This is a genomic window from Jiella soli, from assembly GCF_020615385.1.
Classification (GTDB): Bacteria; Pseudomonadota; Alphaproteobacteria; order Rhizobiales; family Rhizobiaceae; genus VKMB-3413.
On sequence record NZ_JAJAVB010000025.1, the window covers coordinates 85,296 to 141,541 of the forward strand.

The following is a 56,246-nucleotide window of genomic DNA, read 5'->3' on the forward strand; positions in this document are numbered from 1 at the left end:
CGCCGAGCGGACCGGAGCCTCGACTGCCGGGCTTATTCGGCCGCGTCGGCGTGCGCCCTCTTGCGCCGCAGGCGCACGACGACGTCGACATTGACGATTTCCATGCCTTCGGGCGGCACGGGCAATTCGCCGAGGGTCAGCGCGCCGTCGGGAATGTCGATCATCGCGCTCTCCTCTTCGACGAAGAAGTGATGATGATCGGAGGTGTTGGTGTCGAAATAGGTCCGCTGGCCTTCCGCCGAGAGCGGACGCACGAGCCCGACATCGGTGAACTGGTGCAGCGTGTTGTAGACCGTCGCGAGCGAAACGGATTCGCCGGCGCGCTGCGCTTCCTCGTGCAGTTCTTCCGCCGAAAGATGCCGATCCCCGGCACCGAACATCAGATTGCACAACGCAACACGTTGCCGCGTAGGCCTCAGCCCCACGGACCGAAGCCGTTCGAACACGCAAAAGCTCTGGGTGCGCGGCCGCTTTTCCATTCTCGACATGCCACCAATTCACCGTTCGCCCCGCGCTTCGCGGGGACATCCATGCCCCTACTATAATGGATCGGAGCGCAGGCGACAAACCCTTGCGGTGCAATGCGGCGGAGATTTCGGTCGCGCCTTCCTCGCTGCGGTCGCGCCGGCTCGCCGGGTTCCCGAGTGGAACGGCGTCCTGCGGGGGCGACCGGTTCCAGACTCAACATTTTTCACCATCGCCTGCCCGGTCTCTTCCGGAACGATCGCTGCGGGGCCGCCTTGCCCAGGGACAATTGAGGCCCCCAGCCAATGAGGCCGACCATGATCAGAAAAGTATGCACCGCAGCACTCCTTGCCGGAGCGGCTGCCCTTCCCGCCACCGCGGCCGGACCCGCTGGTGCCGGGCTCGGCAGCGACACCGGCCTGGAAGGGCCGCTGCACGAGGTCGTGGAAGGCACGGCGATGCCCATGGGAGCGAGTGTGCCCTCCGCCACGGATTTCCGGACGCGGTCCCAGCCCGGCGTCGGGCAGGCCGAGGTCATTTCGCCGCAGGCGGAAGATGGAGCAGGGCCTGGTGCGGCGCGCGGTCTCGCGATGACCGTCAAGGAGCTCGAGGGCTTCCGGATCGTCGGCGAGAACGGCGACAGCTTCGGCCATGCCGAGGAGGTCGTCAGCGTGAAGGGCGATCTCTATGCGGTGGTCGAGTTCGGCACCTTCTCCTTCCTTCCGACCAAGCCCATCGCCATTCCGCTCTCGGCCCTGGCGGTCTCGGACGGCGTCTTGATCGCGCGCGGAATCTCTGAGGAGCAGATCGAAGGCCTCAAGGAGTTCGACGACAGCAAATACGCCAAGCTCGACGACGCGCAGGCGGTCACCATCGCCCTTCCGTGAGGCTGCCGCCTGTCCTCCGCGCGTCCGCAGGTCAGGCAGGACCGGAGGGGCCCTGTGCGCAGGACGGCGAGGCGGGCGTCCGAGCGAACCGGTCCTTTTGGGCGATCCGCGCGACCGACCAATTAAGGCAGACCGCGTCGTGCCTAAAGGAATCTGTGGCAAATTCGGGGCGAACTTCGGAACAATCGGCGTCCGAGCGCCCTTGCCTAATCAACGCGTCCTCAAACGGGGCGAAAATCCAACAAGAGGTACACGAATGAACACCAAGATATTTATCGCTGCTCTTTTCGCCGGCACCGCTATTGTTCCGACGGCTTACGCTCAGAACAACAGCCAGGCCAATCAGCCTGCGACGACTGATCGGACACAGAAGAGCGACCAGGCGACTGACGGCACGACCGCGAGCGATGCAGACGTCGTCGTCAACCCGTCGGCACCGTCGATCCGTGTCGACGTTCCCGAGCCGGACGTCACCGTCGACCAGGCCCAGCCGCAGGTCAACGTGAAGCAGCCGCAGCCGACCGTGATCGTGCATCAGCCGGCGCCGCGGGTCACCGTGGACATTCCGAAGCCGCAGATCACCGTGCGCATGCCGGCGCCCAACGTCGACGTCAATCAGGCGCAGCCCGACGTGAACGTCAGCCAGGGCCAGCCGCAGGTTTCGGTCGCACGTGAGAACCAGGCGGATATCAACACCGACGCCGACGCCACCGATCGCGCCAATGTCGACATCGAGAATGCCCAGGCGCAGGTCAACATCCAGCGCGCGAACCAGCCGCAGATCCGCTACGAGCAGGAAGATGCGCAGGTCCAGGTGAATCAGCCCGAGGGCCAGCCGGAGGTCAAGTACGTTCGCGAGGGCCAGGCCGACACGATGGACGACTCGCAGGACGATCAGGCGACCACCTCCTCGACGCAGAACGATGGCCAGTCCTCCATGCAGACCGGTGATCAGCAGTCGTCGAACGACGTCTCGCAGGCCCGCGATGCTGAGTTCGTCGCCGTTGTGGCGGGCGCCACCCGCGAGCTGCAGCTGACCGTCGACCAGATCGAGGAATACAACATCATCGGCGAGAACGGTAACACGCTCGGGGACATCCAGAGCGTTTCGAGGGTCAACGGCAAGCTCTACGCCGTCGTCGGATCCGGTGGATTCCTCGGCCTCGGTGAAAAGAAGGTTGCGATCCCGCTGTCGTCGCTCCAGGTCGAGAACGGCGCCTTCGTCTCGCCGAACATCTCCGAGACGCAGATCGAATCTCTGCAGGAGTTCAACGCCGACCAGTATCCGTCGCTCGACGAGGATCAGACCATCACCGTCGGCGGTGTGTAATCGCTCAGCCGATTGAACACGGCATGACTCTGGGCTGGCACAGCGATGTGCCGGCCCCACTTCGTTCGAGTGCGTCCGTCAGGGTGCGGGGCAGGCGGGCAGGATCGAGCCGAGCGCCTTGCCGGAGCCTGAGAGCGGGATCCGGTAGTGGCCGGCGGGTGTCGCGACCTCGGCGCGCCTGCCCCGGCGCAACGCTTCCACGAACGGGGTTGCGACTTGCTTCGATATGGCGCCGACCAGGATCGACCCAGGGCCTCGGGGATCATCCCGCGCGCGTGTCTCGAAGAGATAGGCGGTGTCGTCGACGGTGACGCCCGCGGTGTAGCGCTCGCCGCCCTGCAGCTTCGTATCGAATCCCGAAAGGGTGATCTCGGCCCGTCCGCCGGAGCAGGCGACTGCAAGCCCCGTCAGCCGACCATCCACCGACAGGCCGGCCATATCGCCGACGACGCGCCAACTCTGCGCGGCGGCTGGCGCGGCCATAAGGCTCGAAAGCATGCCGAGCACCAGAAGACAGGGAGACATCGTCGGACGGATGGAGTCGCTCGCATGGTCGCTTCAACAAGAATCGCTCATCAGCCTATCGAAAGATCGGGGGTGGAGCCACATTTCCTCTCCATCGCTCGCGGGGCGGGGTTCTCGGCCCGGCCTGACGAGAAGCGGAACTCGACACGCGGACGGTTTTCACGCCCGCGACAGCCATGCTAAGGGCGCACGGGAAAGCCGGCCCGCGAGACGGCCGTAGATACAAAGGGCGGATCACGAATTCACATGCCGAATGAGAAGACTTCCTTCGACTACGACGATCTCATCTCCTGTGGTCATGGCCAATTGTTCGGCGAGGGCAATGCGCAGCTGCCATTGCCGCCGATGCTGATGTTCGACAGGATCACCGAGGTCGACGAGACCGGCGGCGAAAACGGCAAGGGGATCATCCGCGCCGAATTCGACATCCGCCCGGATCTGTGGTTCTTCGGCTGTCACTTCGAAGGCGACCCCGTCATGCCCGGCTGCCTGGGGCTCGACGCGCTCTGGCAATTGACCGGCTTCTTTCTCGGCTGGCTCGGTGAAAAGGGCCGCGGTCGGGCGCTCGGGGTGGGCGAGGTGAAGTTCACCGGCCAGGTGACCCCGAAGGTGAAGCTGGTCGAATACGGCGTCGAATTCCGCCGTGTCATGCGCACGAAGCTCAAGCTCGGTATCGCCAATGGCTGGATGAAGGCCGACGGCGAAGTGATCTATCGGGCGAGCGACCTTCGGGTCGGTCTGTTCAGCGACGAGGAAGCTGCGCGCGCCGCCGTCTGAGGCAGCGCCCGTGCAGCAGGAAAAAGGGGAGCGGGCGATGAGACGTGTCGTCGTGACGGGCATGGGCATCGTGTCGTCGATCGGAAACGACGTCGACGAGGTCACGGCGTCCCTGAGGGAGGCCCGCTCGGGCATCTCCTTCGCAGAGGAATACAAGGAACTCGGGTTCCGGAGCCATGTGCACGGCCGGCCGACGCTGGATCCGGCCGACGTGCTCGATCGGCGCGCCCTGCGCTTCCACGGCGGCGGGACGGCGTGGAATCACGTCGCCATGGAGCAGGCGATCAAGGACGCCGGGTTAGAAGCCTCCGACATCTCCAACGAGATGACCGGCATCATCATGGGGTCGGGCGGCGCCTCCACCCAGACGATCGTCAACGCGGCCGACATCACGCGCGAAAAGGGTCCCAAGCGCGTCGGTCCGACCGCAGTGCCCAAGGCGATGTCCTCCACCGCCTCGGCGACGCTCGCCACCTGGTTTAAGATCAAGGGCGTGAACTACTCGATCTCCTCGGCCTGCTCGACGTCGAGCCATTGCATCGGCAATGCCGCCGAGACGATCCAGATGGGCAAGCAGGACATCGTCTTCGCCGGCGGCTGCGAGGACCTGCACTGGACGCTGTCGGTGCTGTTCGACGCCATGGGGGCCTTGTCCTCGGACTTCAACGAGCGGCCCACGGTCGCCTCGCGCGCCTATGACAAGGATCGCGACGGCTTCGTCATCGCCGGCGGCGCGGGCGTCCTCGTGCTGGAGGAATACGAGCACGCCAAGGCCCGCGGCGCCAATATCGTTGCCGAGATCGTCGGCTATGGCGCGACTTCCGACGGCGCCGACATGGTGGCCCCGTCGGGCGAGGGCGCGGTGCGCTGCATGCGCCAGGCCCTGAAGGGCCTCGACGGACCGATCGACTACATCAATCCGCACGCCACCTCGACGACGGTCGGCGACCGCTCGGAAGGGCAGGCGATCCGCGAGGTCTTCGGCGACAAGATCCCGCCGATCTCGGGCACCAAGTCGCTGACCGGCCACAGCCAGGGCGCGACCGGCGTCCACGAGGCGATCTATTCGCTGTTGATGATGAAGCACGGCTTCATCGCCGAGAGCGCCCATATCGAGACGCTCGATCCGGAATTCGAGGGGATCCCGATCGTACGCGAGCGCCGGGACGGGGTGACGCTGAACCGCGTCCTGTCGAACTCCTTCGGCTTCGGCGGAACCAATGCCTGCCTGGTGTTCCAGCGCGTGACGGACTGAGGAACGGGTGGGAATGACCGATCTCATGCAAGGCAAACGCGGGCTCGTCATGGGCGTTGCGAACCACAATTCGATCGCCTGGGGCGCCGCGAAGGCGCTGCATGCTCAAGGCGCCGAAATCGCCCTGACCTATCAGGGGGAAGCGTTCGGCCGGCGCGTGCGGCCGCTGGCGGACGAGATCGGCTCGAAGCTGGTCCTGCCCTGCGACGTCGAGGACACGGCGAGCCTTGACCAAGTGTTCGAAACGCTGAAGGCCGAATGGGGGAGCATCGACTTCGTGCTCCACGCCATTGCTTTTTCCGACAAGAGCGAGCTGAAGGGCCTCTACGCCGACACGACGCGCGAGAACTTCACGCGCACCATGGTGATCTCCTGCTTCTCCTTCACCGAGGTGGCGCGCCGCGCCGCGGCGATCATGGAGAATGGCGGGGCGATGGTGACCATGACCTATGGCGGCGCCGTCAAGGTCATGCCGAACTACAACGTCATGGGCGTCGCCAAGGCCGCGCTCGAGGCCTCGGTGCGCTATCTCGCGGCGGATTTCGGGCCGCGCAACATCCGCGTCAACGCGATCTCCGCCGGGCCGGTGCGGACGTTGGCCGGGGCCGGCGTCTCGGACGCGCGGCTGATGTTCAACTATCAGCGCCGCAACGCGCCGATGCGCCGCAACACGACGATCGAGGAGGTCGGCGGCGCCGTGCTCTACCTGATGTCGGAGCTCGCCAACGGCGTCACCGGCGAGATCCACTACGTCGATTCCGGTTACAACATCATGTCGATGCCGGCGCTGGACGAATTGAAGGCGCAGGAGCACCGCAAGGCGATCGTCGAGGGCGACGACGAGCCCGATACGGGCAATTAGCCGGGCAGCGCCGCCGCAAGGCGGGAGCCGCCCGGCCGCCGGTCAGAGCAGCCGGCGCCCTTCGTCTCAGCCGCCGAAGAGGGCGTCCAGGATGTTGTGCTGCACCGGACCGAGATCGGCATAGACGTTCTCGGCACCGGTGCCGTCCGGTGCGATGACCACGACCTTGGTGCCGGTCGGAACCCGGTCGTAGAGGTGCTCGACATCCTCGTTCATCATGCGGATGCAGCCCGACGACATCCTGTGTCCGATGGTCCAGGGCTGGTTGGTGCCGTGGATGCGGAACAGGGAATCCCGGCCGCCGCGATAAAGATACATCGCCCTCGCGCCGAGCGGGTTGCCGGGGCCGCCCTTCATATAGGCCGGGATGTTGTGGCCTTTGGCACGCTCGCGCGCGAGCATCTGCGCAGGCGGCGTCCAGCCCGGCCATTCCGCCTTGCGGCCGACCTTCATCTGCCCCGACCAGCCGAAGCCCTCGCGGCCGACGCCGACGCCGTAGCGGGTCGCCATGCCCTTGCCCTCGACGAAGTAGAGATAGCGATTTTGCGAATCGACGATGATCGTGCCGGCGGGCTGATCGGTGCGGATGCGCACCTCGGTCCGGCGGAAGCGTGCATCCGGCCGCCGCTGCAAGGTGCGGCGCTGCGCTCGGGCGGTATCGACCGTCTCGAAGCTGTTGGTGGCGTAATTGTACCGGCGCACCGTTTCCGCGGCCGCCTGGCCGACCGTCGCCACGCTCACCGCACCCAGCACCGCCAGGCGCGCAAGCCGGAACCACTTGTTCATTCGCAGAACTCCCTCTCGCTTCTTCTGCCGCGATCGCCGCGCGTCCCGCCGCACCGATCCAGATTCACCATAACCGCCCAGGGCCGGATGCCGAACGCAAAGAGCGGCGATCCGCTCCCGCTCCGGCCCCGCCCGGCGGCGCTTTCTCACTTGCTGTTGCCCTCGCGTCACGTCTGCGGGCGGGACGGCACGGGAAGCTCTCGATACAGCCGCCCGGCCCGTGCCGGAACGTCATGCCCGTGCGGAGCCGATGTTTCGCCCGCCGGGCGATCAGAGGACGACGACCTTGGTCCCGACGGCGACGCGGTCGTAGAGGTCCATGACGTCCTGATTGCGCATGCGGATGCAGCCGGAGGAGACGAACTGGCCGATTGTCCAGGGGGCGTTGGTGCCGTGGATGCGATAGAGGGTCGAGCCGAGATAGAGGGCGCGGGCGCCGAGCGGGTTCGCCATGCCGCCGTCCATGTGGCCCGGCAGTTCGCGGCCCTTGCGCCGCTCGCGCGCGATCATCTCGGCCGGCGGGGTCCAGCCCGGCCATTCCGCCTTGCGGCTGATGCGATGCGTGCCCGACCAGCCGAAGCCCGGCTTGCCGACGCCGACGCCGTAGCGGCGCGCCTTGCCGCCCCGTCCGACAAGATAGAGGAAGCGCGCGCCCGAATCGATGACGATCGTGCCGGGAGCCTCCTTGCCGTCATAGGCGACGACCTGCGGCAGATAGACCGGGTCCAGCGCCGGGGCAGCCCGTGCGGCCGGCCGGGCGGCGGGAGCGGCATAGGCGTAGGCGGCCCGGCCTGTGCTCGGGGGCGCCGAGCGGGCGGCCGGGGCGGGACCGGCGCGATAGGGCGTCTGCGGTCGCGCCGCATCGAGGACGACCCCGCTTGGCGCCGCGAGCTGCAGGAGCCAAGCGCGCTGCAGGCCGGGCGCGACCTGAACCGGCGGCAGGTCGCGGTAGCGCTCACCGGCGCTTGCCTGCGAGGCCGCCATCGTCGTCGCAGCCGCCAGAAGCGCGGCGAGAACAGTCGATATGCGCTGCATGGAAAGATCCCTTCGAATGGCAGGATTGGCCGGCCGGACAGCGTCCGTTGCCCTGAAGGGTGGGAGCAAAGGGCGAGCGATTGGTTAATCCGGCGGCCTGACGGTCTCGGAAAATCCAGAACGTTTTCGTAGGGTTAACCTCCGCTTTCCGGAAATGGTGAAGATCGGGTTGATTGGCCGGTCGCAGGCGGGTAGGCCCGCGGCCGCCGCTGGGATTGCGATGCGGGTCAGAGCCGCACAAGCTCGGTAGATTAATCGTTACGCAGGCACATATTCTGTGCATTGCTGCATTGCAGCAATGCCGTTACGTTACCGGGAAACCGGGGCCGAACCCGGTGACGAACTGCGGCCGGACGAGCCGCGCAACACGGCGGAAACGCGAAGGGTTTTCACGGCCTGGCCGAAGGGTCGGTCGGGCACTCTCAACCCGCCGCAATTGGGAGATGCGGCTCATGGAGCGAATGCATGATCGCCCTTACTCTCCTTGTCTGCCTCAATAGCTCGCCGCGAGACTGCCATCAGGAGAACGTCGCCTTCGACGGCTCCATCATGCAGTGCGCCATGTTCGGTCAGGCCGCGGCCGCCGAACACATGCAGGCCCGGCCGAAATGGCACCTCGCCCGCTACCGCTGCTCTCCGCGCCGTCTCACCAACGCCTGACCAATCGCGGCACGGCGCCCGCCATGCGCCGCGCCCGCCGCCCCAGCCCGCAAGGATGGAACTTGCCATGATCCGTCCGCCCTGCGATGACGCCTTCCATGAGCGAGACGGCGACGATCGACGGCCTGACCCGTGGCGAAGACGGACGGATGCGCTGTGCCTGGCACGGCACGGACACCGAGTATCGCCGCTATCACGACGAGGAATGGGGCCGCCCCAGCGCGGACGATGACCGTCTGTTCGAGAAGCTGTGCCTCGAAGGCTTCCAGGCGGGGCTCTCCTGGCTGACGATCCTGCGCAAGCGGCCGGCCTTTCGCGAGGTCTTCCAGGGCTTCGGGATCGATGCGGTGGCGGCGATGGGCGAGGCCGATATCGAGCGGATCGTCCAGGATCCGCGCATCGTGCGTCATCGCGGCAAGATCGTCTCGGCGGTGAACAACGCCCGCCGCGCGGCGGTCGTGCGTGCCGACCACGGCTCGCTCGCCGCCTTCCTCTGGGCGCACGAACCGCCCGCCAAGGAACGGCCGGAGACGGTGTCGGCGGAGTTCGTGCGCGCCAATCCCGTCAGCCCGGCCTCGACCCGGCTGTCGAAGGCGCTGAAGACCGCGGGCTTCACCTTCGTCGGCCCGACGACGGTCTATGCCTTCATGCAGTCGATGGGATTCGTGAACGACCACCTCGAAGGCTGCTGCGTCCGCGAGGCCTGCGAAGCCGAGCGGCGGGCGTTCGTGCGGCCGCGGTGAGGTGCACTGCGAGGCTGAACTCGCGCGTCCGTGCTATCCCACGATCACCAGCCGCAGCCCGTAGGCGACGATGCCGATCGCGAGGACGCTGAGGGCCCAGAGTGCGACGAACCAGCCGGCGCGCTTCCACCAGGGTCCCTGGCTCGCCGCGCGGACCTCTTCCGGGGTCAATGGTGGTATCCCTCGTTCTCGCTGACCTTGCCGCGGAAGATCCAGTAGGCGAAGGCCGTATAGATCAGGATCGTCGGGATCAGCACCGCCGCGCCGACGAGCAGGAACCAGAGGCTCGATTCCGGCGCCGCGGCCTCCCAGATCGTGATGTCCGGCGGGATGATGTGCGGGTAGAAATTGATCCCGAGCCCGACGAAGGAGAGCACGAACAGCGCGAGCGCCGACAGGAACGGGCGGTAGTGGGCGCCTGAGGCGAGCGACTGGAACAGGCTGACGGCCGCGACGGCGACGAGGACGGGCACCCAGGCGACGGTGAAGAAGGCTGCGGCCGACGCGAACCAGCGGGCGTAGAACTGCGGCTGGATGAACGGCATCCAGGCGCTGACGCCGGCAATCGCCGCGAGGGTTCCCGCGGCGAGGAAGAAGGCGTAGCGCCGGGCGATGTCGTGGATCTCGCCCTCGGTCTTCATGACGAGCCAGCAGGCCCCCAGGAGCGCATAGCCGACGACGACCGCGCAGCCGGTCGCCAGCGAGAAGGGCGTCAGCCAGTCGTACCAGCCGCCGGCATAGGCGCGGTCGACCGCCTTGATGCCCTGGACGAGCGTTGCCAGGATGAGCCCCTGGCAGAAGGCCGCGACCACCGACCCGCCGAAGAAGGAGACGTCCCACATCCAGCGGCCGCGCACCGTCTTGAAGCGGTATTCGAAGGCGACGCCGCGGAAGATCAGCGCGAGCAGCATGGCGATCACCGGCGCATAGACCGCCGGCATGATGATCGCATAGGCGAGCGGGAAGACGGCGAAGAGCCCGCCGCCGCCCAGCACCAGCCAGGTCTCGTTGCCGTCCCAGATCGGCGCGACGGAGTTCATCGCCGTGTCGCGGTTCTCGTGCCGGCCGAGGAACGGAAAGAGGATGCCCGTTCCCAGGTCGAAGCCGTCCAGAACCACATAGGCGACGACGGCGAAGGCGATCAGAAACGCCCAGAGCAGTGCGAGATCCATCCCATGTCTCCTATCGCGCCGGATCCGGCCTTGTGCGGCCTTCCAGCGACGGCGCGGGGGTGATGCCGGCCGAACGGGTCGGCTGGCGGGCGGGTTCGTCCTCCAGCGGGCGTGGCTCGTGGCTCATCAGCCGCAGGATGTAGAAGGTGCCGGCGCCGAACAGCAGGAAATAGACGATGACGAAGGCGATCAGCGAGCCGCCGACGCCGGCGGCCGCGATCGGCGAGTGGCTCTCGGCCGTCTTGAGGACCCCGTAGACCGTATAGGGCTGGCGGCCCATTTCGGTGGTGATCCAGCCGCAGATCACCGCGACGAAGCCGGCCGGCGACATGAGGATCATCGCCCGCTGCAGCCAGCTGGATTCATAGAGCGAGCCACGCATGCGCTTCCACACCGACCAGAGGCCGATGCCGAGCATGGCGAAGCCGATCGCCACCATGACCCGGAAGGTCCAGAAGATCACCGTCGCGTTCGGCCATTCCTCGCGCGGGAAGTCCTTCAGGCCCTTGATCTCGCCGTCCCAGGAATGGGTGAGGATGAGCGAGCCGAGATAGGGAATGTCGAGCGCATATTTGGTCCGCGCCTCCTCCATGTCGGGAATGCCGAACAGGGTCAGCGGCATCGGGCCCTTGGCGTCGGCCTCGAAATGCCCCTCCATCGCGGCGATCTTGGCCGGCTGGTATTCAAGCGTGTTGAGGCCGTGCTGGTCGCCCGCGAAGATCTGGATCGGCGCGACGATCAGCGCCATCCACAGCGCCATCGAGAACATCACCCGGGCGCTGGCATTGTAGCGGTTGCGCAGGAGGTGGAAGGCGCCGACGCCGCCGACGACGAATGCGGTCGTGAGATAGGCGGCGAGCACCATGTGGACGAGACGATAGGGGAAGGACGGGTTGAAGACGATCGCCCACCAGTCCTCTGGGACGAACTGGCCGGCGGCGTTGACGCCGTAGCCCTGCGGCGTCTGCATCCAGGAATTGACCGACAGGATCCAGAAGGCCGAGAACAGCGTGCCGAGCGCGACGACGAGGGTGGCGAAGAAGTGCAGACCGTTGCCGACCCGCTTCTGTCCGAACAGCATGATGCCGAGGAAGCCGGCTTCCAGGAAGAACGCCGACAGCACCTCGTAGCCCATCAACGGGCCGAGCACCGGGCCGGTCTTGTCGGAAAACACCGACCAGTTCGTGCCGAACTGGTAGCTCATCACGATGCCGGAGACGACGCCCATGCCGAAGGAGACGGCGAAGATCTTCACCCAGTACTTGAAGGTGTCCATGTAGACCGGCTTGCCGGTCGCCAGCCACAGGCCTTCGAGCACCGCCAGATAGGAGGCGAGCCCGATCGAGAAGGCGGGGAAGATGATGTGGAACGCCACCGTGAAGGCGAACTGGAACCGCGCGAGATTGACGGGATCGAAGCCTTCGAACATCGGCTGCCTCCGGAGTTGTTCCGTATGGTCGTCATATGTCCTGCCCAGGGCGATGGTGCAACGCGGCAGTCCGTCCTTGGACAATATGGCATAGGCCGCCCCCGCCTGTACCCGGTCGATTTGCGTTGACGGCTGGCAAGGTGCGGCCCGGCCTTGCTATGGATCCACGGCAGATCGGGAGGAGATGCGGGAAGGCCTCGGGGGCGGTTGCCTCCGAACGGTCGTTCGCGCCCGGCTCCCGCCAGTTTCGTCAACGACTGCCGCGTCATCCGTCCGGGTGAGATCGCGGCCAGAAAGGGTTTTCCATGAAGCGCTCGGACATCAACGAGATCATCCGGCAGGCCGACGATTTCATCCGCTCCTTCGGCTATGTGCTGCCGCCCTTCGCCTACTGGTCGCCGGAGGAGATGAAGGCGCGCCGAGCCGAGATCGGCGCGATCGTCGACCGCAGCCTCGGCTGGGACGTCACCGACTACGGCAAGGGCGATTTCGACAGGCTCGGCCTCTTCCTCTTCACCGTCAGGAACGGCGATGCGAAGGACCTTACGGCCGGGCGCGGCATGCTCTATGCCGAGAAGATCATGATCTCGCGCAAGGACCAGATGTCGCCGATGCACCGGCACATCGTGAAGGCCGAGGACATCATCAACCGCGGCGGCGGGACGCTGGCGCTGGAGCTGTTCGAGAGCGCTCCGGACGGCTCGGTCGACGAGACGGCCGAGGTCACCGTCGTCACCGATGGCATCACCCGCAAGCTGCCGGCCGGCGGCATCCTGAAGCTTACGCCGGGCGAGAGCGTGACGCTGCTTCCCGGCAATTGGCACGCCTTCTGGGGCGAGGGGGCGGACGTCCTCATCGGTGAGGTCTCGACCGTCAACGACGACCGCACCGACAACATCTTTCGCGAGAAGATCGGGCGCTTCTCGACGGTCGAGGAGGACGAGGCGCCGCTGCGCCTTCTGGTGTCGGACTATGAGACATGGCTGTAGGCTGGCGGCATGGGGCGGTCGATTTGGAGGCCGTCTCTCGACGCTGACGGTAGCCTGACATTCCCCGTTTCTGTGGACAGAGATCGGCGCTTCAGACTCCCGGCAGCGCCCGCGTGCTAATCTGGTACGGTGCCGGCGCGTGCGGCCTCCCGGGCTGCGATCCGCGCCGGGCATCCGACCGCCAACTCCAGACGAAGGGCCTGCAATGACCGTTGCCGTCGACCTCGGCACGACCCAGACCGGCGAGCCGGCGGAGCTCGACCTGGAAGAACTCCTGTCGACGCGCCTGCTCGTTCAGGGCAATTCCGGCTCGGGCAAGTCGCATCTCCTGCGCCGGCTTCTGGAGAAGAGCGCCGGCTGGGTGCAGCAGGCGATCATCGATCCCGAGGGCGATTTCGTCACGCTCGCCGAGCGCTACGGCCATGTCGTCGTCGACGCCAACCGCACGCCGAACGAACTCGCGCGGATCGCGAACCGCATCCGCCAGCATCGCGCCTCGGTCGTCCTCAATCTCGAAGGGCTCGACGCCGAGGTGCAGATGATGTGCGCCGCGGCCTTCCTGAACGGGCTGTTCGAGGCCGACCGCGCCCATTGGTTCCCGATGTTGATCGCCGTCGACGAGGCGCATCTGTTCGCGCCGGCGATGTCCGGCGAGCATTCGGAAGAGGCGCGCAAGGCCTCGCTCGGCGCGATGACCAACCTCATGTGCCGCGGCCGAAAGCGCGGCCTTGCCGGCGTCATCGCCACGCAGCGCCTCGCCAAGCTCGCCAAGAACGTCGCGGCCGAGGCCTCGAACTTCCTGATGGGCCGCACCTTCCTCGACATCGACATGCAGCGCGCGGCCGATCTCCTCGGCATCGACCGGCGCGGCGCCGAACGCTTCCGCGATCTCGACACCGGCAATTTCGTCGCCCTCGGCCCGGCGCTGTCCCGGCGCCCGGTGCCGATCCGGATCGGGCCGACCGAGACGCATTCGCGCGCCGGCCGCCCGCAGCTGATGCCGCTGCCGGAGATGCCGCCAGAGGACCTCGCCGACCTCGTCTTCACCGCCTCGGAGGCGGAGAGGGAAGCGGATCGCCGTGCCGGCCCGTCGCGGCAGGCCTTTCCCCAGGCGCCGCGCCCGCAGGCCGCGGCGGCACCTTCGACCTCGACCCATGAGATCCTGGAGCGCGTCGCCTCCGGGCCGAGCGTTCGCGAAAGCCATGAACCCGCCGAGGACGACGATCCGCGCAGCCCGGAAGAGCGGGCCGCCGCGGTCGACCAGATCTTCGCCGAGATGCTGGAGGATCCCGACGCGGCCTTCCGGCCGGTGCCGGTGCTCTACCAGGAGTTCCTGACCCATTGCCGGCTGAAGCGCCTGCGCGGCGCCGAGACCGACATGGCCGCCTTCCGCCGCCGGCTGTCGCTCGCCCGGGCGGGGATTTCCGCCGAGACCGAGGACGAGGATTGGCGGATGATCGTGGAGCGCTCGGCGGATCTTCCCGAGGAGATGCAGGGCGTCTTCATGATGCTGGCGCGGGCGGCGCGCGAGGAGGCGGAATGCCCCTCGGACGAGGCGCTGGCGCGGGCCTATGGCAGCCATTCGCCCTCGCGCGGGCGGTTTCTTCTGTCGTTCATGGCGGAACGGGGGCTGATCACCGCAGACCGCGACTTTCGCGGCAACCGCGTCGTCACCATCGCCGGCACCGACTGGCGGACCAAGCTGCCCGAGGTCCGGCTTGACAGTCTCGACGAGGCGCGGGCGAGACGGGCGGCGAGGCTGGCCCAGAACGGCAGCTGACCGGCTTCGCCGGGCCCTACACCAGCGGGCGAGGATGCTGGCGCATCCGCCCGCTCCTAGACCGGGGCTCCGAGAAGCCGCAGCGTTCCCAGCACGAAGCCGTCATGCACTGCGAACTCGACGAGCCCGTCGGCCGCGAGCGCGATGACGAGCGTCGCCCAGACCGGCAGCCGGGCGGCAAGAAAGAAGCCGGCCATGACGAAGACGGTGTCGCCGGTGGCGTTGAGGATGGAATCGCCGGCATAGGCCGGCGCCCCCTCGGGATGGGCAAACATCGCGATCAGGACCGGCGTGTTCTCCATCCCCTCCCAGAGCGCGCTCGAGACGACCGCCGTCACCGCCCGCTTGCCGAGCGGCCAGCGCGGCTTCATCCAGGCGACGAAGCCGGCGAGCGCCATGCCGAAGACGATGTGGAGAAGCGAGTACCAGTCGGAGAACTGCTGGCTGTTCTCGGCTGCCGCGAGGTCGCCCTGCCAGATCTTGACGACACCGCAGGGGCAGACGAAGGGCCGGCCGACGAGGCGCAGCCAGACGATCATGGCGAGGACCACCGCAAGGCTCGCGAGGATGCCAGCGGTCGGAGAGGCGAGGGCGGAACGAGACGGGCCCGGCCCGAGGGCCTCGCTCCCGCTGCTCATGGAAGCGGCCACGCGGGCGTCGTCGGATGTCGCGGCGCGGAGGGGGCTGGCGGGAGGCGGCGTCGAGGGCAGGAGATCGGCATGGACCGCAATGGACGTTGATGACGTTTGCGTCGGCATCCGCTCCAATGAGTGGCAAATACCTGCCGCCGCCTGCTAAGGATGATGCCTTGGCCGCGGCTTTCAAGCCGGCCACAGATGGTTGTCACGCCGATGAGCCACTTCGCCCTGATCTGCCCGCCCTTCTACAGCCATATCCGCCTGTTCGAGGCGGTCGGCGAGGAACTCGCGCGCCGCGGCCATCGCGCCACCTTCGTCCTGAATGGCGGGGCGGCGGGAATGGTCGAGGCCGAGGGGCGCGGCCTGGCGGCCGTCGATGTCCGAGAACGGCCCCGCGAAGAGCTCGACCGGATCGTCGCCCGCGCCGCCAAGGGGGGCGGCCCGATCGCGGTTCTCCGCACCGTCAAGGATTCGGCGGCTCTGACGGACGAGCTTTGCCGGCAGGCCCCGGCGCTTCTGGACCGGCTCGGCGTCGATGCCGTGATCGGGGACCAGATGGAGCCGGCGGCGGGATTGATCGCCGCCCATCTCGGCCTGCCTCTCGTATCGCTCGCCTCGGCCCTGCCGATCCATGACGATCCGAGCGTCCCGCTTCCGTTCCTTAGCTGGCCCTACGATCCGAGCGAGAAGGGGCTGAAGCGCAATCGCGGCGGAGAAAAGGTCGCCCGCCTTCTGCTCACGCGCCAGCGCCGGACGATCGCCGCCTGGTCGAAGCGCTTCGGCCTTGCCCGGCGGGACAGCCTCGCCGACTGCCTGTCCGAGGTCTGCCAGATCTCGCAGATGGTGCCGAGCTTCGACTTTCCGCGCGCGCCCTCGCCGATCCGCCATGCCGTCGGCCCGATCCGGCGCCGGGACAGGGGCGCGGCGCCGATCGCGCTTCGCCGCCCCGGCCGGCGCCCGCTCGTCTTCGCCTCATTCGGCACGCTGCAGGGCCACCGCGCCGATCTTTTCGGCAAGGTCGCCTCGGCCTGCCGCACGCTAGGTGTCGACTGCCTCGTCGCCCATTGCGGCGCGCTGGGCGCCAAGGAGGCCGGCCGGATCGGCGCGACCTTCGTGACCGACTTCGCCCCGCAGCGCACGATCCTCGCCCAGGCGAGCGTCTGCGTGACCCATGCCGGGCTCAACACCGTGCTCGACTCGCTGGAGGCGGGCGTGCCCATGCTGGCAATTCCCATGGCCTTCGACCAGCCGGGGATCGCCGCCCGCATCGTTTATCACGGCGTCGGCGAGCGCGTTCCCCGCGTCGCTTTGTCCGAGGCGAAGATCCGGGCCTGCCTTGAGCGGCTGCTGACGGAAGCTAGGTTCCGGGACGGGGCGCGGACGATCGGCCGCGACATCGAAAACTCCGGCGGAGCGGCATTGGCGGCGGACATCGTGGAAAGAGTGGTACTGACGGACGGGCGCTTGAGCGGCGGCGAGCAGCCGGCATGAGCGGCGGTCGTAGCCGGGCGATCGACATCGCCTTCGTCGGCGCGGGGCTCGCCAGCGGTCTTTGCGCCTATCGGCTGAGCCAAACCCGGCCGGAGCTTTCGGTCGCGCTCTTCGAGTCGGGCGCGGCGGTCGGCGGCAATCACACCTGGTCCTTCCATGACGGCGACCTGACCGCGGCCGAGCATGAATGGCTGAAGCCCTTCGTAACCTCGCGCTGGGAGGGCAACGAGGTGCGCTTTCCGGACCGGCGCCGGCGCATGGCCACCGGCTATGCCAGCGTCTCCTCGGACCGGTTCCGCAAGGTGCTCGAGGGGCAGCTCGGCGATGCGATCACCACCGGGGCCGAGGTGGAACGGATCGAGCCGCGGCGGCTGCGGCTTTGCGGCGGGCAGGAGATCGCTGCCGGCTGCGTGGTCGACGGGCGGGGCCATCGGCCGAGCGACCATCTGCGGCTCGGCTTCCAGAAATTCCTCGGCCAGGAAATCGATCTGGAGGAACCGCACCGCCTCTTGAACCCGATCATCATGGACGCGACGGTGACGCAGGCCGACGGCTACCGCTTCGTCTACGTCCTGCCGCTCAGCCCGACGCGGCTTCTCGTCGAGGACACCTATTACGCCGATGGGCCAGATCTTCAGGAGGACCGGCTGCGCAAGGCGATCGCCGACTATCTCGACGCCCATGGCTGGCGCGCGTCCAAGATCCTGCGCGAGGAGCGGGGCGTCCTGCCGATCGCGATCGATGGCGACATCGAGGCGTTCTGGAACGAGAAGGACGGGGTCCCGGCGATCGGGCTGGCGGCCGGCCTGTTCCATCCGACGACCGGCTATTCGCTCCCCGATGCCGTGCGGCTCGCCGACCGTCTTGCCGCCATGCCCGATCTGTCTGCCGAGGCGGTCTTCGCAGAGACGCGGCGGCATGCGGTGGCGACATGGAAGGCGAGGGGCTTCTTCCGCATGCTCAACCGGCTCCTGTTCTTCGCCGGCGTCTCTTCCAAGCGCTACCGGATCCTGCAGCATTTCTACCGCCTGCCGGACCCGGTGATCGCACGATTCTACGCGGCCAGGCTCACCCTGCCGGACAAGGCGCGGATCCTGACCGGCAAGCCGCCCGTGCCGTTCGGCAATGCGATCCGCGTGCTCGCGCGCCATCGCCTGACGGGAGAGCTGGCATGAAGGATGCGGCAGGGCAGGAGCGGGGCGATGGCCGGCGCGCCGTCGTCATCGGTGCGGGATTCGGCGGCATCGCGCTCGCCATCCGTCTCCAGGCGGCGGGCTTTCAGACGGTGCTGGTCGAAAAGCGCGACAAGCCCGGCGGGCGCGCCTATGTCTACGAGGATCAGGGCTTCGTCTTCGACGCCGGGCCGACGGTCATCACCGACCCGACGGCGCTTGAGGAACTCTTCGCCGTCTGCGGCCGCAAGCTCGCTGACTATGTCGAGCTCCTGCCGGTCTCTCCCTTCTACCGGCTGTGCTGGGAGGACGGCTACGCCTTCGACTACGCCAACGACCAGGCCGAACTCGACCGCCAGATTCAGGCCAAGAGCCCGGCCGACGTCGCCGGCTATCAGCGCTTCCTCGCCTATTCGAAAGAGGTGTTCCGGGAGGGCTACGAGAAGCTCGGCACCGTGCCGTTCCTCTCCTTCCGCGACATGATCCAGGCCGGGCCGCAGCTTGCCCGGCTCCAGGCCTGGCGCAGCGTCTATGCCAAGGTCTCCGAGTTCATCTCCGACGACCAGCTGCGACAGGCCTTCTCGTTCCATTCCCTGCTCGTCGGCGGCAATCCCTTCGCCACCTCCTCGATCTATGCGCTCATCCATGCGCTGGAGCGGCAATGGGGCGTCTGGTTCCCGCGCGGCGGCACCGGCGCGCTGATCCGCGGCCTCGTCCGCCTGTTCGAGGATATGGGCGGGCAGGTCGAGCTTTCGGCGGAGGTCGCCGCCATCGAGACGTCGGGCGGGAGGGCGAGCGCCGTCCTCCTCAAGGACGGCCGGCGATTCCCGGCCGACTGCGTCGCCTCCAATGCCGATGTCGTCCACACCTATGGCGGACTTCTCGGCGGGACGGACCGTGGACGCAAGGAAGCCAAGCGGCTCAAGTCGAAGCGCTTCTCCATGTCGCTCTTCGTCATCTATTTCGGGCTGAAGACGCACCGGCCGGAGCTGAAGCACCACACGGTCCTCTTCGGCGCGCGCTACCGGGAGCTGATCTCGGAGATCTTCAAGGGCAAGGAACTGCCCGGCGACTTCTCGCTTTACCTGCACAATCCGTGCGTCACCGATCCCTCGCTCGCTCCGCCCGGCGCCGGCAGCTTCTACGTCCTGTCGCCCGTGCCGCATCTCGGCAATGCCGCGATCGACTGGGCCGTGGAGGGGCCGAAGTATCGCGACCGGATCTTCGACTATATGGAGGCCCGCTACATCCCCAATCTCAAAGCCGACCTTGTGACCAGCCGCATCTTCACCCCCTTCGATTTCCGCGACGAGCTCAATTCGCATCTGGGATCGGCCTTCTCGCTCGATCCGGTCCTGACGCAGAGCGCCTGGTTCCGGCCGCACAATCGCGATGGCGAGATACCGAACCTCTATCTCGTGGGCGCCGGCACCCATCCCGGGGCGGGCGTTCCCGGGGTCGTCGGATCGGCCAAGGCGACGGCCGGGCTGATGATCGCGGACGCGGGGCGTTGAGCATCGTGTCCCTGTCGACGCCATTGAACCTGCCACTCGATCCGGAGGCGCGCGCCGATCTCGCCGCCATGGCGGAGCGCTCGATCGCCCGCGGCTCGAAGAGCTTCGCCGCCGCCGCCAGGCTCTTCGATGCCGAGACGCGCAAGAGCGCGATGATGCTCTATGCCTGGTGCCGCCACTGCGACGATGCGATCGACGACCAGCGCCTCGGCTTTGCCCGGCGCCGGCTCGCCACCGAGCCGTCGCCCGCCGAGCGGCTGGAGGCGCTGGAACGCGAGACGCTGGCGGCGCTCGCGGGCGCCCCGACGGCCGAGCCGAGCTTCCGGGCCATCGCCGACGTCTCGGCCCGGCACGGGCTGCCGCAGGGCCTCGTCCTCGACCACCTCGCCGGCTACCGCATGGATGTGGAGGAACGCCGCTACGACACGATCGGCGAGACGCTGCAATACTGCTATCACGTCGCCGGCGTCGTCGGGGTGATGATGGCGATCGTGATGAAGGCCGAGGGCGAGGATGCGCTCGATCGGGCCTGCGATCTCGGGATCGCCTTCCAGCTGACCAATATCGCCCGCGACATCGTCGAGGACGCCCGTGTCGGGCGGATCTACCTGCCGCGGGAGTGGCTCGCCGAGGCCGACATCACGCCGGCCCAGATCCTCGATCCGCGCTTCCGGCCCGTGGTGGCGCTCCTCGCCCACCGGCTGGTCGACCTTGCCGAGCCCTATTACGGCTCCGCCTTCCACGGGCTCGGCGCACTGTCGCTGCGCTCCGCCTGGGCGGTGGCGATGGCGCACGGGGTCTATCGGGAGATCGGCCTCGAGGTGAAGGCGCTGGGGCCGGCCGCCTGGGACCGGCGGGCCGCCACCGGCCGCACGTCGAAGCTTAGGCATGTGGCGCTCGGTGCCGCCAAGGCGGGGCTCGCCCGCCGCACCAGGGTGCAGGAACGGCCGGCGACGCTCTGGACCCGTCCCCGTCCGGCCAAGCCTTCCTGACCGGACACGTCCGATCGCGGAGGCTGTTCGCCCCCGCTCCCCTGGGCCGTTCGCCCGCAGCTGCGCCGAGAAGTCGCGGGCGTCGCCACCCAAACTTGACGGAACACATGTGCAAGCGCCGCCCTTGCACCACCAAACCCGGCCGGCAATGCCCGGCCGGCTCGTGTTTCGAAAAGGGAGAGCCACATGAACCGTTTCACACGGCTGGCGTCGACGTCGGCCATCCTCATCCTGACCGCATCCGCGGCACAGGCCGCGGGCACCGCCGCGACCGCCGCCGACGGATCCTCCGATGAGAAGCTCCTGACCGGCGAGACGGCCTATGGCAGCTGGGAACAGGCCGAGCCCGGCCTGAAGCTGAAGATCACCCCGTCGGCCATGCCGGAGCCCTTCGCGACGCAGTCGGCGAGCAACACACCCGGCATCGCGGCCCGGCCCGACGACGCCAGGCCCCAGGTCATGAAGGGCTTCGAGGTGTCGGAATTTGCCAGCGGCCTGCAGCAGCCCCGCGTCATCACCATCGCCCCGAACGGCGACGTCTTCGTCGCCGACAGCGGTGCCGGCGAGATCCACGTCTTCCGGATGGCAGACGACGGCACCGTTTCCAAGAAGAGCGTCTTCGCCAGCGGCCTCAACCGGCCCTATGGCGTCGCCTTCTACCCGAACGGCGACGATCCGGACCATGTCTATGTCGGCAACACCGACAGCGTCGTGCGCTTTCCCTATTCCAGCGGCGACATGAAGGCGTCGGCCGAGCCGGAGACAATCGTTCCGGAGCTTCCGACCGGCTATCACTGGACCCGCGACATCGTCTTCTCGGCGGACGGCAAGACGATGTACGTCGCGGTCGGCTCGGACTCCAACGTGGCGCTCGAGACGATGGAGCCGCATCCGCCGGAAAGCTTCGTCGAGGAGAACTCCAAGGGCGCGGCCTGGGGCGACGAGCGCTGGCGCGCCGACGTTCTCGCCTTCGATCCGGACGGCAAGAACCGCCGCATCTACGCCACCGGCCTTCGCAACTGCTCCGGCATGACCATCCAGCCGGCGACGAAGGATCTGTGGTGCGTCGTCAACGAGCGCGACGAACTCGGCGACAATTTGCCGCCGGACTATGCCACGCGTGTCCAGGAGGGACACTTCTACGGCTGGCCCTGGTACTATATCGGCGAGAACAAGGACCCGCGTTGGAAGATGGCGCCGCGGCCCGAGCTGGCGGACGCGGTCACCGTGCCGGACATCCTGTTCCAGCCGCATTCGGCGCCGCTCGGCATCGATTTCTACACCGGCAAGATGTTCCCCTCGGACTATAACGGCGACGCGTTCGTCGCCATGCACGGCTCCTGGAACCGCGACCATCGCACCGGCTACAAGGTGGTTCGGCTGATCTTCAAGGACGGCAAGCCGACCGGCGTCTACCAGGACTTCATGACCGGCTTTGTGCTCGACGACCAGCAGGTCTGGGGCCGTCCCGTCGACGTCACCATGGCGCATGACGGCTCGCTGCTCGTCTCGGAGGACGGCACCGGCACGATCTGGCGCGTCACCGCCGGGCAGAAGCAGGCGGCGCAGTAGCTGCCCGAATAGACGCAGGTCGGGCGCCGCGGGAGCGCTCGGCCTGTTGGGAGGCCGGAAATCAAGGCAGGTGAGGCCGGGCCCTATCGCTTAGCTCCAGTGTCGGCGTTCGAACGCGAGCAAGACCGCAGCCATTTGGCAGGCGCTTCCGACGAAACCTCGGGTCCGCCTCAGTGCAGCGTCGCGCCGTCGCGGCCGCTGTCCTCGGGACGCCGCGAACGTGCCGCGCGTTCGCTCTCGATGGTTCCCGCCGCGCGCAGCTGGTCGCGCAGCCGGTCGACCGGCGGGGCATAGAGGAAGCCGAAGGAGACGGCGCCGTCCTTGCCCTCGACGGCGTGGTGAAGGCGGTGCGCCTGGACGAGACGCTTGGCATATCCCTTGTGCGGGATGTTCCGGAACGGCCAGCGCTGGTGCACCAGCCCATCATGGACGATGAAGTAGAAGGCGCCGTAGAGCGTGATCCCGACGGCGATCGCGCCGACGACGGGATGGCCGAGACCGGCGATGGCGAAGAGCGCGATCGCCAGGACCGAGAAGACCACGGCGTAGAGGTCGTTCTTCTCGAACAGGCCCTCGCGCGGCTCGTGATGGGAGCGGTGCCAGCCCCAGCCCCAGCCATGCATGATGTATTTGTGCGCGGCCCAGGCCACCGCTTCCATGACGAGGAAGACGGCGAGGGCGATGCCGACGAGGGCGAGGGTGGTCCAGGATATCATTGCGGGCCCGTGATCCTTTGCCGGCCGCCCATACACCGCTCGCGGCGGGCAGGGCGCACCGGCAACTAACGAGGCAAGGTAGGTGCTTCGCCGCCGGAACGAAAGCCCCGGCCGATTGCCGCAGCTATCTTGCGCCGGCGCCAGGATCCCGGCGCTCGGCCGCCGCCACGCCGAGAGGTTCCAGCGAGCCAGCGAGCGCTTTGTCGAAGATGAGGTCGAGCAGCATGTGCATCCGGTTCGTCGGCCCGAACACCTCGCTCAGCCGCTGATGCGCGTCGGCGAGATGGCGTTCGATGCGATGCATGACCGATGGGCGGCCGATCAGCGAGACGATGGTCGACTTGCCTTGATCCTTGCCCACGTCCTTGCCGATCAGGACGGCGCTCGACGTGCCGTCGAGAAGGTCGTCGAGGAGCTGGAAGGCGTGTCCGAGATCGGCGGCGAAATCGCGCAGGAGCGCCCGCACGCGGCCGTTCGCGCCGGCCACCACGGCGCCGATCTCCACGGCCGCCGAAAACAGCGAGCCGGTCTTCAGGCCGTTGGTGGTGGCGATCTCGGACAGCGCCCGCGTCGCCCGTCCGCCTCTGAGATCCTCGAACTGGCCGCCGACGAGGCCCGCCGTGCCGACGGCGCGGGTGAGGATCGCGATCGCCTCGCTGCGCTCGCGCGCGGCAAGGCCGGGGATGGTGGCGAGCAGCTGGAACGCACCGGCCAGGACCGCGATCGACGACAGCACCGCGACGTCCTCGCCGAAGGTCATGTGGATCGCCGGCCGGCCGCGACGCATGGCGGCATTGTCCATGCAGGGCAGATCGTCGAGAACGAGCGAGGCGGCATGCACCATCTCGACGGCGCAGCCGGCGTCGATCGCCGTCTCGACGTCGCCGCCGAGATCCTCGGCCGTCAGCGCGGCCATCAACGGCCGAAGCCGCTTGCCGGGAGCGAGGATGCTCTCGGCGATCGCGGCATCGAGTTCGCTCTGGCCCGGCAGGGCCTGCGGGACCAGCACGGCGAGGCGGCTGTCGATCCGGTCGCGATAGGCCGAAAGGCCGCTCTTCAGGTTCGTGGTCATGGCCTGCCGTGCGTCCGTGTCCAGAAATATTTACATCTACTGTACACACAAATGGACAGCAAATGCCAATGCGATCCTGACATGCGGACGCCGCGAAGAAAATGCGATATTCCCCGCCTGTGACGAAAGGACCGTTCCCCGCCGTGACCGAGCCCACCGACCCTCGTGCCCGCGGCGACATCGCGGGTCGCAAAAGCGATCACCTCGACATCGTGCTCAACCCGACGCTGTCGGGCCGGCGTGCGTCGAGCGGGTTCGACGCGATCGTCTTCGAGCATCTTGCGCTGCCGGAACTCGCCCTGTCCGCGATCGATCTGTCGACGCGCTTTCTCGGCCGCAGCCTCAACGCGCCGCTCCTGATCTCGTCGATGACCGGGGGGCCGGAGCGGGCGGCGCGGATCAACCACAATCTCGCCGAGGCGGCGGAGGCGCTCGGCATCGCGCTCGCCGTCGGCTCGCAGCGCATCGCGATCGAGGGGCGGGCGACCGGCGGGCTCGACCGCAGCCTGCGCGACCTCGCGCCGAGCATCCCGATTCTTGCCAATGTCGGGGCGGCGCAGCTCGGCCTCGGCTATGGCCGGGGCGAGGCGGAGCGGGCGGTGGAAATGATCGGCGCCGACGCTCTGATCATCCATCTCAACCCGCTGCAGGAGGCGGTGCAGCCGGGCGGCGACACCGACTGGCGCGGGATCCTGCGGGCGATCGAGACGCTCGCCCGCGATCTCGCCGTGCCGCTCGTCGTCAAGGAGGTCGGCGCCGGAATCTCGGGCGCTCTCGCGCGGCGGCTCGTCGAGGCGGGCGCCCAGACGATCGACGTCGCCGGCGCCGGCGGCACGAGCTGGGCGGCGGTCGAGGCCGAGCGCAGCGAGGATGCGTTGACCCGCGCGACGGCGCTCGTCTTCTCCGATTGGGGGATCCCGACCGCCCGGGCGATCGCCGATGTGCGCCGCGCCTGCCCGGAGACGACGGTGATCGGCTCGGGCGGCATCAAGACCGGGCTCGACGTCGCCAAGGCGATCCGGCTCGGCGCCGATCTCGCCGGCCAGGCGGCGGCCTCGCTCGGGGCCGCCGACCGGTCCGCCGAGGCGGTCGTGACGCACTTCTCCGCGGTGATCACGCAGCTGCGCATCGCCTGCTTCTGCACCGGCTCGGCCGATCTGAAGGCGCTGCGACAGGCGCCGCTGCTCGCTCCTCCGGACTATCTGGAATAGGCGGATCGTCCCGCCGTCTCCTCGACCCCCTCGGCCGGGTAGAGCCGGCCGAGCAGCGGCAGATGCGTGGCCCCCTTCTTGACGAGGAAGGTCTTGAACGCGATCTCGACCGGCGAGGAGATGCGCTCCTTCCGGCATACGGCGTACCATTTGCGCCGGATCGGCATGCCGCTGACGTCGAGGACCGCCAGCCGGTTCATCTCGACCTCGAAGGCGATCGTGTGGGCCGAGATGAAGGCGATGCCGAGCCCCGCCATCACCGCCTGCTTGATCGTCTCGTTCGAGCCCATCTCGACCGAGCGCGCCTGCAGCTGGTCGAGATGATCGCCGAAGAAGATCTCCAGCGCCGTGCGCGTGCCCGAACCCTGCTCGCGGATGATGAAGGTCTCTTCCAGAAGGCGCTCGCGGCCGATCTCGCACGCCCCGGCGAGCGGGTGGTCGGGCGGCGCGATCATCACCAGGGGATGGTCGCCGAAGCAGATCGAGGCGACCGGGAAGGTGAGCGGCGGGCGGCCCATCAGCGCGATGTCGAGCCGGTATTCCTTGAGGTCCGAGACGATCTCGTCGCGATTGCCGACCTTCAGCCGCATCTCGATGCCGGGATAGTCCTTCTGGAATCCGGCGATCAGACGCGGGGCGAAATATTTCGCGGTCGACACGACGCCGAGCCGGATCGTGCCGGTGCGCACGCCCTTGACCGCCGCGATCTCGTCGGAAAGAGCCCGCAGCGTGGTCTCCACCGTATTGGCGGCGGCGAGCACGGCGGCCCCCGCCGTCGTCAGCCGCATCCCGTCGCTGGTGCGGTCGAACAGCGACACGCCGAATTCGTCCTCCATCTGCTTTATCTGTAAAGTGACCGCCGGCGCGGTCAGCCCGATCTGGCGGGCGGCGGCCGCGACGGTGCCGTGGCGGCTGATCGCCTGGACCGATCGCAACTGGCGCAAAGTGAGGTTTCGCATGCCGAGCTAATTATTTTATTTTACCGATTGCGTAAAGATAATAAATTTTACTTATACGGCCCGTCCGGCCAGTGTTCACCCAACGGCGGTGAACGCGGTCGCAGAACCCCGACACCGAACAGGAGGAAATGAATGCCCTCGTCCCTCGACGCCTATCTCGGCTCCGCATCCGGCCAGGACCCGCTCCGCCAGAAGGTCGCCGACACGGTGCGCCATCTCGCGGCGGCCGCGGTCAAAGTGCGCAACACCATCATCGCCGGCGGCAGCGGCGAGAGCCTTGGCGCCTCGCGTGACGCGACGAATGGCGGCGGCGACGTGCAGAAGGAGCTCGACGTGGTCGCCGACCGGGCCTTCCTCGATGCGGCGAAGGCGGCGCCGATCGCCTTCTTCGGCTCCGAGGAGCAGGACGAGGCGGTGGTGCTGAAGCCCGGCGAGGCGCTGGCGATCGCGATCGATCCCCTCGACGGCTCGTCGAACATCGAGACCAATGTGTCGATCGGTACGATCTTCTCGATCCTGCCGGTCGAGGAAGCGCACCAAGCCGACCCGAAGTCGGTGTTCACCCAGCCGGGATCGCGGCAGCTCGCCGCCGGCTTCTTCATCTACGGGCCGCAGCTGCTCCTGGTGCTCACCGTCGGCAACGGCACGCATGTCTTCATCTTCAAGCCGGGCTTCGGCGGTTTCGTCGAACTCACCGGCTCTGTGACGATCGCCGACCGCGCCAAGGAGTTCGCGATCAACGCCTCGAACTATCGGCACTGGGACCCGCAGATCCGCAGCTATATCGATGACTGCCTCGCCGGAACGGAAGGCCCGCGCGAGCGCGACTTCAACATGCGCTGGGTCGGCTCGATGGTCGCCGACTGCTACCGCATCCTGGTGCGCGGAGGGATCTTTCTCTACCCTGGCGACGGACGCCAGGGCTACCAGAAGGGCCGGTTGCGGCTGCTCTACGAGGCCAATCCCGTCGCCTTCTGCGTCGAGCAGGCGGGCGGTGCCGCGACCGACGGCGTCAACCGCATTCTCGACATCGTGCCGGAGGGGCTGCATGTGCGCACGCCGCTGGTCTTCGGATCGAAGCGCGAGGTCGAGCGCGTCGGCCGCTACATGGCCGATCCGTCGGCACTCAGCGAACGCTCGCCGCTGTTCGGCAAGCGAAGCCTGTTCCGGGCCTGACCCGGTCGGACGAACGGGGCGGGGAGGCCCCTTCGTCCGGGAGGAGGAATGAATGTCCGCAAAGCACCCGATCATCGTCATCACCGGTTCCTCGGGAGCCGGCACCACTTCGGTGAAGAAGATTTTCGACCAGATCTTCCGGCGCGAACATGTCGACGCCGCCTTCATCGAGGGCGACGCCTTCCATCGCTACGACCGCGCGGCGATGAAGGCGAAGATGGTCGAGGAGGAGACGGACGGGAACCGCAACTTTTCGCATTTCTCGCCGGAGGCGAACGTCCTGGAGAAGCTCCAGGAGGTCTTCCAGGACTATGGCCGCAAGGGCCGCGGCGAGACCCGCCACTACATCCACGACGAGGAGGAGGCCCGGCTCTACGGCGCCGAGCCCGGCACCTTCTCCGACTGGGCGCCGCTGGAGGAGGGCAGCGACCTCCTCTTCTACGAGGGCCTGCATGGCTGCGTGAAGACCGAGACGGTCGATCTCGCGCCGCTCGCCGATCTGAAGATCGGGGTCGTGCCGGTGATCAACCTCGAATGGATCCAGAAGATCCACCGCGACAAGGCGACGAGGGGCTATTCGACCGAGGCGGTGATGGACACGATCCTGAGGCGGATGCCCGACTACGTGAAATATATCTGTCCGCAATTCGCCCGCACCGACATCAACTTCCAGCGCGTGCCGATCGTCGACACCTCCGACCCGTTCATCGCCAGATGGATCCCGACGGCGGACGAATCGATGATCGTGATCCGCTTTGCCTCGCCGCGTGGGATCGACTTTCCCTATCTTCTGTCCATGATCCCCGGGAGCTTCATGTCCCGGGCCAATTCCATCGTTGCGCCGGGCAACAAGCTCGACATCGCAATGCAGCTCATCCTGACGCCGCTGATCCTCCAGCTCATGGAAAAGAAGCGCCGGGCCTCCTGAGCTCGAACGAGACTTTGAGGGAAGACGACATGTCCCAAACTGCCGACAAAGCGCCCCACGAAATGGCCGGCGTCTCCATCCGCCAGATGGCGGACGCCATCCGTGCCCTGTCGATGGACGCGGTCCAGAAGGCCAATTCCGGTCATCCCGGCATGCCGATGGGCATGGCCGACGTCGCGACCGTCCTGTTTTCCAAGTTCCTGCGCGTCGATCCGAGCCAGCCGGAATGGCCGAATCGGGACCGCTTCGTCCTGTCCAACGGACACGGCTCGATGCTGCAATATTCGCTCATGCATCTCCTCGGCTTCCCGGAGATGACGATCGAGGAGATCGAGAACTTCCGCCAGCTCGGCAGCCGCACCGCCGGACACCCCGAATATGGCCACGCCGCCGGCATCGAGGCGACCACCGGCCCGCTCGGCCAGGGCATCACCATGTCGGTCGGTATGGCGCTCGCCGAGAGGATGCTCGCCGCCAGGTTCGGCGACGACCTCGTCGACCACTACACCTATGTGTTCTGCGGCGACGGTTGCCTGATGGAGGGCATCTCCCACGAGGCGATCGATCTTGCCGGGCACCTCAAGCTGAACAAGCTGATCGTCTTCTTCGACGACAACCACATCTCGATCGACGGCGACACCAAGCTCGCCACATCGATCGACCAGCGCGAGCGCTTCGAGGCACATGGCTGGAACACCTTTGCCGTCGACGGCCATGATCCGGACGCCGTCGAGAAGGTGATCGCCGAGGCGCGAAAGAGCGACAAGCCGGCGTTCATCGCCTGCCGCACGATCATCGGCTACGGCGCGCCGAATTTGCAGGGCACGGACAAGGTGCACGGCAACGCGCTCGGCAAGGACGAGGTCGCCGCGACGCGCAAGAATATCGGCTGGACGTCGGAGCCCTTCGTCATCCCGCAGGAGATCTACGACGCCTGGCATGCGGCGGCCAAGCTCGGTCGCGAGGCCCGGAAGGCCTGGGAGAAGACGCGTGACGCGGCGCCGAAAAAGGCCGAGTTCGAGGCGCAATACGCGACCACGCTGCCGGAGAACCTCGCCGAGCTGATGGCCAAGGCGCGGGCCGACATCGTGTCCGAACAGCCGAAGGTCGCGACCCGCAAGGCCTCGGAAATGGCGCTCGAGGTGATCAACGGAGCGAGCGAGCTGACCATCGGCGGCTCGGCCGACCTCACCCCCTCGAACAACACCAAGACCAAGGGGCTGACCGACATCGCGCCCGGCGACTATTCCGGCCGCTACGTGCGCTACGGCGTGCGCGAGCACGGCATGGCTGCGACGATGAACGGCATCGCGCTGCATGGCGGCTTCATTCCCTATGGCGGCACCTTCATGTGCTTCACCGACTATGCCCGCGGCGCGATCCGCCTGTCGGCGCTGATGGGGATCCGGGTCGTCTATGTCATGACCCATGATTCCATTGGCCTCGGCGAGGACGGCCCGACCCACCAGCCGGTCGAGCATCTGGCGATCCACCGCGCGACGCCCAACCTGCTTCTGTTCCGTCCCGCCGACGCGGTCGAGACCAACGAGGCCTGGGAGATCGCGATGGCCGAGACGAAGCGGCCTTCCGTCATGGCGCTGTCGCGCCAGGGCGTGCCGACCGTGCGCTCGGGCGAGGTGACGGAAAACCGGACCCGCAAGGGCGCCTATGTCCTCAAGGATGTCGACGGGACGCGCGACCTGACGATCCTGTCGACCGGCACGGAAGTCGAGATCGCGCTGAAGGCGGCCGAGACGCTGGAAAGCCAGGGCCGCAAGGTCGCGGTGGTCTCCATGCCCTGCTGGGAGCTGTTCGAGGAGCAGGACGAGGCCTATCGCAAGTCCGTCCTCGGCTCCGCGCCGCGCATCGCCATCGAGGCGGCGGTCCGGCTCGGCTGGGATCGCTGGCTCGGCGAGGACGGCCGCTTCATCGGCATGCATTCCTTCGGCGCCTCGGCGCCTGGGCCCGAGGTCTACAAGCATTTCGGCATCACCGCCGAGGCGGTCGTGACGGCCGCCGGCGAGATGCTGAAGCACTGATCTAGAAAAAGACGCGGAAAGGGCCGGCCGAGCGGGCCGGCCCGACGCGGGGAGACGACGACGAGCCGCGGGAAGGTGCTTCCCGCGGACAGGGAAGACGTGCGCGAAAGAGGAGGTGTCTTCACCATGGCAAAGATCACGCTGCGCCAATTGCTCGACCATGCCGCGGAGAACGACTACGGCGTTCCCGCCTTCAACATCAACAACATGGAACAGGGCTTGGCGATCATGGAGGCGGCGTCGCAATGCGACGCCCCGGTCATCATGCAGGCCTCGCGGGGCGCGCGCACCTATGCGAAGGACATCATGCTCGAAAGGATGATGGACGCGCTGGTCGAGATGTTCCCGCAGATCCCGGTCTGCATCCATCAGGACCACGGCAACAACGAGCAGACCTGCCTGACCGCGATCCGCCACGGCTTCACCTCCGTGATGATGGACGGTTCGCTCGAAGCCGACATGAAGACACCGGCCAGCTACGAGTACAACGTCACCATCACCGAACGGGTGACGCGCATGGCGCACTGGGTCGGTGCCTCCGTGGAGGGCGAACTCGGCGTGCTCGGCTCGCTCGAGACCGGCGAGGGTGAGAAGGAGGACGGCGTCGGCTTCGAGGGCAAGCTCGACCACGACAAGCTCCTGACCGATCCGGAGCAGGCCGTCGATTTCGTCCGCCGCACCAAGGTCGATGCCCTCGCCATCGCGATGGGCACCTCGCACGGGGCCTACAAATTCACCCGGAAGCCGGACGGCGAGATCCTGGCGATGCACGTCATCGAGGAGATCCACTCCAAACTGCCGAACACCCATCTCGTGATGCACGGCTCCTCCTCGGTGCCGCAGGAGCTGCAGGAGATCATCAACCGCTATGGCGGGAAGATGCGCGAGACCTATGGCGTGCCGGTCGAGGAGATCGTCCGCGGCATCAAGCACGGCGTGCGCAAGGTAAATATCGACACCGACTGCCGGATGGCGATGACCGGTCAGTTCCGCAAGGTTGCGATGGAGCGGCCGGAGGAGTTCGATCCGCGGAAGTTCATGGTGCCGGCGATGGAGGCGCTGAAGACCCTCTGCCTCGACCGCTACGAGCGCTTCGGTTGCGCCGGACAGGCCTCGAAGATCAGGCCCTTGCCGCTGGACCAGATGGCAGCCCGCTACCAGTCGGGCGCACTCGACCCGCGCATCGAGACGATGACGGCCGCCGCCGCTTAAGGCGGGGCGATCCGCGGCCGAAGGACCGGCCGCGACGCGTGAACGACAACAGGACCAGCATGCGACGGCGCGGGGAGGGCTCTCCGCGGCGACAGGAGAGACTTTGTCCGCCGCCGACCTCGAAGCGGCGGGACGAAGCCGGATTTCAAAGGAAGGAAAAGGCGACATGGATACGGGATCGCAGACCGTCACCGGCAAGGACCGCTACAAGTCCGGCGTCATGGAATACAAGAAGATGGGCTATTGGGAGCCCGACTACCAGCCGAAGGAAACCGACATCATCGCCTGCTTCCGGATCACGCCGCAGGACGGCGTCGACCCGATCGAGGCGGCGGCTGCCGTCGCCGGCGAAAGCTCCACCGCGACCTGGACGGTCGTGTGGACCGACCGGCTGACCGCTGCCGAGAAGTACCGCGCCAAGGCCTACCGGGTCGATCAGGTGCCCAACACCTCCGACCAGTACTTCGCCTATATCGCCTATGACCTCGATCTGTTCGAGTCGGGCTCGATCGCCAATCTCACCGCCTCGATCATCGGCAACGTCTTCGGCTTCAAGCCGCTGAAGGGCTTGCGCCTCGAGGACATGCGGCTGCCGACGGCCTATGTGAAGACCTTCCAGGGCCCGGCGACCGGCATCGTCGTCGAGCGCGAGCGGCTCGACAAGTTCGGCCGTCCGCTCCTCGGCGCGACGGTGAAGCCCAAGCTCGGCCTGTCCGGCCGCAATTACGGCCGCGTCGTCTACGAGGCGCTGAAGGGCGGTCTCGACTTCACCAAGGACGACGAGAACATCAACTCGCAGCCCTTCATGGATTGGCGCGAGCGCTTCCTCTACTGCATGGAGGCGGTGAACAAGGCGCAGGCCGCCACCGGCGAGATCAAGGGCACCTATCTCAACGTCACCGCCGCCACCATGGAGGACATGTACGAGCGCGCCGAATTCGCCAAGGAGCTGGGTTCGACCATCGTGATGATCGACCTCGTCATCGGCTGGACGGCGATGCAGTCCATGGCGAAGTGGGCGCGGCGCAACAACATGATCCTGCACCTCCACCGGGCAGGCCATTCCACCTATACGCGCCAGAAGACGCATGGCGTCTCCTTCCGCGTCATCGCCAAATGGGCACGCCTCGCCGGCGTCGACCACATCCATGCCGGAACGGTGGTCGGCAAGCTCGAGGGCGATCCGGCGACGACCAAGGGCTATTACGACATCTGCCGCGACGAGTTCACGCCGCAAAAGCTCGAAAACGGCATCTTCTTCGACCAGCCCTGGGCCTCGCTCAACAAGATGATGCCGGTCGCCTCCGGCGGCATCCATGCCGGCCAGATGCACCAGCTGATCGACCTCCTCGGCGAGGACGTCGTCCTGCAGTTCGGCGGCGGCACGATCGGCCATCCGCAGGGCATCGCGGCCGGCGCGACGGCGAACCGCGTGGCGCTCGAATGCATGATCCTCGCCCGCAACGAGGGCCGCGACATCCTGCGCGAGGGGCCGGACATCCTCAACGAGGCGGCCAAGAGCTGCTCGCCGCTGAAGGCCGCGCTCGATACCTGGAAGGACGTCACCTTCAACTACACCTCGACGGATTCGCCCGACTACGCGGTCACGGCGACGGCGGCCTGAGCCCGCCCTTGCCTGCCGGGGCGGGATGTCCTCCCAAAGGCCTGCCCCGGCTCCCTCCTTCAAAGACAGACGAAGGACATCCGGTCCTGCGACCGCCTTCGCCGCAGCCAAGGAACCAATCCATGCGCGTTACCCAGGGAACCTTTTCCTTCCTCCCCGACCTCACGGACGAGCAGATCACGGCACAGGTCCAGTACTGCCTCGACAATGGCTGGGCGGTGAACATCGAATACACCGACGATCCGCACCCCCGGAACACCTATTGGGACATGTGGGGCCACCCGATGTTCGACATCGAGGACGCGGCCGGCGTGATGATGGAACTTGCCGCCTGCCGCAAGGCGCACAGCCATCTCTACATCCGCATGTCCGCCTTCGACTCCACCCATGGCTGGGAGTCGGTGAAGCTGTCCTTCATCGTCAACCGGCCGGCCGAGGAACCGGGCTTCCGCCTGCGCCGGCAGGAGAGCCATGGCCGCAACATCCGCTATTCGACCGAGCCCTATGCGACGGACAAGCCCGAGGGCGAGCGCTACGCGGTGTGAGGCGGAGCGGCCTCGCCGTTGAGGTTCGGGCCGAGGCACCCCCCTCTGTCCTGCCGGACATCTCCCCCACAAGGGGGGAGATCGATCTCGCTCCGACGGGTCGGCCTTGGCTGAGACCCTGAACCCGGCAATGCCGCACTGTTTGAGCCAGCGATGTTCCAGGACGATCAGCGCGATCGAAGCCGCCTGATCTCCCCCCTTGTGGGGGAGATGCCGGCAGGCAGAGGGGGGTGCGCAAGGGCGCGGCGAAAATCGAACGAACGGGATGTAAGGTGATGAGCTATCTCGACCAGCTGAACAAAGCTCCCAAGCCGGACGGCACTGCCGCCACGCCGGTCTCAGGCACCCAGGCGCCTGACGGCGACGTCACCGGCACGAACGCTGCCGGCGAGGCTGCGACACCTCAGCCGGCACCCACCACCGTCGACCTCCGCCGCGAATACGAGGAGGCCGGCGTCAAGGAGGTTCTGGAGGAGCTCGACCGGGAGCTCGTGGGCCTTGCGCCAGTCAAGAAGCGCATCCGCGAGACGGCGGCGCTGCTTCTCGTCGAGCGCGCCCGCCGCCGGCTCGGCCTCGCCCATGAGACGCCGACGCTGCATATGAGCTTCACCGGCAATCCCGGCACCGGCAAGACGACGGTCGCCATGAAGATGGCGAACCTCCTTCACCGGCTCGGCTATATCCGCAAGGGGCATCTCGTCTCGGTGACGCGCGACGATCTCGTCGGACAGTATATCGGCCACACCGCCCCGAAGACCAAGGACATCCTCAAGAAGGCGATGGGCGGCGTCCTGTTCATCGACGAAGCCTATTATCTTTACCGGCCGGAGAACGAGCGCGACTACGGCCAGGAGGCGATCGAGATCCTGCTTCAGGTGATGGAGAACCAGCGCGACGACCTCGTCGTCATCCTCGCCGGCTATGCCGACCGGATGGACAAGTTCTTCGAATCGAATCCCGGTTTCCGCTCGCGCATCGCCCACCATATCGACTTCCCGGACTATTCGAACGACGAACTCCACCGGATCGCGGTGGGCATGCTGGAGCGGCAGAACTACCATCTGACCGACGAGGCGGGGACGGTCCTGGCGCGCTACATCGAATACCGGCGGGCGCAGCCGCATTTCGCCAATGCCCGCTCGATCCGCAACGCCCTCGACCGGGCCCGCCTCAGGCAGGCGAACCGGCTGTTCGAACAGGATGCCGGACCGCTCGACGCCGCGATGCTGTCGACGATCGCGGCGGAAGACATTGCCGCGAGCCGCGTCTTCGGCCAGAAGCCGGACATGAAGGCCGAGCATGTTGCCGAGAGCCTGGCCGCCGGGCCGGCGGCCAGAAAGGAGTAGACCATGACGAGACCCGTCACCATCGCCCCCTCGATCCTGTCGTCGGATTTTTCGCGGCTTGGCGAGGAGGTCGCGGCCGTCGACCGGGCGGGCGCGGACTGGATCCATCTCGACGTCATGGACGGGCACTATGTGCCGAATATCACCTTCGGCCCGCCGGTGATCAAGGCGATCCGCGGTGCCTCCAAGAAGGTGTTCGACTGCCATCTGATGATCGAGCCCTGCGACCCCTATCTCGAAGCCTTCGCCGAGGCGGGCTGCGACATCATCACCGTCCATGCCGAGGCGACGAAGCATCTCGACCGCTCGCTGCAGGCGATAAAGAATCTCGGCAAGAAGGCCGGCGTCTCGCTCAACCCGTCGACGCCCGAGGACGTCATCCGCTACGTCCTCGACCGGCTCGACCTCGTCCTCCTGATGACGGTCAATCCCGGCTTCGGCGGCCAGGCCTTCATCCCGTCGGTGGTCGACAAGGTGCGCCGCGTGAAGGAGATGATCGGCACGCGCGACATCCATATCGAGATCGACGGCGGCGTGACGCCGGAGACCGCGCCGACGGTGATCGCCGCGGGGGCGGACGTGCTGGTCGCCGGCTCGGCCGTCTTCAAGGGCGGGACGCCCGACCACTATGCACGAAACATCGCGGCGATCCGCGCGGCGGCGGAGGGGGCGCGCGAAAAGGCGGCTTGAAGGCGGGCTTCGCAACAGCGGCGGTGTCGTTGGGGCAAGGCCGATAATCGGCGCGCGAGCGGGCTTGCTGCCGCCTCGTCAGCGTCCAAGTGTCCGCCGGAGCGGTGTCAGGAAAAACGCTTAGCGCTGTTTCCGCGGAACCCGAAGGCGCAGCGGCGGTTTTGGCCGATAGGGACGCTATGGGAGACGCACGTATGACATCGAGACTAGCATCCATCGTGCTGGCGATCGCGCTCGCCTTTTCGGGACTGACGATGACGGCGGGCACCGCTTCGGCCGGATCGTTCAGCATCACCGTCGGCGACGGGCACCACTACCGTCACCACCGAAACTACCGCCACAATCGCCACTATCGGCATAACCGTGGCTGGCGTAATCATGTCCGCCGCGATCGCCGCCATTGGCGGCGTGGCTGGCATGACCGGCCGCATTATCGGCGGTATCATCGCCGCGACCGGCATCCTACGCCCTTTCCGCTCTATCGCATTCGCTGAGCGGAAGACGGCAGGGAAAAACCTGGCGGCGTCGCTTCTTCGGAAGTCGGCGCCGTTTTCGTTGTTGCGCGGGCGCGGCGCCCTTCCCGGAGCCGTCTCCCGTTGCGGCGGAGCGTCCAATGCCTGCCTGAGCACTTGATTGTGTTCGTGATTTTCCTCTTGCCCACAGATCTTACGTAAGGTAAGCTTGGGCATTGCTCGAGCGGCCCGCGCGCTCTACGCCCGCCGCGGTCTGGGCAGTTTGGAGAACGCGTCATGAAATCGTTCATCATGTCGATGGTCGTGGCCATCGCGCTTGCCGTGGCCGGCCTGACCGCCACGGCGACCACTGCTTCGGCGGGGTCCTACAGCAACGCTCCCGTCGTCCTGGCCGGCGGGTACAACAATCACTACCGCTCCCACTATCATCCGCGGCGCGTCTACCGCCGTCATTACCGGCGGCACCATGTCAGGCGCCATCATTACGCGCCACACGTTCAGCACCGGGTCTACCGGCAGCATCACCGCCGCCACTATAACAGGTATAACGGCTACTGATCGACCGCGCCTCAATCCCGCGCCTGGAGACGGACAATGAGAACGGCCTCCGGCAGGGGGCCGTTCTTTCGTTTGCGGGTCCATTCCGGGGGACAGCGAAAGGCGCGATCCCGGCGCCCCTGCCGAGGCGGCGGGTTCCCGCCGGGCCTGTCATATGAAATCCGTCTGATCGCTTCGCGATAACGGATTTCATAGACGCTCAGAGCCGCAGCGTCCTGAGGCGCAGGGCGTTGCCGATCACCGAGACCGAGGACAGGCTCATCGCCGCCGCCGCGATCATCGGCGAGAGCAGGAGCCCGAACACCGGATAGAGAATGCCGGCCGCGACGGGTACGCCGATGGTGTTGTAGGCGAAGGCGAAGAACAGGTTCTGCTTGATGTTTCGGATCGTCGCCTGCGCCAGATGCCGGGCCCGGACGATCCCCTGAAGGTCGCCCTTCACCAGCGTCATGCCGGCGCTTTCCACCGCCACGTCGGCGCCGGTCCCCATGGCGATGCCGACATCCGCGGCCGCGAGCGCAGGTGCGTCGTTGATGCCGTCGCCGGCGACGGCGACCTTGGCGCCGCCGCGCTTCAGCTCCTCGACCAGCGCCTGCTTGTCCTCGGGCGACAGGCCCGCCCGCACTTCGTCGATGCCGAGTTCCTTCGCCACGGCCATGGCTGTGCGCTGGTTGTCGCCGGTCGCCATCACGATCCGCATGCCGCTCGCATGGAGGGCCGCGATCGCATCCGCCGTGGTCGGCTTGATCCGGTCGGCGACGGCGACGATCCCGGCCGCCCGGCCATCGATCGCGACGAACATCGCGGTCCGTCCCTCGGCCTGCAGCCGCTCGGCATCGCCGTCGAGCGCCGAGGGATCGATTCCCTCCGCCTCCAGCATGGCGCGGTTGCCGAGGACGACGGCCTTGCCCGCGACGGTTCCCCTGACGCCCTTGCCGGTGACGGACTCGAAGCCGGTCGTGTCGGTCAGCGTCGCCCCGCGCTCCTCCGCGCCCCGGACGATCGCCTCGGCGAGGGGATGCTCGGAGCCCCGCTCAAGGCTGGCGGCCGCGGCAAGCAATGCGGCCTCGTCGCCATTCGCGGCGATCACGTCGGTGACCACCGGCCGGCCCTCGGTGAGCGTGCCGGTCTTGTCGACGACCAGCGTGTCGACCTTGGAGAAGCGTTCCAGCGCCTCGGCGTCCTTGATCAGCACGCCGGCCGAGGCGCCGCGGCCGGTTGCGGTCATGATCGACATCGGCGTCGCGAGCCCCAGCGCGCAGGGGCAGGCGATGATCAGGACGGAGACGGCGGCGACCAGAGCGTGGGCGAACGCGGGCGTCGGACCGACTGCGGCCCAGGCGAAGAAGGCGACGATCGCGACGGCGACCACCGCCGGCACGAAATAGCCGGCGACCCGGTCGGCAAGGCCCTGGATCGGAGCCCGCGAGCGCTGGGCGCTCGCCACCATCTGCGTGATTCGCGAGAGCGTCGTGTCGGCGCCGACGGCCTTAGCCTCCATGGTGAAACTGCCGGTCTTGTTCAGCGTGCCGCCGGTGACGGTGTCGCCCGCGGTCTTCTCGACCGGGACCGGCTCGCCGGTGATCATGGACTCGTCGACCGAGGAGCGGCCCTCAGTGACGCTGCCGTCGACGGGGATGCTCTCGCCGGGGCGCACCCGCAGCCTGTCGCCGGCCGCCACCACGGCGAGGTCGACGTCTTCCTCGCGTCCGTCCGGGCCGATGCGCCGGGCGGTCTTCGGCGCGAGGTCCATCAGCGCCCGGATCGCCGAGCCGGTGCGCTCGCGCGCCTTCAGCTCCAGGACCTGGCCGACGAAGATCAGCGCGACGATGACCGCGGAGGCCTCGAAATAGACCGGCACGACGCCGTGCGCCCTGAAGGAGGCCGGGAAGAGGCCCGGCAGGAAGGCGGCGAACAGGCTGTAGAGATAGGCCGCGCCGACGCCGATCGCGATCAGCGTCCACATGTTGGGCGAGCGATTGACGATCGAGGCCCAGCCCCGCTTGAAGAAGGGCTGCGCGGCCCACAGGACGACGGGCGTCGCCAGCAGGAATTCCAGGTAGACCGCGATCCGCTCGCCGATCCACTCGCGGAATGGCAGGCCGACCATCGATCCCATTGTGAGGACGAGGAGAGGCACCGCGCAAAGCGCCGAGACCCAGAGCCGGCGGGTGAAGTCCACGAGTTCCGGGTTCGGCCCTTCCTCGCCGGTCGGAAGGCCCATCGGCTCGAGCGCCATGCCGCATTTCGGGCAGTCGCCCGGATGGTCCTGAACGATCTCCGGATGCATGGGGCAGGTGTACTCGGTGCCCGCCGGCATCGGCTCGGGCGCGGGTCGGTCGCCGAGATACCGCTCGGGATCGGCCTCGAACTTCTCGCGGCAGCGGGCCGAGCAGAAGTAGACCCGTTGGCTGGAGCCTGAGGCATCCTTGTGCTTGACCATGTGCCGGGCGTCGATGCGCTCGACGCTCATGCCGCAGACGGGATCTTTGGCCGTCAGATAATCCTCGGGCGCGGCGACGAACTTCTTGCGGCAGCCCTCGGAGCAGAAATGGACGGTGCGGCCGTCATGCTCGGCGGTCGGCTTGCCGGCATCGGGATCGACGGTCATGCCGCAGACCGGATCGCGGATCACCGCATCCTTCGCGCCATCGTCTTCTTTCCCATGCCCGCCGCCGCAGCAGCCGCCATGGCCCGCGTGATCGCGCCCGGAGTGATCGTGGCGGTGCATCGTGTCCGACATCGTCCTGCCCTTTCGCATTGCCCCGGGACGGAGATGGGGCTTCCTGTTACTGGAAGGTCAAGGGTGGTGGGGGAGCGGAGCGAGGGTGGCACAAGCCGAGCCATGCGCCACGGCTTTCCCTCGACGACAGAGCGCGGCATCTACCGGTAGCTGATCTCCCCCCCTTGTGGGGGAGATGCCTGGCAAGGCAGAGGGGGGCGAGACGGGCGCCGACATGTCGGAAGATTGCGCCGAGGCACCCCCCTCTGGGCTGCCGCCTATCTCCCCACAAGGGGGGAGATCGAAGCGGCTGCCGCGGCGTTCGTGCCTGAAGTGTTTGCGCGCGAGGCAACCGGCTTGATCCCGCCGCGCCCTTGCATTGCCTGTTCTCCGGCGCTCTCTTGACGAAGCGGTCGGGACGGCCGCGGTGCGACGTCATCGAAGGCGAGGACGCAGATCATGGCCCATGAACCGCTGAAGACGCTGCTCGCCAAGGCCTCGCCGGCGCGCTCCGGCGACTTCCTCGCCGCGGTCGCGGCCGAGAGCCAGGAAGAGCGCGTCAAGGCGCAGCGGCGGCTCGCCGAGACGACGCTGTCGCAGATCCTGAACGAGCCGCTGATCGATCCGGACGAGGACGAGGTCTCCGCGCTGATCTACGACCAGCACGATGGGGAGGCTTTCCGCGCCATCTCCGGCTGGTCGGTCGGCGAATTGCGCGAATGGCTTCTGTCGGACGCCGCGACGCCGGAAGAGATTTCGGCCCTGACATGGGCGCTGACGCCGGAAATGGTCGCCGCGGTCTCCAAGATCTGCCGCAACCAGGACCTCATCGCCATCGCCAGGAAGCGGCCGGTGGTGACGAAGTTCCGCACCACCGTCGGGCTGCCCGGCCGGCTCTCGGTGCGCATCCAGCCGAATCACCCGACCGACGACCCCAGGGGCGTCGGCGCCTCGATCGTCGACGGGCTCGCCTTCGGCTGCGGCGACGCCGTCATCGGCATCAACCCCGCGACCGACAGTCCACAGGCGATGCGCCGGCTCCTGGATCTGATCGAGGAGTTGCGGCTGCGCCTCGGCTGCCCGGTGCAGTCCTGCGTCCTTGCCCATGTCACCACCGCGATCGACGCGATGAACCGGAACGCGCCGGTGGATCTCGTCTTCCAGTCGATCGCGGGGTCTGAGAAGGCCAATGCCTCCTTCGGCATCTCGCTCTCCATGCTGGCGGAAGCCCATGACGCCGCCAAGGCGCTGAAGCGCGGCACGGTCGGCGATAACGTCATGTATTTCGAGACGGGACAGGGCTCGGCGCTCTCGGCCGACGCGCATCACGGCATCGACCAGCAGACCATGGAGGCGCGGGCCTATGCCGTCGCGCGGGCGTTCGATCCGCTGCTCGTCAACACCGTCGTCGGTTTCATCGGTCCGGAATATCTCTATGACGGCAAGGAGATCACCCGGGCGGGGCTCGAGGACCATTTCTGCGGCAAGCTTCTGGGCGTGCCGATGGGCGTCGACGTCTGCTACACCAATCATGCCGAGGCCGATCAGGACGACATGGACAATCTCCTGACGCTGCTTGGCGTCGCCGGCGTCAATTTCGTCATGGGCGTGCCGGGCTCGGACGACGTGATGCTGAACTACCAGTCGACCTCCTATCACGACGCCGCCTATGTCCGCCGGGCGCTGGGCCTCAGGCCGGCGCCGGAATTTCAGGCCTGGGCGCAAGGGGCGGGCGTGCTCGACGCCGACGGCTTCCTGCTGCCGGAGACGGCAGGCGGCGGCGACCGGCTGATCGCGCAGTCGAAGCTCCTGGAGGCGGCGGAGTGACGAGCGAAGACGCAAAGCCGCCGGTCGCCCCGGCGCCGGACCATCCGCTGAAACGCCTGAGAGCCTTCACCGAGGCGCGGATCGGCCTCGGCCGGCACGGCGCAGGCTTGCCGACATCTGCCCATCTCGATTTCGCGGAGGCGCATGCGAGGGCGCGCGACGCGGTCCATGCGGGGTTCGATATCGAGGGGATCGAATCGGCTTTGACATCGGCCGGCTTCGGAACGCTTCGCGTTTCGAGCGAGGCGCAGGACCGGGCCACCTATCTGCGCCGGCCCGATCTGGGACGGCGGCTTGCCGGAGCCTCGCGCGAGCGCCTTGCCGCTGAGCCGGGCGAGGGAGGTTTCGATCTCGTCCTCGTCATTGCCGACGGCCTCTCGGCAACGGCCGTCAACACCTATGGCGCGGCGACGGCGGCCGCGATCCTCGGGCATCTACCGCGGCAATGGCGCGTGGCGCCGATCATCCTTGCCACCGGTGCCCGCGTCGCCCTGTCCGACCCGATCGGCGAAGCGCTCGGGGCGAAGATCGCGCTGATGCTGGTGGGCGAGCGCCCGGGGCTCTCGGCGGCCGACAGTCTCGGAGCCTATCTCACCTTCGGGCCTCGGCCGGGCCGAACGGATGCCGACCGCAACTGCGTCTCCAACATCCGCCGGGGCGGCCTGCGGCCGGAGGCGGCAGCCCAGAAGATCGCCGGGCTCTTGCTGCGGTCTTGCGAACTCGGCATCTCGGGCACGGGGCTGAAGGACGATACCGAAGACCGCCTCGCCGACGCCGATCGGCCCGCAATCGACGCCGGATGATTCGCTTCTCCTGCCGATGCAAAAAATATGTGCTGATTTTGCGCATGCATAGATTGACGGCAGGCCTGCTTGGTGACTGAATCCCGACTGCAATCCGCGACGAGGGCCGCCAGATGGCGCTGGACAAGACGGGCATGGTCTACCGGGCCGCCGAAGCCGGCTATTTCGAGCGTCGGGGCCTGAAGAAATATGCCGGCGTCTGGTCGCTCTGGGCGCTCGGCGTCGGGGCGGTCATCTCCGGCCAGTATTCGGGCTGGAACCTCGGACTTCTGTCCGGCGGCTGGGGGGGGATGCTGATCGCGACCATCATCATCGCGATCATGTATCTCGGCCTGACCTTCTCGATCGCCGAAATGTCGCCGGCCCTGCCGCATACCGGCGCCGCCTATTCCTTCGCGCGCACGGCGATGGGCCGATGGGGCGGCTTCGTCACCGGGCTCTTCGAAAACGTCGAATACGTCCTGACGCCGGCCGTCGTGGTGTTCTTCATCGGCTCCTATCTCACCGGCATCTTCGGGACGCCGACGGCCTTCCAGCCGGTCTGGTGGATCCTCGGCTACGGCATCTTCGTCGGGCTGAACGTCGTCGGCGTGGAGATGTCCTTCAAGGTGACGGTGGTCATCACGCTCATGGCTCTTGCCATCCTCCTCGTCTTCTTCGCCTCGGCCTTTCCCTTCGCCGACTTCTCGCGCTGGGCCCTCAATATCGGCCCCGGCGGCACCGAGCTTGCCGAAGGGAACGGGCCGTTCCTGCCGATGGGGATCGGCGGGGCGCTCTCGGCGCTTCCCTTCGCGGTCTGGTCCTTCCTGGCGATCGAGCAATTGCCGCTCGCGGCGGAAGAATCGGCCGATCCGCAGCGCGACATGCCGAAGGGCATCATCCTCGGCATGCTGACGCTGATGGTCACCGCCTTCCTGATGCTGTTCCTCAACCCGTCGCTGCCGGGCGTCGGCTCCTTCGCGCTCGGTTCCTCGGGCGAGCCGCTGCTCGACGGGTTCCGCGCGATCTACGGGGCGGGCCTCGCCAAGCTCCTCGCCTTCGTCGCGATCATCGGTCTCGTCGCCTCCTTCCACACCATCATCTTCGCGCAGGGGCGGCAGATCTATTCGCTGTCGCGGGCCGGCTATTTTCCGTCCTTCCTCTCGGTGACCCACGATGCGCGCAAGACGCCCTATGTCGCGATGATCGCCGGCGCGCTCGTCGGCCTGGCGATCATGCTGGCGCTGTTCCTCGGGCTCGGAGCGGAGGCCGGCGCGGCGGTGATCGGCGGCACGCTTCTCAACATGGCGGTGTTCGGGGCGATGTGCTCCTACATCGCGCAGGGCGTGTCCTTCATCCTCCTGCGCCGCAACCATCACCATATCGTGCGCCCCTATCGCAGCCCGTTCGGGATTTCCGGGGCCGTCGCCACGATCGTCATCGCCGTCGTCACCCTCGGCTTGCAGTTTCTGGACCCGACCTATCGTGTCGGGGTCCTCGGCGTCGCGGCCTGGTTCGCGGTCGGCATCGTCTATTTCGCGCTGATCGGCCGGCACCGGCTGATCCTGTCGCCGGAGGAGGAGTTCGCGATCGAACACGCCGGCAAGCGCGGCGAGGCGGCGGGCCTGCCCGGGGCGGCCGGCGCGGTCTGAGCGTGCCGGCCGTCTAAGCCGCGACCGGCGATCGCGGCCTTTGGCCCCGGACCGGCGCCCGCCGCATCCTGCCCGGCAAAGCGCCGCCGCGGAATGGCTCGACGCTCTTTCATTCGCGGACATCGCTCCACATCTAGGGGCGACGTCGGCAAACGCCGGCGCTCCGGGTCGACGGACCCGCCTGCGACGGAGAGATGCGTGGAAGTGACGGCAAGCGGCGGCACCGGAGATGTGGTGCCGCTCTGGATCTGGTTGGCGACGATCGGCGGCATTGCCGCCCTTTTTGTATTCGATTTCGTGGCGCATGTGCGCAAGGCGCACGAGCCGAGCTTCAAGGAATCCACTTTCTGGTCCCTCGTCTATGTCGCCATGGCGATCTGCTTCGGCTTCGGCGTCTGGTGGTTCTGGGACCACAATCACGGCATTGAATTCTTTGCCGGCTACATCACCGAAAAGAGTCTGTCGGTCGACAATCTCTTCGTCTTCGTCATCATCATGAAGTCGTTCCAGGTGCCGCGGGAGGACCAGCAGAAGGCCCTTCTCATCGGCATCGTGCTGGCGCTGATCATGCGCGGCATCTTCATCGCGCTCGGCGCCGCGGCGATCGACCGATTCTCCTGGGTCTTCTACATCTTCGGCCTTTTCCTGCTCTACACGGCCGCCCATCTCGCGATCGAGAGCTTTTCCAGCGGCAAGAAGAGCGACGAGGAGTACGAGCCGAACGCCCTGGTGAAATGGTTTCAGCGAAACCTGCGCACGACGACGCAGTTTCACGGCAACGCGCTGACCGTCACCAAGGACGGCAAGCGCCACTTCACGCCCATGGTGGTGGTCATCCTGGCGCTCGGCATGACCGATCTCCTGTTCGCCCTCGATTCGATTCCGGCGATCTACGGCCTGACCGATGCGCCCTTCATCGTCTTCACCGCCAACGCCTTCGCGCTGCTCGGGCTCCTGCAGCTCTACTTCCTGCTCGGCGGCCTGCTCGACCGGCTCGTCTATCTCGGCTTCGGGCTCGCGCTGATTCTCGGCTTCATCGGCGTGAAGCTGATTCTCCACGCCATGGAGGAGAATGACCTGCCGTTCCTCAACGGGGGCCAGCCGATCGACGGGCTGCCGCATATCACCACGGGCCTGTCGCTCGCCGTCATCGTCGGGATCCTTGCGGTGACGACGATTGCCAGTCTCGTGCGCAGCCGGTCGATGCGATAGGACGGTCTGAGCGCGGGCGCCTCGGCGCCCGGCGCCGCAGTCACGAGGGAGCGAGCGATGGCGGCCGATAATGCGGGCGGCGAGGGAGGCGGATCCGAAGACTGGTCCGCAAGGCGCGAGGCGCTCACGCGCAAGCTCGCCGAGCAGCGGGCCAGAATGCCGCAGGACGAGGGCGACCCCCGGCCTCGCGGCGGCATGCAGGGCGTCGCCGAGGGACTGAAGCTCGCGAGCGAGTTCCTCGCCGGCATCCTCGTCGGCACCGCCATCGGATACGGTATCGACAAGTTTGCCGGGACGAGCCCCTTCGGCCTCATTGTCTTCCTGTTGATCGGGTTTGCCGCCGGTGCGGCCAACGTCATCCGCTCGGTTTCGGGCGGGGCCTCGCCCTGGGGGTCGAACCGCGACGAAGGTTGATGAGCGTTGTTTGTCGGACTCGCACCGAAACTCGCTTGAGGGTGTTGCGAAGCTTCGTTTGTGACGCTATTGGCAGGTCGGCCCTCGCCGGGTGACGCGTGTTGACGAAGGACCAGGCAGTTTGGAAAACAATCCGACCGATCCGATCCATCAGTTTCAGATTTCCAGGATCGTTCCGATCAATATCGGCGGCCTGGACTTCTCCTTTACGAACTCCGCACTCTTCATGGTGCTTACGGTCGCGATCACGACGGCCTTTCTCTACTACTCGACGCGCGGCCGCGGACTGGTGCCGACTCGCGTTCAGTCGATGAGTGAGCTGTCCTACGAGTTCGTCGCCAACATGCTGCGCGACGCCGCGGGCACCGCTGGCATGCGCTTCTTCCCGTTCGTGTTCTCGATCTTCATGTTCGTCCTGGTCGCGAACTTCCTCGGGATGATGCCCTATTTCTTCACGGTGACGAGCCATCTCATCGTCACCTTCGCGCTGGCGATCCTCGTCATCGGCGTCGTCGTCGTCTACGGGCTGATGAAGCACGGCACGCATTTCTTCCATCTGTTCGTGCCGTCGGGCGTTCCTGGCATCCTTCTGCCGCTGGTCGTCCTGATCGAGGTCGTCTCCTTCATCTCCCGGCCGGTCTCACTCTCGGTTCGTCTCTTCGGCAACATGCTCGCCGGTCACATCACGCTGAAGGTGTTCTCGGGCTTCGTGGTCTCGCTCAGCGCGCTCGGCGCACTCGGCGTCGTCGGCTCGATCCTGCCGCTCCTGATGACCATTGCGCTCACGGCTCTCGAATTCCTGGTCGCCGCCCTGCAGGCCTATGTCTTCGCGGTCCTGACCTGCCTCTACCTGAACGACGCCCTGCATCCGGGCCACTGAACACCATCCTCGCCGGCTGCCGGGTGGCGGCGGTCGGTCCTTCAAGCCGCAAAATCCCAAAGTTCCAAAGGAGAGTTCACAATGGACGCGGAAGCAGCAAAGTACATCGGTGCCGGTATCGCGTGTCTCGGCATGGGCGGCGCCGGCATCGGCCTCGGTCAGATCTTCGGCATGTATCTGGCCGGCGCCCTGCGCAACCCCTCGGCTGCGGACGGCCAGTTCGGCCGCCTGATCTTCGGCTTCGCCATCACCGAGGCGCTCGGCATCTTCTCGCTGCTGATCGCGCTTCTCCTCCTGTTCGCCGTCTGATCGGCGACAGCCTTCGTCAGCACAACAGACCGGCGGCGATTTCGGCCGCCGGTCAGCGACACCGGAGCTCGCAATGTTCGTAACGCCAGCCTTCGCGCAGAGCGAGGGATCCGATGCCGTCCACCTGCCGCCTCAGAGCGACGCCGCGGCGGCGCATGGCGAGACCGTCCATATCGAGGGCGAGCACGAGGGCGGCTTCCCGCCGTTCAACTCCGAATTCTATCCCTCGCAGCTTCTGTGGCTCGCGATCACCTTCGGCGTCTTCTATTGGGTGCTGAAGCGGGTGGTCCTGCCCCGGATCGGCAGTGTCCTGGAAAATCGGCGCGACCGAATCGCGCTTGATCTCGAGGCGGCCGAACGGATGAAGTCGGACGCCGACGAGGCGCATGCGGCCTATGAGCAGGAGCTCGCCGAGGCCCGCGATCGCGCCCACAAGATTGCACAGGAAGCCCGGGATTCGGCCCGGTCCGACGCCGAGAAAGAGCGCAAGCGGCTCGACGCGGACCTCGACGAGAAGCTCGACGCCGCGCAGGCCCGGATCGCCGAAGTGAAGCGCTCGGCGCTCGGCGAAGTCGACCAGATCGCACGTGACGTCACCGACGCCATCCTTCGGGAGGTCGCCCAGATCGAGGCGTCCGCCGAGGAGATCGCCGGTGCGGTCGACGCGTCCCGCGGCTGAGGGGGTTCACCATGGACAATACATTCTGGGCGTTCATCTCGCTCGTCATCTTTCTTGCCATCGTCTGGTACCTCAAGGTGCCTTCGAAGATGAGCAAGTCGCTCGACGATCGCGCTGCGCGCATCCGCAATGAGATCGAGGAAGCGCGGGAGCTGAAGGAGGAGGCCAAGCAGCAGCTGGCCGAATATCAGCGCCGCCGCCGCGAGGCCGAGCAGGAAGCCAAGGACATCGTCGCGGCCGCCAAGCGCGAAGCCGAGCAGATGCTGCAGGAAGCGCGCCGCAAAAACGATGAATATGTTGAGCGTCGCACCGCCATGGCCGAAACCAAGATCGGTCAGGCCGAGCAGGACGCTGTCGCCGAGGTACGTGCCTCCGCGGTCAATCTGGCGGTCGCCGCTTCCGCTCGGATCATCGCGGAGCGGAACTCCGGCGGGGCCAGCGGCCAGTTCATCGACCAGTCGATCTCCGAGGTCCGCCGCCGTCTCAACTGACGGGCAGCGCTTCTCCCACCAGCCGATTCGCTACGAAAGAGGCCGCCACGTGCGGCCTTTTTTGCGTCCTGAGCATGAGCCGATGAGGGAGAATCGGACTCGGACAATTGGAGCTTGCGACATTGGAAGAAGGAAGCTCCGGAGGAAGATCGGTGGGCGCGACGCAGTGCCGCCGGCGCCGGGGAGCTTGTGGAGTGCGGACTATTCCGCCGCGTCGAGAAGGTCGGCGCGCAGCGGCCGAAAGCTCAGGCGATGGATCGGGCAGGGACCGAGACGTTCGATCGCGGCGAGATGTTCGGCGGTCCCATAGCCCATGTGCCGCGAGAAGCCGTAGCCGTCATAGGCCGGGCAGGCACGGCGCATCATCCGGTCGCGTGCGACCTTGGCAACGATCGAGGCCGCCGCGATGCTGAGCGACAGCGCATCGCCCGAAATCACCGCGGTCCCCGGACAGGAGAGGCGCGGCGGAAGGTCGCGGCCGTCGACGAGGACATGGCAAGGCTGCTGTCCGAGCGCCTGTAGCGCCCGGCGCATGGCGAGGAGCGTCGCGCCGCGGATGTTGAACCGGTCGATCTCGAGCGCGCTCGCCGAGGCGAAGCCGACGCATGCGGAGGCGAGGATCTCGGCGAACAGCCGCTCCCGCTCTTCCATCACGAGCTTCTTGGAATCGTTCAGCCCGTTCGGCATGCGTGCCGGATCGAGGATGACGGCTGCGGCGACGACCGGACCCGCAAGCGGACCACGTCCGGCCTCGTCGATCCCCGCAACATGGCGCGCCCCGGCCGACAGAAGTGCGGCCTCGCGCCCGAAATCGGGCCCGCAAGGCGGCCTCGGCGCCGCTTTTCTGGCGGTCTTCGAAGGGGCGGGAGAATCGGAGGAACGGCGAGTCATTGTGCGGCGCAGACTCGCGCATTCTCCGATTCTCCACAAGACCCGCTGGCTCGAGGGGTAGTGAGCCGGCGAGCCGCATCGGCCGATCAGATTGGGGCGGCCGATCTACGAAACGGACGAACTCTGGACCCTGACGCCGTCCGTCTCGATCGCGTCGTTCAGTCCGTTGCCGTCATCCGGTCGGACCGGCGAAGCGTATGGACCAGGCGGTCTTGTTTTGTTCTCTCAGAGAAGGGCGAGCTGTACCCCGGCGCCCTTCGGCGCCGTGAAGAGGTCGGTGCGCAGCTCCGTCCGCTTCTCGTTAAGGCCGAGACGGCGGGCCGTCATCTCGAAGCGGCGCCGGATCTGGAACGCATAGGGGCCGGTGCCGCGCATCCGCTTTCCCCACTCGGCGTCATAGTCCTTGCCGTCGCGCATGGAGCGCAGCAGCGACAGGACGTGGCGGTAGCGGTTCGGATAGTGTCGCAGCAGCCATTCCTTGAACAGCGGCGAGACTTCCATCGGAAGCCTGAGGAGGACGTAACCGACTTCCCGCGCGCCGGCCGTCTTCGCCGCCTCCAGCAGCCGCTCGATCTCCGAATCGGTGAGGCCCGGTATGATCGGGGCGGTCATCACCATGGTCGGAATGCCGGCATCGCTCAGCGCCTTCACGGCTTCGAGCCGCTTGGAGGGCGTTGCCGCGCGCGGCTCCATCGCCCGGGCGAGCGTCCGGTCGAGCGTCGTCACCGACAGCGCCACCTTGGCAAGGCCCTTGGCCGCCATCCGCTGCAGGATGTCGATGTCGCGTGTCACCAGCGCCGACTTGGTCACGATCCCCACCGGATGGTTCGCCGCCTCCAGCACTTCGAGGATCTGGCGCATGATGCCGAGCCGCTTCTCGATCGGCTGATAGGGATCGGTATTGGTGCCGATGGCGATCGACTTCGGCTCGTAGCCTGGCTTCGACAGCTCCCGCTCCAGAAGCGAGGCGGCGTCCGGCTTGGAAAACAGCTTGGTCTCGAAGTCGAGCCCGGGCGACATGCCCATATAGGCATGGGTTGGCCTTGCGAAGCAGTAGACGCAGCCATGCTCGCAGCCGCGATAGGGATTAATCGAGCGGTCGAAGGAGATGTCGGGCGAGGTGTTGCGCGTGATGATCGTCTTCGGCTTCTCGACCTGCACGTCCGTCTTGAAGGCCGGCAGGGCCTCGAGGCTGTTCCAGCCGTCGTCGAAGCTCGACCGGGCGAAGGGCTCGTAGCGCCCGCTCGGATTGACCCCGGCGCCGCGTCCGCGCCGCCGGTCGAAGCCGACGCGCAGGCCGGACTCGTCGAGTACGTGATTGGCGATGTCGATGCCGTCGGGCGAGGAAAATGCCGCGCGATCGGCCGTGGAAACGTCCCGCATGTGGGCTCTCCCGAGGGCTGCCGTGGAACTATGACCGAAGTCCTAACGTCAGAAAGAGAACAATACAAGAACAAAATGATCCATGGCTGGCAAAGGTTCCCGCCCTCGTTTAAGCCAGGGCATGCTGAGCGTGTTGATGGATTGCGGACCGGACGATCAAAGGCTGGCGGAAAGCCTCGCGACGCTCGTTCCGGGGGCCGTCGAAGGCGTCGTGCGGGAAGTCGTGCTGTTCGATCGCGGCATGGGCCCCGGCGCCCGCAAGGTGGCCGAGCATGCCGGCTGCCGGATCGAGCCGGCGGAGGCGTTCCATGCCGTCGTGCGCGAGGCGAAGGGCGAATGGCTGCTGCTGTTGGAGCCGGGTGCCCGCCTGCAGCCGGGCTGGATCGCGGCGGTGATCGAGCATGTCGAGGCGGTCGGCGAGGACCGCGGCGTCGTTCCCGCAGCGAGGTTCGCGCGCGCACGCGCCGACCGGCGCAGCGTCTTTCAGCGCCTGCGGCAGATCCGGACTGCCCTCGCCGAAGGCCTTCTCCTGCGCAAGCCGCAGGCGATCGGGCTGTCGCGGCGGGGCACGAACCTCGAGGAACTCGCCAAGGGCATCGCGGTTGGCCGGCTTGCGGCCGACATCCGCCCGGTCAGGCGGCGCTGAGGGTGGCCGCTCCCGATGTGCGCGGGGCCGCGGCTTCGCGTCGCTCAGGCGGAGCGGCCGCCGCGCCTTAGGTGCTCGTCGAGCCGCGGCATGATCTCGACGAAATTGCAGGGCCGGTGCCGGTAGTCGAGCTGGGCTTCCAGAATATTGTCCCAGCCGTCCCGGCAGGCGCCGGGCGAGCCGGGAAGCGCGAAGACGAAGGTCTGCGAGATGAGACCGGCCGTGGCGCGCGACTGGATGGTGGACACGCCGATCTTCTCGAAGGAGATGCGGTGGAAGATCGCCGAGAACCCGTCCATCCGCTTTTCAAACAGGGGCTCCAGCGCCTCGGGCGTGACGTCCCGACCGGTGAAGCCGGTGCCGCCGGTGGTGATCACCGCGTCGACATCGTCGCGCGCGCACCAGGCGGTCACCGTGCCGCGGATCGTCTCGATGTCGTCCGGAACGATGCTTCGGTCGGCCAGGCGATGGCCGGCGGCCTGAAGCCGTTCGACCAGCGTGTCGCCGGAGCGGTCATCGGCAAGGCTGCGCGTGTCGGAGACCGTGAGGACGGCGATGCCGAGGGGGATGAAGCTGCGGTCCTTGTCGCTCATGACGTGTTCCTTCGTTGATCGGCGGCGCCGGCAATCCACCAGGAGCCATGGTCGGCCGTGATCCGGCGGCGGGCGCGATCCGCGTCGGCCTCGCTCTCGAACAGCGCGAAGACCGTCGCACCGGAGCCGGACATGCGGGCAAGCAGCGCGCCTTCCCGGGCGAGTCGGTTGCGGACAGCGGCGATCTCGCCTGTGATCGACAGTGCCGGCGCTTCGAGATCGTTGCGCGTGTCGGTGAGCCAGTCGGCCAGGTGAGAGATATTGGAAAAACCGTCGTCCGTCAGATCCGGAAGCGGCGGATTGTCGCGCCGTTCGAGCGCGGCGAAGACCGCCGGGGTCGAAACGGCGACGCCGGGGTTGACGAGGAGGAGCGGGAGACGGGGCATTTCTGCGAGCGGCGCGATCGTCTCGCCGATCCCGGTGACGCGGGCGGGGCGTCCGTTGAGACACATCGGCACGTCGGCCCCGATGGCCACCGCCTCAGACGTCAGCCGCCCGCCCGCCTCCGCTGGAATCGCGTCGATGATCATCCGCAACAGAGCGGCTGCGTCAGCCGAGCCGCCGCCGATCCCGGCGGCGACGGGCAGGCGTTTGTCGAGGCGGATGTCGAGGGGCGGCAGGTCCTCGCCGAAATCGGCGAGCACGCGCCGCGCGAGCGCTGCGGCCGCAAGAAGGATGTTGCCGGAACCGGCCGGGATCGCCGACGCGAAGGGGCCGGTTACCGAAACGCGGTCTTCTCCGGACTGCGCCGGCGCGACCTCGACGAAATCGCCGACATCGGACGAGAAGACGACGAGACTGTCGAGGAGATGATAGCCGTCGGACCGTCGTCCGACGACATGCAGCGCCATGTTGATCTTGGCGGGCGCGAAGCGAACCCTTCGCAGGTCAGCCGAGGCGAGCACGGAGCGCGGCGGCGCGGGTCAGTCGGCGCGCGCGCCGGTCTCCGGCGGCGTGGCGGCCTGCGCCGCGGCGGGGGTGGCCGTGGGCCTGGCCGGTTCGTCCGCAGCGCCGACATCGGCATGGTCGCCGGTCAGCGGCTCGGCATCGGGGCCGGCATCGAGCTTGGCCTGGATCGCCTTGGCGGCTTCCGGCTCGGGTTTGGGATCGCCGTTGAGGGCACGCTCCCACTGGAAGCGGGCCTCGCGCTTGCGTCCGACCTTCCAATAGGCGTCGCCGAGATGGTCGTTGATGGTGGGGTCGAGCGGCGTGATCAGGACGGCCCGCTCCAGCTGATCGACCGCTTCGGCATAGCGGCCGAGGCGGTAATAGGCCCAGCCGAGGGAGTCGATGATGTAGCCGTCGTTAGGCCGGAGCTCGACGGCGGTCTTGATCATGTCCAGTCCCTCCTCGAGGTTCCGGTTCATGTCGACCCAGGAATAACCGAGATAGTTCAGGACGTTCGGCTGGTTCGGCGAGAGTTCGAGCGCCTTCTTGAAGTCCGGCTCGGCCTTGTCCCACTCCTTCATGCGCTCATAGGCGATGCCGCGCTGATAGTAGAGGTTCCAGTTCGACGTATCGCCGGGCTTGGCGAGGGTGATCGCCTTGTCGAGCGCCTCGGCCGCCTTGCGGTATTCCTTGTCGGCGGACATGACGTCGGCAAGCGCCGTATAGGCCTGGACGTTGTCCGGATAATCCTGGACGGCCCGCTGGAGATGCGCCTTGGCTTCCTCCTTCTTGTCCGAATACCAGAGGTCGAGGCCGATCTGCAGGTCGGCGGTGCGGCGGAAGGCGGAGTTCTCGGGAACTGCGCGGTAATAGGAAATGGCGAGATCGAGCTGCTGCGCCTGCTCGGCGATGCCGGCGAGCGCGGTCAGGAGCGCCGGGCTGCGCGGGTCGAGCGCGCGGGCGAGTTGGAAATAGAGAAGCGCCACCTGCTGGCCGTCGCCGCGGTTGATCGCCTGGCCGAGGATGTAGAGGGACTCGGCGGCGCCCTCCTGGATGTCGGCGATCGGCGGCTCGATCGTCTCGCCGCGCGTGATCCGGTCCTTCAGATAGGTCAGCGGGCTGTAGCTCGGCGCGAGCTTCAGCCCTGTGTCGAGCGCGGCGAGCGCCGCGTCCTTGTTGCCGGCGCGCGCCTCGAGCCGCGCCAGCGCCTCTGCCGCCGCGAGATAGGCGTCCGGCGAAGTGCGTGCGAGTTCCTGGTCGTCGACGACGCTCTTGAAGGCGTTGCGCGCCACCTCGGCCCGTCCGGCGATATTGGCGAGCAGGCCCTTCTGATAGGCGTTGAAGATCTGGTACCAGGCCGCCCCCTCGAGCCCGTCGATCCGCATCAGCGCCGCATCGACCTTGCCCGCGCCGAGATCGGCCCAGGAGGCGAGATGGCCGAGGAGCAGCGCGTCGAGGTCGCTCGGATCGGGGATGTCGAATTCCGTCAGCGCCGCCTGATAGTCGCCCTTGCGCAGCGCATCGACACCCAGCGTGATCCGCGCCACCTTGGAGGCGGCGGAATCGTCGTGCAGCTTGGCCGCCATGTCGACGCCTTCCTGGAAGCTGCCGTCGGCGAGGAAGGCGAACATCGCGTCCTGCTGCAGCTGCTCCGAAGTCGGGTCGATCGCCAGCGCCTGGTTGAAGAAGTCCGTCGCGCTCTTCAGGTCACCGTCCTGCTGGGCCGCCTTGGCGGCGAGATAGGCCCCCGACAGCGACTGAGCGCGCACGCTTTCGGCCGGCGCAACCTCCGGAGCCTCGTTCGCGGCAACCGCAGAAGAGACCGCGACCGTGGCCAGGAAGACCGAAGACGTCAAGGTTCGGAGAACACGCGAAAGGGGCACTGGTGATCCTCTTCTCGGACGGCCTGAAGGGCGGTGAGCGGCGCGGCCATCGCGTTCGGGCGGGCTGGCGCGGTCAGCCGAGGTGATGCCAATTCGGGGCATAATGCAAGGCCTTCATCTGTGCAACGAGACCTTGGCGGCAATGGGGCCAGCGACTTAGCGGCGACGCCGACGGGAGCCGGGGCTTCGCCCGGTCGCCGCTCGGAGCGCCGTCCCCGTCCCCCGTCCCATCAATGCATCCGGTCGATGCAGAAGTCGACGACGCCGAGCAGCGCCTCGCGGGCGGGCGTCGGCGGCAGCGATCCGGCGGCGCGATAGGCCGCTTCGCCGAAGTCGCGGGCCTTGCCCAGCGTCGCATCGAGCGCTCCGTGACGCCGGATCATCTGGGTGGCGCGCGCCAGGGCCTCGTCGTCGTTCTGGCCGCCCTCCATGGCCTCCTGCCAGAAGCGCTTCTCCGCCTCGTCGCCGGCCTGATAGGCGAGGATCACCGGCAGGGTGATCTTGCCCTCGCGGAAATCGTCGCCGGTGTTCTTGCCGAGCGCGGCGGAGGTGCCGCCATAGTCGAGGACGTCGTCGACGAGCTGGAAGGCGAGGCCGAGGCTGCGTCCATAGTCGCGCATCGCGACCCGCGCCTCGGGCCCGGCGTCGGCGAGCACCGGACCGACCTCGGCGGCGGCGGCGAACAGCGCCGCGGTCTTGGCGTCGACCACCGCCAGATAGTCCGCCTCGCTCGTCGTCATGTGCTTGGCCGCGGCAAGCTGCCAGACTTCGCCCTCGGCGATGACGGCGGACGCCGTCGACAGGATGTCGAGCGCCGTCAGCGAGCCGACCTCGACCATCGTTTTGAAGGCCTGGCCGAGCAGGAAGTCGCCGACCAACACGCTCGCCTGGTTGCCCCAGATCGTGCGAGCGGTCTTCTTGCCGCGCCGCAAATCGCTTTCGTCGACGACATCGTCGTGGAGGAGCGTCGCGGTGTGCATGAACTCGACGCTGGCGGCGAGCTTCACATGCCCGTCGCCGGAATAGCCGTGGGCGAGCGCCGAGGCGATCGTCAGCATCGGCCGCAGCCGTTTGCCGCCGGACGAGATCAGATGGTCGGCGATCTCCGGAATCAGTTCGACGTTCGAGCCGGCCATCTTCAGGATCAGCTCGTTCACCCGCCCCATGTCCGGCTTGGTGATCGCGATGATGGGGTCGATCGAGCCGCGGGTCTCGCTCCGCCCGACGGGGCTGGCCAAGCTCACCATGTCACTCCGTGGTTTGGGTTGGCAGTTCGCGCAAAGCGCGGCTTGGGCCAAGATGGCGTCGCCGCCGCACAGTGGAAGGCCGAGGGGCCGCAAGTCGCGTCTTCGGCACCGGCCGGGCGAAGGTCCTTGCCCTTTGCGCCGGAATGCCGTTGCCTAGCTGCTCCCCGAGATCGTCCGCCGATACTGACCTGCGGCTCCTTTTTCCAGAGCGGTGCGCTCCATGCAAGAACTCATGCGGTCCAATGACGCCGTACTCATATCCTTCGTTGGTTCGCTTCTCAACGATGCCGGCATTCCGCATTTCGTCGCGGACCAGCATATGAGCATTCTCGACGGCTCGATCGGCGCCCTGCCGCGGCGCATCATGGTGGAGCCGGACCGTCTCGATCAGGCGCGGCGGCTCATGCGGGACGCCGATCTCGGTCATGAACTGTCCTGACCCGGCTTCCGCCGGCGCAAATCTCCGCGAGGCGATGCAAGACCGGCCCGAATACCGCGAGGATGCCTTCTACCGGGGGCGGTTCCATGTCCTGCAGCCGCTCCGGCACGGTTATCGCTCCGGCCTCGACGCGCTCCTCCTGGCAGCAACGCTGCGGCCGGACGCGACCGGAACGCTGGTCGATCTCGGCGCCGGCGCGGGCGTCGTCGGCCTCGCCGCGGCCTGCCGGAGCGCGGGCGTCACCGTTACGCTGGTCGAGAAGAACGCAGCGATGGCGGAGCTTGCCCGCCGCAATTTGGCGCTCGGCGAAAATGCCGCACTCTCCGGCCGTCTGACGGTGCTTCAGGCCGACCTCTTGGCCCCACGACCGGAACGCGAGGCCGCGGGACTTCTGGGCGAGCGCTTCCAGCGGGTTCTCACCAATCCGCCCTTCCATGCGCCGGGCGGCCGGCTTCCGGCCGATCCGCTGCGCGCCGAGGCGCTGTTTTCCTCCGACACGGATTCGCTGCCGCGCTGGCTGAAGGCCGCAGCCGGGCTCCTGGCCCCGTCGGGGCGGCTGACCTGCATCCTGCGCGCCGACGCCCTGTCGCTGGCGCTTGCCGGCGTCGAGGGGCGGCTCGGCGCCGTGCGGGTGATGCCGATCCATCCGCGGCCGGGTGCCGCCGCGACGCGCATCCTCCTTCAT

The 56,246-nt window shown here is 67.3% G+C and carries 55 protein-coding genes (1 of these 55 only partly in view); 37 read left to right on the forward strand and 18 right to left on the reverse strand.

All coding sequences use genetic code 11. The features are described from left to right. Positions 1-32: 32 nt before the first annotated feature. On the reverse strand, positions 33-479 hold the full coding sequence (gene irrA / locus LH400_RS14870) for an iron response transcriptional regulator IrrA (RefSeq protein WP_229154402.1): 447 nt from the start codon (positions 477-479) through the stop codon (positions 33-35). Between the two features lie 303 nt (positions 480-782). Here irrA and LH400_RS14875 point away from each other — a divergent pair, with 303 nt between their 5' ends. Together LH400_RS14875 and LH400_RS14880 are read left to right on the forward strand one after the other, a co-directional pair. Then, positions 783-1,352 (forward strand): hypothetical protein, encoded by a 570-nt coding sequence (locus tag LH400_RS14875; RefSeq protein ID WP_229153523.1) that lies wholly within the window; start codon positions 783-785, stop codon positions 1,350-1,352. 97 nt (positions 1,353-1,449) lie between these two features. Beyond that, complete coding sequence (locus LH400_RS14880) at positions 1,450-2,682, forward strand: PRC-barrel domain-containing protein (protein ID WP_229153524.1); 1,233 nt, start codon at positions 1,450-1,452, stop codon at positions 2,680-2,682. A 78-nt stretch (positions 2,683-2,760) separates the two neighbouring features. Here the strand turns inward: LH400_RS14880 and LH400_RS14885 are convergent, their stop codons facing one another. Further along, the gene (locus LH400_RS14885) at positions 2,761-3,180 is read right to left on the reverse strand and encodes a hypothetical protein (protein ID WP_229153525.1); all 420 of its coding nucleotides are present in this window, start codon (positions 3,178-3,180) and stop codon (positions 2,761-2,763) included. 273 nt (positions 3,181-3,453) lie between these two features. Here LH400_RS14885 and fabA point away from each other — a divergent pair, with 273 nt between their 5' ends. Genes fabA through fabI form a run of 3 tightly spaced genes read left to right on the forward strand, consistent with a single transcriptional unit; the run spans position 3,454 to position 6,101 of the window. Continuing rightward, positions 3,454-3,984 carry a bifunctional 3-hydroxydecanoyl-ACP dehydratase/trans-2-decenoyl-ACP isomerase gene (gene fabA / locus LH400_RS14890; RefSeq protein ID WP_229153526.1) on the forward strand — a complete coding sequence of 177 codons (531 nt, stop codon included), beginning with the start codon at positions 3,454-3,456 and terminating at the stop codon, positions 3,982-3,984. 37 nt (positions 3,985-4,021) lie between these two features. Beyond that, positions 4,022-5,239 carry a beta-ketoacyl-ACP synthase I gene (fabB, locus tag LH400_RS14895; protein ID WP_229153527.1) on the forward strand — a complete coding sequence of 406 codons (1,218 nt, stop codon included), beginning with the start codon at positions 4,022-4,024 and terminating at the stop codon, positions 5,237-5,239. Between the two features lie 13 nt (positions 5,240-5,252). Continuing rightward, positions 5,253-6,101, forward strand: a complete 849-nt coding sequence (gene fabI / locus LH400_RS14900; RefSeq protein WP_229153528.1) for an enoyl-ACP reductase FabI — start codon at positions 5,253-5,255, stop codon at positions 6,099-6,101. Positions 6,102-6,167: 66 nt separating this feature from the next. Here fabI and LH400_RS14905 read toward each other — a convergent pair whose 3' ends face one another. Both LH400_RS14905 and LH400_RS14910 read right to left on the reverse strand, forming a co-directional pair. Beyond that, a complete protein-coding gene (locus tag LH400_RS14905; RefSeq protein ID WP_229153529.1) occupies positions 6,168-6,887 on the reverse strand; it encodes a L,D-transpeptidase in 720 nt (239 codons plus the stop codon). A 270-nt stretch (positions 6,888-7,157) separates the two neighbouring features. After that, positions 7,158-7,922, reverse strand: a complete 765-nt coding sequence (locus tag LH400_RS14910; RefSeq protein WP_229153530.1) for a L,D-transpeptidase — start codon at positions 7,920-7,922, stop codon at positions 7,158-7,160. Between the two features lie 465 nt (positions 7,923-8,387). On the opposite strand from LH400_RS14910, the gene LH400_RS14915 reads away from it, so the two are divergent. Next, on the forward strand, positions 8,388-8,582 hold the full coding sequence (locus LH400_RS14915; RefSeq protein ID WP_229153531.1) for a hypothetical protein: 195 nt from the start codon (positions 8,388-8,390) through the stop codon (positions 8,580-8,582). Between the two features lie 98 nt (positions 8,583-8,680). After that, positions 8,681-9,325, forward strand: coding sequence for a DNA-3-methyladenine glycosylase I (locus LH400_RS14920; RefSeq protein ID WP_229153532.1), 645 nt, complete (start codon positions 8,681-8,683; stop codon positions 9,323-9,325). A 33-nt stretch (positions 9,326-9,358) separates the two neighbouring features. Here LH400_RS14920 and LH400_RS14925 read toward each other — a convergent pair whose 3' ends face one another. Genes LH400_RS14925 through LH400_RS14935 form a run of 3 tightly spaced genes read right to left on the reverse strand, consistent with a single transcriptional unit; the run spans position 9,359 to position 11,926 of the window. Beyond that, positions 9,359-9,496, reverse strand: coding sequence for a DUF2474 domain-containing protein (locus tag LH400_RS14925; protein ID WP_229153533.1), 138 nt, complete (start codon positions 9,494-9,496; stop codon positions 9,359-9,361). After that, positions 9,493-10,497 (reverse strand): cytochrome d ubiquinol oxidase subunit II, encoded by a 1,005-nt coding sequence (cydB, locus tag LH400_RS14930; protein WP_229153534.1) that lies wholly within the window; start codon positions 10,495-10,497, stop codon positions 9,493-9,495. Before cydB ends, LH400_RS14925 begins: the two co-directional genes overlap by 4 nt. Before the next feature lie 10 nt (positions 10,498-10,507). Then, positions 10,508-11,926, reverse strand: a complete 1,419-nt coding sequence (locus LH400_RS14935) for a cytochrome ubiquinol oxidase subunit I (protein ID WP_229153535.1) — start codon at positions 11,924-11,926, stop codon at positions 10,508-10,510. 305 nt (positions 11,927-12,231) lie between these two features. Between LH400_RS14935 and LH400_RS14940 the strand changes: the two genes are divergently transcribed. Next, on the forward strand, positions 12,232-12,915 hold the full coding sequence (locus LH400_RS14940; protein WP_229153536.1) for a D-lyxose/D-mannose family sugar isomerase: 684 nt from the start codon (positions 12,232-12,234) through the stop codon (positions 12,913-12,915). A gap of 205 nt (positions 12,916-13,120) precedes the next feature. Next, positions 13,121-14,695 (forward strand): ATP-binding protein, encoded by a 1,575-nt coding sequence (locus tag LH400_RS14945; RefSeq protein ID WP_229153537.1) that lies wholly within the window; start codon positions 13,121-13,123, stop codon positions 14,693-14,695. Positions 14,696-14,751: 56 nt separating this feature from the next. Here LH400_RS14945 and LH400_RS14950 read toward each other — a convergent pair whose 3' ends face one another. After that, positions 14,752-15,333 carry a DUF2585 family protein gene (locus tag LH400_RS14950; RefSeq protein ID WP_229153538.1) on the reverse strand — a complete coding sequence of 194 codons (582 nt, stop codon included), beginning with the start codon at positions 15,331-15,333 and terminating at the stop codon, positions 14,752-14,754. Between the two features lie 213 nt (positions 15,334-15,546). Between LH400_RS14950 and LH400_RS14955 the strand changes: the two genes are divergently transcribed. From LH400_RS14955 to LH400_RS14975, 5 genes are all read left to right on the forward strand, one after another. Then, positions 15,547-16,824, forward strand: coding sequence for a glycosyltransferase (locus LH400_RS14955; protein ID WP_229153539.1), 1,278 nt, complete (start codon positions 15,547-15,549; stop codon positions 16,822-16,824). Then, positions 16,821-17,999 (forward strand): lycopene beta-cyclase CrtY, encoded by a 1,179-nt coding sequence (crtY, locus tag LH400_RS14960; RefSeq protein ID WP_229153540.1) that lies wholly within the window; start codon positions 16,821-16,823, stop codon positions 17,997-17,999. Before LH400_RS14955 ends, crtY begins: the two co-directional genes overlap by 4 nt. Continuing rightward, positions 17,996-19,510, forward strand: coding sequence for a phytoene desaturase (locus LH400_RS14965; protein WP_229153541.1), 1,515 nt, complete (start codon positions 17,996-17,998; stop codon positions 19,508-19,510). The genes crtY and LH400_RS14965 overlap by 4 nt, the downstream gene beginning before the upstream one ends. Before the next feature lie 5 nt (positions 19,511-19,515). Continuing rightward, on the forward strand, positions 19,516-20,502 hold the full coding sequence (locus LH400_RS14970; RefSeq protein ID WP_229154403.1) for a phytoene/squalene synthase family protein: 987 nt from the start codon (positions 19,516-19,518) through the stop codon (positions 20,500-20,502). Positions 20,503-20,688: 186 nt separating this feature from the next. Further along, positions 20,689-22,074, forward strand: a complete 1,386-nt coding sequence (locus LH400_RS14975) for a PQQ-dependent sugar dehydrogenase (protein ID WP_229153542.1) — start codon at positions 20,689-20,691, stop codon at positions 22,072-22,074. Positions 22,075-22,244: 170 nt separating this feature from the next. Here LH400_RS14975 and LH400_RS14980 read toward each other — a convergent pair whose 3' ends face one another. Next, a complete protein-coding gene (locus LH400_RS14980) occupies positions 22,245-22,790 on the reverse strand; it encodes a sterol desaturase family protein (RefSeq protein WP_229153543.1) in 546 nt (181 codons plus the stop codon). Positions 22,791-22,914: 124 nt separating this feature from the next. Continuing rightward, positions 22,915-23,862, reverse strand: coding sequence for a polyprenyl synthetase family protein (locus LH400_RS14985; RefSeq protein ID WP_229153544.1), 948 nt, complete (start codon positions 23,860-23,862; stop codon positions 22,915-22,917). Between the two features lie 101 nt (positions 23,863-23,963). Between LH400_RS14985 and fni the strand changes: the two genes are divergently transcribed. Further along, positions 23,964-25,073, forward strand: a complete 1,110-nt coding sequence (gene fni / locus LH400_RS14990) for a type 2 isopentenyl-diphosphate Delta-isomerase (protein ID WP_255617512.1) — start codon at positions 23,964-23,966, stop codon at positions 25,071-25,073. On the opposite strand, the gene LH400_RS14995 is transcribed toward fni, so the two are convergent. Beyond that, positions 25,061-26,032 (reverse strand): LysR family transcriptional regulator, encoded by a 972-nt coding sequence (locus tag LH400_RS14995; RefSeq protein WP_229153546.1) that lies wholly within the window; start codon positions 26,030-26,032, stop codon positions 25,061-25,063. The two genes, fni and LH400_RS14995, sit on opposite strands and share 13 nt — an antisense overlap. Before the next feature lie 132 nt (positions 26,033-26,164). Here LH400_RS14995 and LH400_RS15000 point away from each other — a divergent pair, with 132 nt between their 5' ends. The 10 genes from LH400_RS15000 (at position 26,165) to LH400_RS15045 (ending at position 36,623) form a co-directional block, all read left to right on the forward strand. Continuing rightward, a complete protein-coding gene (locus LH400_RS15000) occupies positions 26,165-27,208 on the forward strand; it encodes a class 1 fructose-bisphosphatase (protein ID WP_229153547.1) in 1,044 nt (347 codons plus the stop codon). Positions 27,209-27,260: 52 nt separating this feature from the next. After that, positions 27,261-28,136: a phosphoribulokinase gene (locus tag LH400_RS15005; RefSeq protein WP_229153548.1), complete on the forward strand. Its 876-nt coding sequence runs from the start codon at positions 27,261-27,263 to the stop codon at positions 28,134-28,136. 29 nt (positions 28,137-28,165) lie between these two features. Then, positions 28,166-30,175, forward strand: a complete 2,010-nt coding sequence (tkt, locus tag LH400_RS15010; RefSeq protein ID WP_229153549.1) for a transketolase — start codon at positions 28,166-28,168, stop codon at positions 30,173-30,175. Between the two features lie 126 nt (positions 30,176-30,301). After that, positions 30,302-31,387, forward strand: a complete 1,086-nt coding sequence (fba, locus tag LH400_RS15015; RefSeq protein WP_229153550.1) for a class II fructose-bisphosphate aldolase — start codon at positions 30,302-30,304, stop codon at positions 31,385-31,387. A gap of 166 nt (positions 31,388-31,553) precedes the next feature. Next, positions 31,554-33,011, forward strand: coding sequence for a form I ribulose bisphosphate carboxylase large subunit (locus tag LH400_RS15020; protein ID WP_229153551.1), 1,458 nt, complete (start codon positions 31,554-31,556; stop codon positions 33,009-33,011). Positions 33,012-33,133: 122 nt separating this feature from the next. Continuing rightward, on the forward strand, positions 33,134-33,556 hold the full coding sequence (locus tag LH400_RS15025) for a ribulose bisphosphate carboxylase small subunit (RefSeq protein WP_229153552.1): 423 nt from the start codon (positions 33,134-33,136) through the stop codon (positions 33,554-33,556). 275 nt (positions 33,557-33,831) lie between these two features. After that, positions 33,832-34,902 (forward strand): CbbX protein, encoded by a 1,071-nt coding sequence (gene cbbX, locus LH400_RS15030; RefSeq protein ID WP_229153553.1) that lies wholly within the window; start codon positions 33,832-33,834, stop codon positions 34,900-34,902. A 3-nt stretch (positions 34,903-34,905) separates the two neighbouring features. Further along, the gene (gene rpe / locus LH400_RS15035) at positions 34,906-35,592 is read left to right on the forward strand and encodes a ribulose-phosphate 3-epimerase (protein WP_229153554.1); all 687 of its coding nucleotides are present in this window, start codon (positions 34,906-34,908) and stop codon (positions 35,590-35,592) included. 194 nt (positions 35,593-35,786) lie between these two features. Next, positions 35,787-36,086, forward strand: coding sequence for a hypothetical protein (locus tag LH400_RS15040; protein WP_229153555.1), 300 nt, complete (start codon positions 35,787-35,789; stop codon positions 36,084-36,086). Between the two features lie 255 nt (positions 36,087-36,341). Then, positions 36,342-36,623, forward strand: a complete 282-nt coding sequence (locus LH400_RS15045; protein ID WP_229153556.1) for a hypothetical protein — start codon at positions 36,342-36,344, stop codon at positions 36,621-36,623. Between the two features lie 199 nt (positions 36,624-36,822). Here the strand turns inward: LH400_RS15045 and LH400_RS15050 are convergent, their stop codons facing one another. Beyond that, positions 36,823-39,366, reverse strand: coding sequence for a heavy metal translocating P-type ATPase (locus LH400_RS15050; RefSeq protein WP_229153557.1), 2,544 nt, complete (start codon positions 39,364-39,366; stop codon positions 36,823-36,825). A 438-nt stretch (positions 39,367-39,804) separates the two neighbouring features. Here LH400_RS15050 and LH400_RS15055 point away from each other — a divergent pair, with 438 nt between their 5' ends. The 9 genes from LH400_RS15055 to LH400_RS15095 all read left to right on the forward strand — a co-directional run bounded on the left by LH400_RS15055 (position 39,805) and on the right by LH400_RS15095 (position 47,591). Continuing rightward, positions 39,805-41,172, forward strand: a complete 1,368-nt coding sequence (locus LH400_RS15055) for an ethanolamine ammonia-lyase subunit EutB (protein ID WP_229153558.1) — start codon at positions 39,805-39,807, stop codon at positions 41,170-41,172. After that, entirely contained in the window at positions 41,169-41,975 is an 807-nt protein-coding gene (gene eutC, locus LH400_RS15060; protein WP_229153559.1) for an ethanolamine ammonia-lyase subunit EutC, read from the forward strand. The genes LH400_RS15055 and eutC overlap by 4 nt, the downstream gene beginning before the upstream one ends. Positions 41,976-42,088: 113 nt before the next feature. Continuing rightward, positions 42,089-43,606, forward strand: a complete 1,518-nt coding sequence (locus LH400_RS15065) for an amino acid permease (RefSeq protein WP_229153560.1) — start codon at positions 42,089-42,091, stop codon at positions 43,604-43,606. Between the two features lie 198 nt (positions 43,607-43,804). Beyond that, positions 43,805-44,818, forward strand: a complete 1,014-nt coding sequence (locus LH400_RS15070) for a TerC/Alx family metal homeostasis membrane protein (RefSeq protein WP_229153561.1) — start codon at positions 43,805-43,807, stop codon at positions 44,816-44,818. Between the two features lie 57 nt (positions 44,819-44,875). After that, positions 44,876-45,232, forward strand: coding sequence for an AtpZ/AtpI family protein (locus LH400_RS15075; protein ID WP_229153562.1), 357 nt, complete (start codon positions 44,876-44,878; stop codon positions 45,230-45,232). A 121-nt stretch (positions 45,233-45,353) separates the two neighbouring features. Next, entirely contained in the window at positions 45,354-46,112 is a 759-nt protein-coding gene (locus LH400_RS15080) for a F0F1 ATP synthase subunit A (protein WP_229153563.1), read from the forward strand. Positions 46,113-46,193: 81 nt separating this feature from the next. After that, complete coding sequence (locus LH400_RS15085) at positions 46,194-46,421, forward strand: F0F1 ATP synthase subunit C (protein WP_229153564.1); 228 nt, start codon at positions 46,194-46,196, stop codon at positions 46,419-46,421. A 73-nt stretch (positions 46,422-46,494) separates the two neighbouring features. After that, the gene (locus tag LH400_RS15090; protein WP_229153565.1) at positions 46,495-47,100 is read left to right on the forward strand and encodes a F0F1 ATP synthase subunit B; all 606 of its coding nucleotides are present in this window, start codon (positions 46,495-46,497) and stop codon (positions 47,098-47,100) included. 11 nt (positions 47,101-47,111) lie between these two features. After that, positions 47,112-47,591, forward strand: coding sequence for a F0F1 ATP synthase subunit B (locus LH400_RS15095; RefSeq protein ID WP_229153566.1), 480 nt, complete (start codon positions 47,112-47,114; stop codon positions 47,589-47,591). A gap of 201 nt (positions 47,592-47,792) precedes the next feature. On the opposite strand, the gene rnhB is transcribed toward LH400_RS15095, so the two are convergent. Together rnhB and LH400_RS15105 are read right to left on the reverse strand one after the other, a co-directional pair. Then, positions 47,793-48,482, reverse strand: a complete 690-nt coding sequence (gene rnhB / locus LH400_RS15100; RefSeq protein WP_229153567.1) for a ribonuclease HII — start codon at positions 48,480-48,482, stop codon at positions 47,793-47,795. Between the two features lie 225 nt (positions 48,483-48,707). After that, positions 48,708-49,865: a PA0069 family radical SAM protein gene (locus tag LH400_RS15105; RefSeq protein ID WP_229153568.1), complete on the reverse strand. Its 1,158-nt coding sequence runs from the start codon at positions 49,863-49,865 to the stop codon at positions 48,708-48,710. A gap of 121 nt (positions 49,866-49,986) precedes the next feature. On the opposite strand from LH400_RS15105, the gene LH400_RS15110 reads away from it, so the two are divergent. Next, the gene (locus LH400_RS15110; protein ID WP_229153569.1) at positions 49,987-50,511 is read left to right on the forward strand and encodes a glycosyl transferase family 2; all 525 of its coding nucleotides are present in this window, start codon (positions 49,987-49,989) and stop codon (positions 50,509-50,511) included. A 44-nt stretch (positions 50,512-50,555) separates the two neighbouring features. On the opposite strand, the gene moaB is transcribed toward LH400_RS15110, so the two are convergent. The 4 genes from moaB to LH400_RS15130 form a co-directional block, all read right to left on the reverse strand. Then, positions 50,556-51,104, reverse strand: coding sequence for a molybdenum cofactor biosynthesis protein B (gene moaB, locus LH400_RS15115; RefSeq protein WP_229153570.1), 549 nt, complete (start codon positions 51,102-51,104; stop codon positions 50,556-50,558). Next, complete coding sequence (locus tag LH400_RS15120) at positions 51,101-52,009, reverse strand: 4-(cytidine 5'-diphospho)-2-C-methyl-D-erythritol kinase (RefSeq protein WP_370638398.1); 909 nt, start codon at positions 52,007-52,009, stop codon at positions 51,101-51,103. Before LH400_RS15120 ends, moaB begins: the two co-directional genes overlap by 4 nt. Positions 52,010-52,027: 18 nt before the next feature. Further along, on the reverse strand, positions 52,028-53,875 hold the full coding sequence (locus LH400_RS15125; RefSeq protein ID WP_229153572.1) for a tetratricopeptide repeat protein: 1,848 nt from the start codon (positions 53,873-53,875) through the stop codon (positions 52,028-52,030). 230 nt (positions 53,876-54,105) lie between these two features. Then, positions 54,106-55,122, reverse strand: a complete 1,017-nt coding sequence (locus tag LH400_RS15130; protein WP_229153573.1) for a polyprenyl synthetase family protein — start codon at positions 55,120-55,122, stop codon at positions 54,106-54,108. A gap of 220 nt (positions 55,123-55,342) precedes the next feature. On the opposite strand from LH400_RS15130, the gene LH400_RS15135 reads away from it, so the two are divergent. Together LH400_RS15135 and LH400_RS15140 are read left to right on the forward strand one after the other, a co-directional pair. Beyond that, positions 55,343-55,561, forward strand: a complete 219-nt coding sequence (locus tag LH400_RS15135; RefSeq protein WP_229153574.1) for a putative signal transducing protein — start codon at positions 55,343-55,345, stop codon at positions 55,559-55,561. 34 nt (positions 55,562-55,595) lie between these two features. Further along, positions 55,596-56,246, forward strand: partial view of a tRNA1(Val) (adenine(37)-N6)-methyltransferase gene (locus LH400_RS15140; RefSeq protein ID WP_229153575.1) — the 5' portion only. 129 nt of this gene lie beyond the right edge of the window; only the first 651 of its 780 coding nucleotides appear in the window; its start codon is at positions 55,596-55,598; its stop codon lies off the right edge, out of view.

Coding starts and splice junctions, on each gene's coding strand:
- LH400_RS14910 (WP_229153530.1), bottom strand. CDS start 7,922: ATGCAGCGCATATCGACTGTTCTCGCCGCGCTTCTGGCGGCTGCGACG.
- fni (WP_255617512.1), top strand. CDS start 23,964: ATGCGATATTCCCCGCCTGTGACGAAAGGACCGTTCCCCGCCGTGACC.
- moaB (WP_229153570.1), bottom strand. CDS start 51,104: ATGAGCGACAAGGACCGCAGCTTCATCCCCCTCGGCATCGCCGTCCTC.
- LH400_RS15020 (WP_229153551.1), top strand. CDS start 31,554: ATGGATACGGGATCGCAGACCGTCACCGGCAAGGACCGCTACAAGTCC.
- LH400_RS14975 (WP_229153542.1), top strand. CDS start 20,689: ATGAACCGTTTCACACGGCTGGCGTCGACGTCGGCCATCCTCATCCTG.
- LH400_RS15005 (WP_229153548.1), top strand. CDS start 27,261: ATGTCCGCAAAGCACCCGATCATCGTCATCACCGGTTCCTCGGGAGCC.
- LH400_RS15130 (WP_229153573.1), bottom strand. CDS start 55,122: ATGGTGAGCTTGGCCAGCCCCGTCGGGCGGAGCGAGACCCGCGGCTCG.
- LH400_RS14935 (WP_229153535.1), bottom strand. CDS start 11,926: ATGTTCGAAGGCTTCGATCCCGTCAATCTCGCGCGGTTCCAGTTCGCC.
- irrA (WP_229154402.1), bottom strand. CDS start 479: ATGGAAAAGCGGCCGCGCACCCAGAGCTTTTGCGTGTTCGAACGGCTT.
- LH400_RS15000 (WP_229153547.1), top strand. CDS start 26,165: ATGCCCTCGTCCCTCGACGCCTATCTCGGCTCCGCATCCGGCCAGGAC.
- LH400_RS15085 (WP_229153564.1), top strand. CDS start 46,194: ATGGACGCGGAAGCAGCAAAGTACATCGGTGCCGGTATCGCGTGTCTC.
- fabI (WP_229153528.1), top strand. CDS start 5,253: ATGACCGATCTCATGCAAGGCAAACGCGGGCTCGTCATGGGCGTTGCG.
- fabA (WP_229153526.1), top strand. CDS start 3,454: ATGCCGAATGAGAAGACTTCCTTCGACTACGACGATCTCATCTCCTGT.
- LH400_RS15110 (WP_229153569.1), top strand. CDS start 49,987: ATGCTGAGCGTGTTGATGGATTGCGGACCGGACGATCAAAGGCTGGCG.
- LH400_RS14995 (WP_229153546.1), bottom strand. CDS start 26,032: ATGCGAAACCTCACTTTGCGCCAGTTGCGATCGGTCCAGGCGATCAGC.
- LH400_RS15135 (WP_229153574.1), top strand. CDS start 55,343: ATGCAAGAACTCATGCGGTCCAATGACGCCGTACTCATATCCTTCGTT.
- LH400_RS14985 (WP_229153544.1), bottom strand. CDS start 23,862: ATGACCACGAACCTGAAGAGCGGCCTTTCGGCCTATCGCGACCGGATC.
- LH400_RS14980 (WP_229153543.1), bottom strand. CDS start 22,790: ATGATATCCTGGACCACCCTCGCCCTCGTCGGCATCGCCCTCGCCGTC.
- LH400_RS15095 (WP_229153566.1), top strand. CDS start 47,112: ATGGACAATACATTCTGGGCGTTCATCTCGCTCGTCATCTTTCTTGCC.
- LH400_RS15050 (WP_229153557.1), bottom strand. CDS start 39,366: ATGTCGGACACGATGCACCGCCACGATCACTCCGGGCGCGATCACGCG.
- LH400_RS15090 (WP_229153565.1), top strand. CDS start 46,495: ATGTTCGTAACGCCAGCCTTCGCGCAGAGCGAGGGATCCGATGCCGTC.
- rnhB (WP_229153567.1), bottom strand. CDS start 48,482: ATGACTCGCCGTTCCTCCGATTCTCCCGCCCCTTCGAAGACCGCCAGA.
- LH400_RS15105 (WP_229153568.1), bottom strand. CDS start 49,865: ATGCGGGACGTTTCCACGGCCGATCGCGCGGCATTTTCCTCGCCCGAC.
- LH400_RS14965 (WP_229153541.1), top strand. CDS start 17,996: ATGAAGGATGCGGCAGGGCAGGAGCGGGGCGATGGCCGGCGCGCCGTC.
- LH400_RS15065 (WP_229153560.1), top strand. CDS start 42,089: ATGGCGCTGGACAAGACGGGCATGGTCTACCGGGCCGCCGAAGCCGGC.
- LH400_RS15040 (WP_229153555.1), top strand. CDS start 35,787: ATGACATCGAGACTAGCATCCATCGTGCTGGCGATCGCGCTCGCCTTT.
- tkt (WP_229153549.1), top strand. CDS start 28,166: ATGTCCCAAACTGCCGACAAAGCGCCCCACGAAATGGCCGGCGTCTCC.
- LH400_RS14940 (WP_229153536.1), top strand. CDS start 12,232: ATGAAGCGCTCGGACATCAACGAGATCATCCGGCAGGCCGACGATTTC.
- LH400_RS15025 (WP_229153552.1), top strand. CDS start 33,134: ATGCGCGTTACCCAGGGAACCTTTTCCTTCCTCCCCGACCTCACGGAC.
- LH400_RS14920 (WP_229153532.1), top strand. CDS start 8,681: ATGAGCGAGACGGCGACGATCGACGGCCTGACCCGTGGCGAAGACGGA.
- LH400_RS14915 (WP_229153531.1), top strand. CDS start 8,388: ATGATCGCCCTTACTCTCCTTGTCTGCCTCAATAGCTCGCCGCGAGAC.
- cydB (WP_229153534.1), bottom strand. CDS start 10,497: ATGGATCTCGCACTGCTCTGGGCGTTTCTGATCGCCTTCGCCGTCGTC.
- LH400_RS14885 (WP_229153525.1), bottom strand. CDS start 3,180: ATGCTTTCGAGCCTTATGGCCGCGCCAGCCGCCGCGCAGAGTTGGCGC.
- LH400_RS14955 (WP_229153539.1), top strand. CDS start 15,547: ATGAGCCACTTCGCCCTGATCTGCCCGCCCTTCTACAGCCATATCCGC.
- LH400_RS15055 (WP_229153558.1), top strand. CDS start 39,805: ATGGCCCATGAACCGCTGAAGACGCTGCTCGCCAAGGCCTCGCCGGCG.
- LH400_RS14875 (WP_229153523.1), top strand. CDS start 783: ATGATCAGAAAAGTATGCACCGCAGCACTCCTTGCCGGAGCGGCTGCC.
- rpe (WP_229153554.1), top strand. CDS start 34,906: ATGACGAGACCCGTCACCATCGCCCCCTCGATCCTGTCGTCGGATTTT.
- fba (WP_229153550.1), top strand. CDS start 30,302: ATGGCAAAGATCACGCTGCGCCAATTGCTCGACCATGCCGCGGAGAAC.
- crtY (WP_229153540.1), top strand. CDS start 16,821: ATGAGCGGCGGTCGTAGCCGGGCGATCGACATCGCCTTCGTCGGCGCG.
- LH400_RS14950 (WP_229153538.1), bottom strand. CDS start 15,333: ATGAGCAGCGGGAGCGAGGCCCTCGGGCCGGGCCCGTCTCGTTCCGCC.
- LH400_RS14945 (WP_229153537.1), top strand. CDS start 13,121: ATGACCGTTGCCGTCGACCTCGGCACGACCCAGACCGGCGAGCCGGCG.
- LH400_RS14905 (WP_229153529.1), bottom strand. CDS start 6,887: ATGAACAAGTGGTTCCGGCTTGCGCGCCTGGCGGTGCTGGGTGCGGTG.
- fabB (WP_229153527.1), top strand. CDS start 4,022: ATGAGACGTGTCGTCGTGACGGGCATGGGCATCGTGTCGTCGATCGGA.
- cbbX (WP_229153553.1), top strand. CDS start 33,832: ATGAGCTATCTCGACCAGCTGAACAAAGCTCCCAAGCCGGACGGCACT.
- LH400_RS15045 (WP_229153556.1), top strand. CDS start 36,342: ATGAAATCGTTCATCATGTCGATGGTCGTGGCCATCGCGCTTGCCGTG.
- LH400_RS15075 (WP_229153562.1), top strand. CDS start 44,876: ATGGCGGCCGATAATGCGGGCGGCGAGGGAGGCGGATCCGAAGACTGG.